The 56,655-nt window shown below is 61.1% G+C and carries 53 protein-coding genes, 1 other RNA gene and 1 riboswitch (1 of these 55 only partly in view); of the genes, 38 read left to right on the top strand and 16 right to left on the bottom strand.

The genetic code is table 11. The features are described 5' to 3' along the window. Positions 1 to 67, top strand: partial view of a ribonuclease T2 family protein gene (locus ACR0NB_RS10810; protein ID WP_480775657.1) — the 3' portion only. 575 nt of this gene lie to the left of the window's left edge; only the last 67 of its 642 coding nucleotides appear in the window; its start codon lies beyond the left edge, outside the window; the stop codon is at positions 65 to 67. Here the strand turns inward: ACR0NB_RS10810 and ACR0NB_RS10805 are convergent. Then, positions 64 to 552 carry a hypothetical protein gene (locus ACR0NB_RS10805; RefSeq protein WP_480775656.1) on the bottom strand — a complete coding sequence of 163 codons (489 nt, stop codon included), beginning with the start codon at positions 550 to 552 and terminating at the stop codon, positions 64 to 66. The genes ACR0NB_RS10810 and ACR0NB_RS10805 overlap by 4 nt on opposite strands. A gap of 196 nt (positions 553 to 748) precedes the next feature. On the opposite strand from ACR0NB_RS10805, the gene ACR0NB_RS10800 reads away from it, so the two are divergent. Beyond that, positions 749 to 1,246 (top strand): lactoylglutathione lyase family protein, encoded by a 498-nt coding sequence (locus ACR0NB_RS10800; RefSeq protein WP_093964418.1) that lies wholly within the window; start codon positions 749 to 751, stop codon positions 1,244 to 1,246. A 71-nt stretch (positions 1,247 to 1,317) separates the two neighbouring features. Here the strand turns inward: ACR0NB_RS10800 and recR are convergent, their stop codons facing one another. The 3 genes from recR to ACR0NB_RS10785 form a co-directional block, all read right to left on the bottom strand. Further along, complete coding sequence (gene recR, locus ACR0NB_RS10795) at positions 1,318 to 1,911, bottom strand: recombination mediator RecR (protein WP_480775655.1); 594 nt, start codon at positions 1,909 to 1,911, stop codon at positions 1,318 to 1,320. A 46-nt stretch (positions 1,912 to 1,957) separates the two neighbouring features. Next, complete coding sequence (locus tag ACR0NB_RS10790) at positions 1,958 to 2,302, bottom strand: YbaB/EbfC family nucleoid-associated protein (protein WP_005980576.1); 345 nt, start codon at positions 2,300 to 2,302, stop codon at positions 1,958 to 1,960. An 86-nt stretch (positions 2,303 to 2,388) separates the two neighbouring features. Further along, positions 2,389 to 4,143: a DNA polymerase III subunit gamma/tau gene (locus ACR0NB_RS10785; protein ID WP_480775654.1), complete on the bottom strand. Its 1,755-nt coding sequence runs from the start codon at positions 4,141 to 4,143 to the stop codon at positions 2,389 to 2,391. 155 nt (positions 4,144 to 4,298) lie between these two features. On the opposite strand from ACR0NB_RS10785, the gene ACR0NB_RS10780 reads away from it, so the two are divergent. Then, entirely contained in the window at positions 4,299 to 4,802 is a 504-nt protein-coding gene (locus ACR0NB_RS10780) for a protein-tyrosine phosphatase family protein (RefSeq protein WP_170420055.1), read from the top strand. Positions 4,803 to 4,805: 3 nt separating this feature from the next. On the opposite strand, the gene ACR0NB_RS10775 is transcribed toward ACR0NB_RS10780, so the two are convergent. Next, positions 4,806 to 5,213 carry a hypothetical protein gene (locus ACR0NB_RS10775; protein WP_170341391.1) on the bottom strand — a complete coding sequence of 136 codons (408 nt, stop codon included), beginning with the start codon at positions 5,211 to 5,213 and terminating at the stop codon, positions 4,806 to 4,808. Positions 5,214 to 5,299: 86 nt separating this feature from the next. Further along, positions 5,300 to 5,517, bottom strand: a riboswitch (cobalamin riboswitch). Between the two features lie 28 nt (positions 5,518 to 5,545). Further along, a complete protein-coding gene (locus ACR0NB_RS10770; RefSeq protein ID WP_170364992.1) occupies positions 5,546 to 6,118 on the bottom strand; it encodes a TetR/AcrR family transcriptional regulator in 573 nt (190 codons plus the stop codon). Between the two features lie 84 nt (positions 6,119 to 6,202). Here ACR0NB_RS10770 and ACR0NB_RS10765 point away from each other — a divergent pair, with 84 nt between their 5' ends. Next, on the top strand, positions 6,203 to 7,060 hold the full coding sequence (locus ACR0NB_RS10765; protein WP_170341395.1) for an alpha/beta hydrolase family protein: 858 nt from the start codon (positions 6,203 to 6,205) through the stop codon (positions 7,058 to 7,060). An 81-nt stretch (positions 7,061 to 7,141) separates the two neighbouring features. On the opposite strand, the gene ffs is transcribed toward ACR0NB_RS10765, so the two are convergent. Beyond that, an RNA gene (gene ffs, locus ACR0NB_RS10760) (signal recognition particle sRNA small type) lies at positions 7,142 to 7,240 on the bottom strand. 39 nt (positions 7,241 to 7,279) lie between these two features. Further along, the gene (locus tag ACR0NB_RS10755; RefSeq protein ID WP_480775653.1) at positions 7,280 to 9,148 is read right to left on the bottom strand and encodes a bifunctional 2',3'-cyclic-nucleotide 2'-phosphodiesterase/3'-nucleotidase; all 1,869 of its coding nucleotides are present in this window, start codon (positions 9,146 to 9,148) and stop codon (positions 7,280 to 7,282) included. A gap of 173 nt (positions 9,149 to 9,321) precedes the next feature. Between ACR0NB_RS10755 and nudC the strand changes: the two genes are divergently transcribed. Beyond that, positions 9,322 to 10,305: an NAD(+) diphosphatase gene (nudC, locus tag ACR0NB_RS10750; RefSeq protein ID WP_480775652.1), complete on the top strand. Its 984-nt coding sequence runs from the start codon at positions 9,322 to 9,324 to the stop codon at positions 10,303 to 10,305. 38 nt (positions 10,306 to 10,343) lie between these two features. Then, a complete protein-coding gene (locus ACR0NB_RS10745) occupies positions 10,344 to 10,811 on the top strand; it encodes an SRPBCC family protein (protein WP_170360904.1) in 468 nt (155 codons plus the stop codon). Positions 10,812 to 10,867: 56 nt separating this feature from the next. On the opposite strand, the gene ACR0NB_RS10740 is transcribed toward ACR0NB_RS10745, so the two are convergent. Further along, positions 10,868 to 11,701 (bottom strand): prephenate dehydratase, encoded by an 834-nt coding sequence (locus ACR0NB_RS10740; protein WP_170360906.1) that lies wholly within the window; start codon positions 11,699 to 11,701, stop codon positions 10,868 to 10,870. 119 nt (positions 11,702 to 11,820) lie between these two features. Between ACR0NB_RS10740 and ACR0NB_RS10735 the strand changes: the two genes are divergently transcribed. The 5 genes from ACR0NB_RS10735 to ACR0NB_RS10715 all read left to right on the top strand — a co-directional run bounded on the left by ACR0NB_RS10735 (position 11,821) and on the right by ACR0NB_RS10715 (position 18,184). Next, a complete protein-coding gene (locus ACR0NB_RS10735; protein ID WP_170341467.1) occupies positions 11,821 to 12,324 on the top strand; it encodes a c-type cytochrome in 504 nt (167 codons plus the stop codon). A 172-nt stretch (positions 12,325 to 12,496) separates the two neighbouring features. Continuing rightward, complete coding sequence (locus tag ACR0NB_RS10730) at positions 12,497 to 14,407, top strand: extracellular solute-binding protein (protein ID WP_480775913.1); 1,911 nt, start codon at positions 12,497 to 12,499, stop codon at positions 14,405 to 14,407. A 1-nt stretch (position 14,408) separates the two neighbouring features. After that, entirely contained in the window at positions 14,409 to 15,503 is a 1,095-nt protein-coding gene (locus ACR0NB_RS10725; RefSeq protein WP_170341405.1) for a microcin C ABC transporter permease YejB, read from the top strand. Continuing rightward, positions 15,504 to 16,610, top strand: a complete 1,107-nt coding sequence (locus tag ACR0NB_RS10720; RefSeq protein WP_170369224.1) for an ABC transporter permease — start codon at positions 15,504 to 15,506, stop codon at positions 16,608 to 16,610. After that, positions 16,607 to 18,184, top strand: coding sequence for an ABC transporter ATP-binding protein (locus ACR0NB_RS10715; RefSeq protein ID WP_480775651.1), 1,578 nt, complete (start codon positions 16,607 to 16,609; stop codon positions 18,182 to 18,184). Before ACR0NB_RS10720 ends, ACR0NB_RS10715 begins: the two co-directional genes overlap by 4 nt. On the opposite strand, the gene ACR0NB_RS10710 is transcribed toward ACR0NB_RS10715, so the two are convergent. Next, positions 18,181 to 20,109: an elongation factor G gene (locus ACR0NB_RS10710; RefSeq protein WP_480775650.1), complete on the bottom strand. Its 1,929-nt coding sequence runs from the start codon at positions 20,107 to 20,109 to the stop codon at positions 18,181 to 18,183. The two genes, ACR0NB_RS10715 and ACR0NB_RS10710, sit on opposite strands and share 4 nt — an antisense overlap. Positions 20,110 to 20,320: 211 nt before the next feature. Next, positions 20,321 to 21,676, bottom strand: a complete 1,356-nt coding sequence (hemN, locus tag ACR0NB_RS10705) for an oxygen-independent coproporphyrinogen III oxidase (RefSeq protein ID WP_170369985.1) — start codon at positions 21,674 to 21,676, stop codon at positions 20,321 to 20,323. Between the two features lie 61 nt (positions 21,677 to 21,737). Here hemN and fnrL point away from each other — a divergent pair, with 61 nt between their 5' ends. Continuing rightward, a complete protein-coding gene (fnrL, locus tag ACR0NB_RS10700) occupies positions 21,738 to 22,481 on the top strand; it encodes a transcriptional regulator FnrL (RefSeq protein ID WP_170341416.1) in 744 nt (247 codons plus the stop codon). Here fnrL and ACR0NB_RS10695 read toward each other — a convergent pair. Further along, on the bottom strand, positions 22,478 to 23,350 hold the full coding sequence (locus tag ACR0NB_RS10695; RefSeq protein WP_480775649.1) for a LysR family transcriptional regulator: 873 nt from the start codon (positions 23,348 to 23,350) through the stop codon (positions 22,478 to 22,480). The genes fnrL and ACR0NB_RS10695 overlap by 4 nt on opposite strands. Before the next feature lie 98 nt (positions 23,351 to 23,448). Between ACR0NB_RS10695 and ACR0NB_RS10690 the strand changes: the two genes are divergently transcribed. After that, positions 23,449 to 24,771, top strand: a complete 1,323-nt coding sequence (locus ACR0NB_RS10690) for an aminotransferase class I/II-fold pyridoxal phosphate-dependent enzyme (protein WP_480775648.1) — start codon at positions 23,449 to 23,451, stop codon at positions 24,769 to 24,771. A 58-nt stretch (positions 24,772 to 24,829) separates the two neighbouring features. Continuing rightward, positions 24,830 to 25,084 (top strand): GlsB/YeaQ/YmgE family stress response membrane protein, encoded by a 255-nt coding sequence (locus tag ACR0NB_RS10685; RefSeq protein ID WP_170365008.1) that lies wholly within the window; start codon positions 24,830 to 24,832, stop codon positions 25,082 to 25,084. A gap of 51 nt (positions 25,085 to 25,135) precedes the next feature. On the opposite strand, the gene ACR0NB_RS10680 is transcribed toward ACR0NB_RS10685, so the two are convergent. Next, the gene (locus tag ACR0NB_RS10680; RefSeq protein ID WP_170457414.1) at positions 25,136 to 25,975 is read right to left on the bottom strand and encodes a universal stress protein; all 840 of its coding nucleotides are present in this window, start codon (positions 25,973 to 25,975) and stop codon (positions 25,136 to 25,138) included. 196 nt (positions 25,976 to 26,171) lie between these two features. Between ACR0NB_RS10680 and ccoN the strand changes: the two genes are divergently transcribed. From ccoN to ccoP, 4 genes are read left to right on the top strand one after another with little or no spacing between them, the layout of a single operon-like run. Then, entirely contained in the window at positions 26,172 to 27,779 is a 1,608-nt protein-coding gene (ccoN, locus tag ACR0NB_RS10675; RefSeq protein WP_093964421.1) for a cytochrome-c oxidase, cbb3-type subunit I, read from the top strand. 14 nt (positions 27,780 to 27,793) lie between these two features. After that, on the top strand, positions 27,794 to 28,522 hold the full coding sequence (gene ccoO, locus ACR0NB_RS10670) for a cytochrome-c oxidase, cbb3-type subunit II (protein WP_093964330.1): 729 nt from the start codon (positions 27,794 to 27,796) through the stop codon (positions 28,520 to 28,522). An 11-nt stretch (positions 28,523 to 28,533) separates the two neighbouring features. Further along, positions 28,534 to 28,719 (top strand): cbb3-type cytochrome c oxidase subunit 3, encoded by a 186-nt coding sequence (locus tag ACR0NB_RS10665; RefSeq protein ID WP_093964331.1) that lies wholly within the window; start codon positions 28,534 to 28,536, stop codon positions 28,717 to 28,719. Next, positions 28,716 to 29,579, top strand: coding sequence for a cytochrome-c oxidase, cbb3-type subunit III (ccoP, locus tag ACR0NB_RS10660; protein ID WP_480775647.1), 864 nt, complete (start codon positions 28,716 to 28,718; stop codon positions 29,577 to 29,579). The genes ACR0NB_RS10665 and ccoP overlap by 4 nt, the downstream gene beginning before the upstream one ends. A gap of 150 nt (positions 29,580 to 29,729) precedes the next feature. On the opposite strand, the gene ACR0NB_RS10655 is transcribed toward ccoP, so the two are convergent. After that, positions 29,730 to 29,891: a hypothetical protein gene (locus tag ACR0NB_RS10655; RefSeq protein ID WP_170364352.1), complete on the bottom strand. Its 162-nt coding sequence runs from the start codon at positions 29,889 to 29,891 to the stop codon at positions 29,730 to 29,732. A gap of 99 nt (positions 29,892 to 29,990) precedes the next feature. Between ACR0NB_RS10655 and ACR0NB_RS10650 the strand changes: the two genes are divergently transcribed. The 10 genes from ACR0NB_RS10650 to rplA all read left to right on the top strand — a co-directional run bounded on the left by ACR0NB_RS10650 (position 29,991) and on the right by rplA (position 38,700). Then, positions 29,991 to 30,866 carry a LysR family transcriptional regulator gene (locus ACR0NB_RS10650; protein ID WP_480775646.1) on the top strand — a complete coding sequence of 292 codons (876 nt, stop codon included), beginning with the start codon at positions 29,991 to 29,993 and terminating at the stop codon, positions 30,864 to 30,866. Between the two features lie 101 nt (positions 30,867 to 30,967). Further along, entirely contained in the window at positions 30,968 to 32,395 is a 1,428-nt protein-coding gene (gene ccoG / locus ACR0NB_RS10645) for a cytochrome c oxidase accessory protein CcoG (RefSeq protein WP_170457416.1), read from the top strand. Positions 32,396 to 32,398: 3 nt separating this feature from the next. Further along, positions 32,399 to 32,857, top strand: a complete 459-nt coding sequence (locus tag ACR0NB_RS10640) for a FixH family protein (protein WP_170420070.1) — start codon at positions 32,399 to 32,401, stop codon at positions 32,855 to 32,857. Between the two features lie 4 nt (positions 32,858 to 32,861). Next, positions 32,862 to 35,039, top strand: coding sequence for a heavy metal translocating P-type ATPase (locus ACR0NB_RS10635; protein ID WP_480775645.1), 2,178 nt, complete (start codon positions 32,862 to 32,864; stop codon positions 35,037 to 35,039). Positions 35,040 to 35,044: 5 nt separating this feature from the next. Further along, positions 35,045 to 35,203, top strand: a complete 159-nt coding sequence (gene ccoS / locus ACR0NB_RS10630) for a cbb3-type cytochrome oxidase assembly protein CcoS (RefSeq protein WP_093964337.1) — start codon at positions 35,045 to 35,047, stop codon at positions 35,201 to 35,203. A gap of 89 nt (positions 35,204 to 35,292) precedes the next feature. After that, complete coding sequence (gene secE, locus ACR0NB_RS10625; RefSeq protein WP_093964338.1) at positions 35,293 to 35,490, top strand: preprotein translocase subunit SecE; 198 nt, start codon at positions 35,293 to 35,295, stop codon at positions 35,488 to 35,490. A 247-nt stretch (positions 35,491 to 35,737) separates the two neighbouring features. Next, entirely contained in the window at positions 35,738 to 36,271 is a 534-nt protein-coding gene (nusG, locus tag ACR0NB_RS10620; protein WP_093964422.1) for a transcription termination/antitermination protein NusG, read from the top strand. Between the two features lie 221 nt (positions 36,272 to 36,492). Continuing rightward, the gene (locus tag ACR0NB_RS10615) at positions 36,493 to 37,320 is read left to right on the top strand and encodes a DUF2189 domain-containing protein (protein ID WP_480775644.1); all 828 of its coding nucleotides are present in this window, start codon (positions 36,493 to 36,495) and stop codon (positions 37,318 to 37,320) included. Between the two features lie 230 nt (positions 37,321 to 37,550). Further along, positions 37,551 to 38,000: a 50S ribosomal protein L11 gene (gene rplK / locus ACR0NB_RS10610; RefSeq protein ID WP_093964340.1), complete on the top strand. Its 450-nt coding sequence runs from the start codon at positions 37,551 to 37,553 to the stop codon at positions 37,998 to 38,000. Position 38,001: 1 nt separating this feature from the next. After that, positions 38,002 to 38,700, top strand: coding sequence for a 50S ribosomal protein L1 (rplA, locus tag ACR0NB_RS10605; RefSeq protein WP_093964341.1), 699 nt, complete (start codon positions 38,002 to 38,004; stop codon positions 38,698 to 38,700). Between the two features lie 65 nt (positions 38,701 to 38,765). Here rplA and ACR0NB_RS10600 read toward each other — a convergent pair whose 3' ends face one another. Then, on the bottom strand, positions 38,766 to 40,037 hold the full coding sequence (locus ACR0NB_RS10600; RefSeq protein WP_480775643.1) for a DUF2254 domain-containing protein: 1,272 nt from the start codon (positions 40,035 to 40,037) through the stop codon (positions 38,766 to 38,768). Between the two features lie 331 nt (positions 40,038 to 40,368). On the opposite strand from ACR0NB_RS10600, the gene rplJ reads away from it, so the two are divergent. The 6 genes from rplJ (at position 40,369) to ACR0NB_RS10570 (ending at position 52,345) form a co-directional block, all read left to right on the top strand. Continuing rightward, on the top strand, positions 40,369 to 40,887 hold the full coding sequence (gene rplJ, locus ACR0NB_RS10595; RefSeq protein ID WP_093964423.1) for a 50S ribosomal protein L10: 519 nt from the start codon (positions 40,369 to 40,371) through the stop codon (positions 40,885 to 40,887). A gap of 79 nt (positions 40,888 to 40,966) precedes the next feature. Beyond that, positions 40,967 to 41,344, top strand: coding sequence for a 50S ribosomal protein L7/L12 (rplL, locus tag ACR0NB_RS10590; RefSeq protein WP_093964343.1), 378 nt, complete (start codon positions 40,967 to 40,969; stop codon positions 41,342 to 41,344). Positions 41,345 to 41,595: 251 nt separating this feature from the next. Then, positions 41,596 to 45,732 carry a DNA-directed RNA polymerase subunit beta gene (gene rpoB / locus ACR0NB_RS10585; protein ID WP_480775642.1) on the top strand — a complete coding sequence of 1,379 codons (4,137 nt, stop codon included), beginning with the start codon at positions 41,596 to 41,598 and terminating at the stop codon, positions 45,730 to 45,732. 50 nt (positions 45,733 to 45,782) lie between these two features. Next, the gene (gene rpoC / locus ACR0NB_RS10580) at positions 45,783 to 50,024 is read left to right on the top strand and encodes a DNA-directed RNA polymerase subunit beta' (RefSeq protein ID WP_170369233.1); all 4,242 of its coding nucleotides are present in this window, start codon (positions 45,783 to 45,785) and stop codon (positions 50,022 to 50,024) included. A gap of 196 nt (positions 50,025 to 50,220) precedes the next feature. Beyond that, entirely contained in the window at positions 50,221 to 51,330 is a 1,110-nt protein-coding gene (locus tag ACR0NB_RS10575) for an HlyD family secretion protein (protein WP_480775641.1), read from the top strand. 145 nt (positions 51,331 to 51,475) lie between these two features. Beyond that, on the top strand, positions 51,476 to 52,345 hold the full coding sequence (locus ACR0NB_RS10570; RefSeq protein ID WP_170582589.1) for a DMT family transporter: 870 nt from the start codon (positions 51,476 to 51,478) through the stop codon (positions 52,343 to 52,345). On the opposite strand, the gene ACR0NB_RS10565 is transcribed toward ACR0NB_RS10570, so the two are convergent. After that, positions 52,330 to 53,136: a putative rhamnosyl transferase gene (locus ACR0NB_RS10565; protein ID WP_480775640.1), complete on the bottom strand. Its 807-nt coding sequence runs from the start codon at positions 53,134 to 53,136 to the stop codon at positions 52,330 to 52,332. The two genes, ACR0NB_RS10570 and ACR0NB_RS10565, sit on opposite strands and share 16 nt — an antisense overlap. Before the next feature lie 374 nt (positions 53,137 to 53,510). Here ACR0NB_RS10565 and rpsL point away from each other — a divergent pair, with 374 nt between their 5' ends. From rpsL to ACR0NB_RS10545, 4 genes are all read left to right on the top strand, one after another. Beyond that, positions 53,511 to 53,882 carry a 30S ribosomal protein S12 gene (gene rpsL, locus ACR0NB_RS10560; RefSeq protein WP_005980675.1) on the top strand — a complete coding sequence of 124 codons (372 nt, stop codon included), beginning with the start codon at positions 53,511 to 53,513 and terminating at the stop codon, positions 53,880 to 53,882. Positions 53,883 to 53,897: 15 nt separating this feature from the next. Further along, complete coding sequence (rpsG, locus tag ACR0NB_RS10555) at positions 53,898 to 54,368, top strand: 30S ribosomal protein S7 (RefSeq protein ID WP_093964348.1); 471 nt, start codon at positions 53,898 to 53,900, stop codon at positions 54,366 to 54,368. 18 nt (positions 54,369 to 54,386) lie between these two features. Beyond that, positions 54,387 to 56,504: an elongation factor G gene (fusA, locus tag ACR0NB_RS10550; RefSeq protein WP_093964349.1), complete on the top strand. Its 2,118-nt coding sequence runs from the start codon at positions 54,387 to 54,389 to the stop codon at positions 56,502 to 56,504. Between the two features lie 60 nt (positions 56,505 to 56,564). Next, positions 56,565 to 56,655 (top strand): GTP-binding protein (locus ACR0NB_RS10545; protein ID WP_215675807.1); only part of this gene is annotated, 91 nt, incomplete at its 3' end.

Genomic DNA, 56,655 nt, shown 5'->3' with positions numbered 1-56,655 from the left:
GCCCTGTGGGCGGGACGCGGTCCGTGATTGCACCGCTTCGGATGCGTTGTTCGATCCGATTCGCTAGAGCTTCTTGTTCTGGCAGTCCCGCGCATAGTCCAATGCCTTGGCGGTGCCTTTCAGATCGATCGCCAAAACCCGCTCGCCCGCGGGGTTGTAGATCGTCATCGTCTTGTTCTGGGCGATGGCCGCAACAAAGTTCCGGTCGGTGAAGAACACGGTCGCACCGGGCACCCGATCCTGCTTGAACCCGATGGCTGTGGCGTCAAAGCTCTTGCCGTCCAGCTCGAACCGGATCGGATAGGATTTGCCGGGCTCGATGTTGCCCCACCCCTTGTGGAAAACGGTGAAATAGCCCCGATTGTCCAGAGCATCATAGCCCAGGCGCACCACGGACAGGTCCTGATACACCGTCTGGATCAGGCACCCGTTGCCCAGATTGGGGTCCATCATGATGTTCCACCCTTCGACGAACCCCTTGTCGACCAGTTGCTGTGACCACGCGGAAGTGGCGGTGACGGCGGCGAAGGTCAGGGCGAGAAGGCGTTTCATGGCGGGTTCCGATATCAAATGGGTCAGGCTAGGGCATAGTACACGGTGCGGGGTCGACGGAAAGATCATTCTAGGCATCGGCAGCAGTGCATGATGATCTATGTGCATGGAACAACACGGCTTTGCCTTGTGAGGCGGGCGCTTGAAACCAGGACGTCGCAAAATACGTCTTGCCAAACAGACCAAGGAGCAAGCCATGCCTCAACATCCAAGAACATTCTCTCACATCGGGTTGTCCGTCCCGAACGTGGACGAAGCCGTGAAATTCTATTCCGAGGTTTTGGGATTTTACGTGATCATGCCGCCAACCGACGTGGTCGAGGATGACACGGACATCGGCGTGATGTGCACGGACGTGTTTGGCCCGAACTGGAAAAAACTGCGTATCGCGCATCTGGCGACCGCCGATCGTATCGGGATCGAGCTTTTTGAGTTTGATGGAAACTACGCGCCGGAAAACAACATCGACTTTCGCAGGAACGGGACGTTCCATTTCTGCGTCCAAGATCCTGATGTCGAAGGCTTGGTGGAAAAAATCGTGGCGGCCGGCGGGAAGCAACGCATGCCTATCCGATACTACTACCCCGGCGAGAAACCCTACCGCATGGTCTATGTCGAGGATCCGTTCGGGATCGTCTTCGAGATCTACAGCCATTCCTATGAATTGACCTACTCGTCGGGTGCCTACACCTGACGGATGGGTCAAGTGGTTCCTTGCAATCGAGAGGGGGCGAGAGCCTGCTGCTTGCAGGCAGCACGCGGCGGCTACAGTTCTTTACGCGCCCGCAGCGCTGCGGTGATCGTCCCGTCATCCAGATAGTCCAGTTCGCCCCCGATCGGCACGCCCTGCGCCAGCGAGGTCAGGCGGACCCGCCCTTCCAGCTGGTCGGCGATGTAATGGGCCGTGGTCTGGCCGTCGACGGTGGCGTTCAGGGCCAGGATCACCTCGGTGATGTTTTCGGCGGTCACCCGGTCGCGCAGCCGGGGGATGCGCAGGTCATCCGGGCCGACGCCGTCCAGCGCCGAGAGCGTTCCGCCCAGCACGTGGTAGCGGCCTTTGAACACGCCCGCGCGTTCCATCGCCCACAAGTCGGCCACGTCCTCGACCACGCACAGCTCACCGGTGGCGCGGTCTTCGGAATTGCAGATGTCGCAGATGTCGGTGGTGCCCACGTTGCCGCAGTTCAGGCATTCGCGTGCGGTGGCGGAGACCTGCTGCATGGCGTCCGACAACGGCGTCAGCAGCAGGGCGCGTTTGCGGATCAGGTGCAGCACCGCCCGCCGGGCCGAGCGCGGCCCCAGCCCCGGCAATTTGGCCATAAGGTCGATCAGGGCGTCGATGTCACTGTTCGAACTCATGGCCTGTCCTGCGTGGCTTTGGCGGCGGGGGTTTGAGGGGCAAAGATCAGAACGGCAGCTTGATGTCCGCCGGCAGACCCATGCTTTCGGTCAGCTTGGCCATTTCTTCCTGCGACCGCTCGGCTGCCTTGGTCTGCGCATCCTTGATGGCGGCCAGGATCAGGTCCTCGACCACTTCCTTGTCGTCGCTGTTGAAGATCGAGGGGTCGATGTCCAGACCTTTCAGCTCGCCCTTGGCCGAGGCCGTGGCCTTGACCAGACCCGCGCCGGATTCGCCGACGACCATGATGGTGTTCAGCTCTTCCTGCATCTGCGCCATCTTGGTCTGCAGTTCCTGCGCGGATTTCATCATCTTGGCCATGTCGCCCAGACCGCCGAGTCCTTTGAGCATCTGTATGTCTCCTGTCATTCGATTTGCGGCCTAAATACGGGCCGTCTGCGTCCTTCACAAGGGCAGCGCGCCTTCTGCGCGGATGATCAGTCTTCCTCGAACGGATCCCACTCGTCCTCGACCTCGGGCAGGGCTTCGGTTTCGACTTTGGCCGCACGGTCCTCGGGTGTTTCAATCCGGGTGATGCGGGCCATGGGGAACTGTGTCAGAACCGCCTGAACCAAAGGGTGTTCTTCGGCCTTGGCCTTCAGCGCCAGCTCGGCCGCGTCGCGCAGTTCGGCGATGGTGGGCGCGTCACCGTCCGAGACGATCGAGACCGCCCAGCGATTGCCGGTCCAGCGCTGCAGCGCGGACCCGAGCCGCGCGGCCAGGTCGGTGGGCGCCTTTTCGGTGGGCGTGAACTCGATCCGGCCCGGCTGGTACGAGACGAGGCGGACGCCGTTCTCGACCTCGACCAGCAGCTTCACGTCACGGTTGGAGCGGATCAGCTCGACCACATGCTCAAACGTTGGATAACGCGCCAGCGCGGTCTGCACGTCTTGGGCCAACGCCGCCGTGGGCGCGCCGCCCACACCGCGCGGGGTGGGCGCATGGGCCGAGGCCGTCGCGGTCACGGGCGGGGCGGTGTTGCCGGCAACCGGAACGCCGCCCCCCGGCCCGCCGACGGGCGGCGGAGGGCTGTCCTGAAGGCGTTTGATCAACTCTTCCGGGCTGGGCAGATCGGCCACATGGGTCAGGCGGATCACCGCCATTTCCGCGGCCATCATGGCGTTGGGGGCGGCCGAGACTTCCTCTAGTGCCTTCAGCAGCATCTGCCACATCCGGGTCAGCGCCCGCATCGGCAGCGCCTCGGCCATCTGCTGGCCGCGGGTGCGTTCATCGGGCGAGACGGTGGGATCTTCGACTGCGTCGGGGGTGATCTTCACCACCGAGACCCAATGCGTGATTTCGGCCAGATCGCGCAGCACTGCCAGCGGGTCGGCGCCCTCGGCATATTGCGCGCCCAGTTCGGTCAGGGCCCCGGCCGCATCGCCGCGCAGGATCATGTCCATCAGGTCCAGCACGCGGCCCCGGTCGGCCAGTCCCAGCATCGCGCGCACCTGGTCGGCGGTGGTTTCGCCGGCACCATGGCTGATTGCCTGATCCAGCAGCGAGGTCGCATCCCGGGCCGAGCCTTCGGCGGCGCGGGTGATCAGTGCCAGCGCGTCATCCGAGATTTCCGCGCCCTCGGCGGTGGCGATCTTGCGCAGCAGGCCGATCATCACTTCGGGTTCGATCCGGCGCAGGTCAAATCGTTGGCAGCGCGACAGCACGGTGACCGGCACCTTGCGGATCTCGGTCGTTGCAAAGATGAACTTCACATGCTCGGGCGGTTCCTCCAGCGTTTTCAGCAGCGCGTTGAACGCGCTGGTCGACAGCATGTGGACTTCGTCGATGATGTAGATCTTGTACCGCGCGCTGGCGGCGCGATAGCGCACGCTGTCGATGATCTCGCGGATGTCGCCCACGCCGGTGCGGCTGGCGGCGTCCATTTCCAGCACGTCCACATGGCGACCTTCCATGATGGCCACGCAATGCTCGCACTGGCCGCAGGGTTCGGTCGTTGGGCCGCCATTGCCGTCGGGGCCGATGCAGTTCATGCCCTTGGCGATGATCCGGGCCGTGGTCGTCTTGCCGGTACCGCGGATGCCGGTCATGATGAAGGCCTGCGCGATCCGGTCCGCCTCGAACGCGTTTTTCAGCGTGCGCACCATGGCATCCTGACCGACCAGATCGGCAAAGGTTTCCGGGCGGTATTTTCGGGCGAGAACCTGATAGGCGGGGCTGGACTGTGTGGTCATGTCTGCTCTGACGGATTCGTACTGACGATGCAGGGTAGAGTTCCCGGTGCCCCGCGTCCACAGCGCCGGTGCAGGTTTTTCGCTTTGGCGAGCGCGCGGTGTGAGGCATACTGCGCGGATCAAGTTCAATCAGCCAGTTTCGGGGGGAACGTCTGATGACAAATCTTGTGGTTCATGCATTGCAGGTGGGCGGCGGTACGCTGGCCCTGACCTCGGTTCCCGGCGGTGGCGGCGACTATGAGGGAGACCTGGACCTGATTTCAGCCTGGGCGCCGGGGCTGGTGATTTCGATGACAACCCTTGCCGAACTGGTTGCCGTGGGTGCGGGCGAATTGGGCTGTGACATTCATCGGCGCGCCTGTCGGTGGGCGCATCTTCCGGTCGCCGACTTCTCGGCGCCGTCGACCGAGATATCCGGCCGATGGCCCGAAGTCAGCGCCGCCGCCCGCCATGCGCTGTCGGGCGGCGGGCGGGTACTGGTCCACTGCCGGGGCGGTTGTGGGCGGTCAGGCATGGTTGTTCTGCGCTTGATGATCGAGAGCGGCGAGCAGCCGGAACAGGCCCTGAAACGCCTGCGGGCCGTACGCCCCTGCGCGGTTGAGACTGATGCTCAGATGGACTGGGCCGTCGCCCCAGCGCGCGAGGCACTGGCGACCTGACATTCAGGCGGTTGCGCGGAACTCGCGCTCGGCCCTGACCACGGGCATGATCGCCGTGGCCTGCAGCATCGCACAGGGTCGATCACTGATGACCTGCGCAGGCAGGGCGTCGCTCTGGTCGTCAAACAGCATGTCGGCGTAGGTATCAAGGCAGTCGGACGGTGTGTCGGCGGCCGCTCCGCAATACACGCGGATCCGTTCGGGACGTGCATCGAACCGCGCCGTGCAGCCATGTTCGCAATGGGCCAGTTCGCTACTGCCTTCCACTTGGAAGTCGGGGGATGTAGCGGCCTGCGCCGTCGCCATTGCCTGCGCGATGGCCCGTGCCATGCGCGCCAATGCCGGGCAGGTCTTTCCGGTGCGCTGGCAGATGGTTGCCGCGAATTCATGGGTATCGGTCTTCCAAATCATGTTGCGCCCTCCGCGCGCTGGGCGAGGTGGATTTGGACAGACGCCGGTTTCAAGGCCAGACCCTGCCCGGACACCCCGTCCGAGTTTCGGTTTCACGTTTGATGGCAGGTCTCCTGACTTGCGGGTCTTTGCTTTGCCGACCTTCCCAACCTTGCGGTCAGTGGTATTTAGGCATCGCTCTCCGCCTACAGTTGCGGGGGCAGTCGCGGCCTTGGTCCGCTCCGGAGTTCCGGGTTGGACCGCACCGTGTTCCCTTTTCATCCCGGACCGAAACGGCACGGGAACCATCCCCTCATCGCTAGCGGTGTATCCGGGATCGAGTCAAGACGGTTTCAGCCCGGTTGCCGGAGTGAGTCCCAAGGGAACAGATCAGGCAGTCTGCGCAGCACATTCGAATCCCTGCGGGCACGGGCCAATTGCCAGCCGCCTTGCATCACGATGAACAGGGTGTCCGCAGCATTTTCAGGGTCGGAAACTCCGAACCGCGCGGCGTGGTTTCGAACTTCGATGATCCAGCTTTCATACAGACGGTCGGCATGTTCCCGAAACGCGCGGTTGTCGGGGCTTTCGAACAGGGTGGCGGCGATCGGGCAGGTCTCCCATTGGGCCGAGGTGTCGAACAGCTTCGCGATCTTGTGGCACAGGGTGGTGACCCCGTCGCGAAAATCCGCGGCGTCGTCGAATGCCGCAGCAATCATGCTCAACATCCCGTCCGAGGCCCAACTGGCCGCCGCCAGGGCCAGATCCGGCTTGCCCTTTGGAAAATGGTGATAAAGCGAACCCTTGGGGGCTTGCGCTTCGGCCAGCAATTCCGCCAGACCGACACCGTTATAGCCCGAGCGCTGGAACAGTCGGGCGGCAGTCACGATCAGGCGATCTTTGGTGTTTGGTGGACGTTGGGTCATGCAGGCCAAATATTGACAGGCCTAGACCAATTGGTCCAGACACAAAGTATTAGACCGATCGGTCCAGAGTGTTTGGAGGCAAAGATGTTGGATTCGCAGCACGCGGTTGACGTGGAAGACTTTAAGTTTCCGTCGGGCCAGACCCAGCTGGCGGCGCGGCTTTACACTCCGGCGGTCGAGCCGCAAACCGTTGTTGTGCTGAACGGCGCAACAGGAGTGCCACGTGACTACTATCAGCACTTTGCTCGCTGGCTGGCCGCCGAGCGCGGTATGGCTTGCCTGACATATGATTACCGGGATTTCGAGCATTCGCTGACCGGGCGGCTGAAAGACTCGAAGGCCACGATGGCGGACTGGGCGCTGATCGACATGCCCGCAGCGCGTGCCGAGATGCGCCGTCGATACCCGCAGGCAAAACTGTGGGTGATCGGGCATTCGGTCGGTGGAATGCTGGGTCCGTTGCAACCGGAAATCGAACAGATCGACCGGATGATCTGTGTGTGCGCAGGTTTGGTGACGGTGGCCGATCACCCGTGGCCCTACAAGGGCTTGGCGACTTTGTTCTGGTATGGCCACGTGCCACCTCTGGTGCGTCTTCTGGGGTACCTGCCGGGGAAACTTCTGGGATTCGGAGCCGATTTGCCGGCGGGCGTCTATTGGCAATGGCGCAAGTGGTGTACATCGCCCACCAGCTATCTGCCCGAATTGGGAGACACGCTTCCCCAAGCGGATTGGAGTCGGGCGAACGCCACGGCGGATATCATTGCGTTCGAGGATGACCAGACTGTGCCACCGCCCGCCGTCTGGCGGCTGGCTGAACTCTATGGTCCGACCGCCCGTCGGCATTTGTTGGAGCCGAGGGATTTCGGACTGTCCGAAATTGGTCATATCGGCGCCTTCGCCCGGCGCAGCAGTGCCGTTTGGCCGCGATTGATCGCCTGACCCGCCCGCAAGCGCGGTTTTCAGGAACAACGACGAAATACAGAGGTTGGATTGACCGGGCCGAATACGTGGCGCGGCGTCAAGTGAGAGGTTGGACATCGACCCAAGCGGGGCTCGTTGTGGCTGCTTCCTTCCGGACCTGACCAGGTTGGCGAGGCGCTTGCCCGCGCCAACCTCTCGACCGACGATATAGGCATCACGCACCCGCTTGGCAACCCGTCACAAAGACAGGCGTACCCTAAGAAACCCGCGCGCGTCCTGCCCGTCGGTGGTGGCTGCAAAGTGGTCGAGCTCGCGCAGGTAGTTTGCAGCGCGTGGCCCGGTCTTCAGAATCACGGACCGGCCCGCCTGCGGAACAAAGGAAAAGCTTTGGGCGGTGTTTTCCACCGGATCCGGACCCAATCGTCCCGCCAGGTAGTCGCGCAAGATTCCCTGGAGGCTCAGCGGCGGCACCGGGATCAGCCGGGCCGGGTCTGGGACGGGAAAGTTGCCGCCGCCATTGGCTCGGTAGCTGTTTGATGCAACGACGAATTGTTCATCCGGATCGACGGGGCGGCCCTGAAAGGCAAGATCGCGCAGGCGGGAATGGGACGTGTCGATCAACTGGCCGCCTATATCATATCGCGCGGGCTGGGTCAGATCGAACCTGTAGGTCACCCCATGCAGCACGTCGAAATTGTGCCCGGTGCCCTCGGGGTTGATCAGAACCTGCTCGTCGCTGTTGCCAAGTTGGGAAAACTGGGCAGCCGACATTTCCAGCCATTCGGCGATCTGGCGGCCATCCAGCAGCATGGCGGCCAGTTGGTTTGGGAACACATGCAAGTCCGAGACATGCCGTACGGTGACATCGCCAGCCGGAACTTCGGTGTAGTGCCGTGGTCCGGCCCGGCCTCCGAATTTCGAAGGTGCGGCTGCGGACAGAACTGGGAGGGTTTCAAAGGCCGTTCCGGCCAGAACCGGTCGCAGGGCTGCCGCCTGTGCTGCGGCGACCAAATTCAGCCCCTGATCCACCCCGCAAAAGGTGAAATAGCTGTGCAGGGTACGATTGATCCGGCCCACCGGCTGGGCAGCGGCTTTGCGGGTCGCCTTGTGGGCGGCGGCAAAAAGTTCGACCATCTCAGGGTCTTCGGGAACGACCCAAGCGCCGGTTTCAGCCCCGCCCGGGCAGATCGCGCGCAGATGCGCGCTGTGACCAAAAATTCTCGCTTCTCCCGCGGCGTTCATAGCAAGCGTCAGGTCGATCACCCCCAAATGCGACCCCGCTGATCCGGGCATGACCACGGGTCTGGCCTGCTGCGGGTTACCATCGCTTGGGTCGGGCAGTGTCAGATGCGTGTGTCCGGCCACGATTGCATCAATACCGTCCAGAGCAGAAAGCTGTGCGACCACATTTTCCGACATCGGCACGGCGTTGGGCTCGCCTAGGCCGGAATGTGCAAGAGCCACAATCAGATCGCAGCCCTGACGTCGCAAATTCTCGGCCATCCGGCGCGCCGTAGCGACGGCATCCTCGGCTACGACCTGGCCTTGCAATTGTGGTGCTTCCCACTTCACCGTCTGCGGAGGCAGGATCGAGAAAACGCCAATTCGGACAGGAATGCTTTGGCCGTTGATGTGGACATTACGGGTCAGGATGGCCTGTTTCTGCCAGGGCGCGACCCCGGTTAGACACTGCATGTTGCTGCACAAAACCGGGCAAGGTGCCCGAGAAACGATCCGGCCCAGAGTTGGCAGACCAAAGCCGAAGTCGTGGTTCCCCAGCGCAATTGCGTCGTAGCCCAAACGCCCAAAGGCGGACATCAAGGGGTGGGTCGCGTCGGTCTGTTCGGCCGCCCAGTCACCCAGAAGTGTCCCCTGAAGGGAATCTCCGTTGTCGAACAGCAGGACAGTTGCATTCGCCTCTTCCGCCTCTTGACGTGCAGAGCGGATCAAGCTGACGGTTCGGGTGAAGCCCACACTTGGTTCCGGCCGGTCCGCATAATAGTCGAAACTGGTCAGATTCATGTGCAGATCGGTCGTCGCAAGAATCCGGATGTGCGCGGTTTTTAAGTGGGAATGTACCTGAAGCGGGGAGGATTTCAGAGCCAATTTTCTTCTTTTAGGTGCTGTTGTGCATACGTTTTCACTGAAAGGTAGAATACAGGTAATCGTCAGGGCTTCCATGCGTCCTTTGCGACAACGATGCTTTTTGCGAGTGTGAATTCCCATTGCACCAGTGCCCAAGTCGTGGCAGCCCTTGTGCAAATTCCAAAGGGACAGGCATGAAACGGGCGGAAAGCGTGACATTTGGCGGCTCTGGACTGGACCGGGCGGCGCAGATCCGTACCGATGGCAGAGCTTTGGAGGCAGCACGGTCCGAACCCACGGCGCGGTGCATCCTTGTGTGGCGGGGCAAACCGCTTGTCATGGGCGAAGCGCTGGACCAGTTGGCCTTGGTTCCGATAGACCACGATCTGGTTGCGAACGGACCCGGCGGGGCGATTGACCAACCGATCTTGCTGGGGCGCAGTGATGCGGGTGCGCCGCTGTTTGCAATGGACATTTCGAATTGGTCTGCCGACGGGTTGGACCTGTCGGGCGTTGGAGCGTTCGTGGACCGAACCGAACAGCAGCATCCGGGGCTGCCCGTGGGCCACGTGTTCGCCGAGCTTCGTCGGATCATGACCCGGCTGTCGGCCCGGGACGCCGAATTGGCAGCCACCGCCAAAGCCGTGATCGGCTGGCACGAGACGCACAGGTTCTGCGCGCGCTGCGGCAACCCGACCAACGTTTCACAGGCGGGGTGGCAACGACTGTGCCCGGCCTGTGGCGGTCAGCACTTTCCACGGACCGATCCGGTGGTGATCATGTTGGTCACGCATGGCGATTCCGTCCTGATGGGCAGATCTCCGGGGTGGCCCGACGGCATGTATTCACTGTTGGCCGGTTTCGTCGAGCCGGGCGAGACCCTCGAAGCCGCCGTGCGGCGTGAGGTCATGGAGGAGGCCGGCGTTCCGGTCGGACACGTCAGCTATCTGGCAAGTCAACCCTGGCCATTTCCGTCGTCGCTGATGTTCGGGTGTGCAGCGCAGGCGCTGTCCCGCGAGATCACGATCGACCCGGTCGAGATCGAGGACGCGATGTGGGTCACCAAGTCCGAGATGATGCAGGCTTTTGCAGGCGAGCACCCCAAGCTTCTGCCGGCGCGAAAGGGGGCAATCGCGCATTTTCTTTTGCGTAACTGGCTTGCAGATACGCTGGACTGACGAAACACTGACACCCTGACTGAGCAGAAAAGGCCGACATGCAGGTTTCAGCACGCGAAGATATCCAGGCGCCGATCGATGCGGTGTTCGACATGGTCGCGGACTTCGAACGGTTCGAGCGCATGGCGATGCGCCGCGGTGTCGAGGTTCGACGCACTGTCGAAATGCCGGGCCACTGGGTCGGGTCGTGCTGGGAAGCCGATATCATGATCCGTGGCAAGCCACGCCACGTCGCGATCGAGGTGGCCGAGTTTGATCGCCCCACAGCCATGCGGTTTCGATCGACCAGCAAGGGGATGAACGGCCTGACCACGATTGATCTTCTGTCGCTGTCGCAAAAGCAGACGCGGCTGAGCATCGAGATGTCACTGGCGGCCAAGACCTTGCCTGCGCGTCTGCTTCTGCAGTCGTTGAAGCTGGGCAAGGCCAGATTCCGGCGCCAGTTCCAGATGCGACTGAGCGATTTTGCGCGCGAAATGGAAGAACGCTATCTACACGGGGCTTGAGAGCCGGCGTTTGACCGGCGGCGAGCAGTCCCAAGCTGCCGGCGCGTGGGCGCAGACTAACCGCGTGGTCGAGCAGCGGGGTACACGCCCAGCACTTCCACATTCGTGGTGAAATGCTGCAGTTCATCCATCGCGAGCTGCACGTTGCGGTCTTCCGGGTGGCCGACGATGTCGGCGTAGAACTGAGTCGCCGTGAACGAGCCATCAACCATGTAGCTTTCCAGCTTGGTCATGTTGATGCCGTTGGTGGCAAAACCGCCCATGGCCTTGTACAGCGCCGCCGGAATGTTCCGGACCTGGAACACGAAGCTGGTGATCATCCCGTGCTCGCCACGGCGGCTGCGGTCGTCCTCGCGGGACATCACCAGAAAGCGGGTCGTGTTGTCGTCGCTGTCTTCGATGTGGCGCGCCAGCAGTTCAAGGCCATAGATTTCGCCAGCCAGTTCGCTGGCCAGGGCCGCCGAATGTTTCTCACCCGCTTCCGAGACCTCGCGCGCCGCGCGGGCGTTGTCAGGGCTGACGCGCCCGCGGATGCCGTGGGCCTTCAGAAAGTTTGCGCATTGCGGCAACAGCACCAGATGCGAATGGGCTTCGGTGATATCTTCGAGTTTTGCGCCCGGCACGCCCAGCAAGTTGATGTGAACTCGCACGAAGGCCTCGTCCACGATGTGCAGCCCGCTGTGCGGGAGAAGGCGGTGGATATCGGCCACCCGTCCATAGGTGCTGTTCTCGACCGGCAGCATGGCCAGATCGGCCTCGCCCGAGCGCACCGATTCGATTACGTCCTCGAACGTTCGGCAGGGTAGGGCCTCCATATCCGGACGCGCATTGCGACAGGCTTCGTGACTGTAGGCGCCGGGTTCCCCCTGAAAGGCGATGCGTTTGGTCATTTGGTCGATTCCGTGCAACAAGTTCCAGAATTGGGCGTTTCGTCGCGGTGTCTATACCTTGCCTCTTGCAAGGGGAAGCCTTAGACACCCCGAAGACAGCTGAAATGGACTCGCGATCAATGTTCGACACGATGACAGTTACCAAGGCCGCAGCCGGCCTGTTCGGTGCCTTCCTTGTACTCCTCCTGGCAAAATGGGGGGGCGATGTTCTCTACCATGTCGGCGGGCACGGCGAAGCCGCCTATGTTATTGAAACCGAAAGCTCGGGCGAAAGCGCTGACGGCGAAGAAGTGGTCTTTGCCGACCTGCTGGCCGCAGCTGACCCGGAAAAGGGCGCGAAGGTTTTCCGCAAGTGTTCGGCTTGCCACAAGCTGGAAGAAGGCGCCAATGGCACCGGTCCTTACCTGTATGGCGTCGTGGACCGCCCTGTGGCAGCGGCTGCGGGCTTCGGCTACTCGGCGGCGATGCAGTCGCATGGCGGCAACTGGACCCCGGAAGAGCTGGATGCGTTCATTGCAAACCCCAAAGGCTATATCCAAGGCACTTCGATGAGCTTTGCCGGTCTTAAAAAGGCTCAGGAACGCGCAGACCTGATCGCGTACCTGCAGACGATTGGCGGCTGATCTGCCCATCCAGACACCGAAATGCGAAAGCCGCTGCCTTGTGCAGCGGCTTTTTTTGTCTGAGCTAAACTTCACAAAGCGCTCACGCATTCTAAACTTGCAAGTGTCAGTGCTGGGCTTTTAGCTTGCGCACAAGGACATGGACAGAAGACAACATCGAAGGATGACCCGTATGATTTCCCATCTGCCTGGCGCGCGCGAACAAGGTTTTCGTCATTGGGTCGCGGCATTGGGCATTTCGGCGGCGTTGGTTCTGGGGCAGGCGGGGCCAGTCCGGGCCGACGAGGACCAGATCATTCGCAGCCATGGCTACTCGTACTTCGGCAATCTCGACTACCCCGCCGACTACACGCACCTGAACTATGCCAACCCGGATGCACCCAAGGGCGGCGAGCTGTCATTGGCCGCATCGGGCACGTTTGATTCCCTGAACCCATATTCGCGCAAAGGTCGCCCCGGAGCGTTGACGACACTGCAATACGATCGGCTGATGGACAGCACGGATGACAGTGTCGGTCAGTACTACGGCGTTTTGGCCGAGAGCCTCGAGTATGACGCCGACCGCAACTGGGTCATTTTCCACCTGCGCCCCGAAGCGACGTTCTGGGATGGCACGCCTGTCACCGCCGAGGATGTGGTCTACAGCCACCGCCTGTTCATCGAACAGGGCCTGCCGTCGTACGCACAGGCCGTCGGGCGGATGGTGACCGGCGCCGAGGCACTGGATACGCATACAGTCAAGTTCACGTTCAATCCCGAATTGACGGCCCGCAGCCGGATCGAAACCGTCGGCGCGACGCCCGTATTCTCGAAAGCGTGGTTCGAGGCAGACCCTTCCCGCCGTCTCGACGAGCCGCGCCTGGAAGTCGCCGTTGGATCTGGGCCTTACAAATTGGAGAGCTACGATATCAACCGGCGCATCGTCTACAAACGCCGGGACGACTACTGGGGCAAGGACTTGCCGTTCAACAAGGGCCGGCACAACTATGATACCATCCGAGTCGAGTATTTCGCGGACCAGACAGCCGCCTTTGAAGGCTTCAAGGCAGGCGAATACACGCTGCGGATCGAAAGCGATCCCAAACTGTGGGCGACCGGCTATGACTTCCCCAAGTTGAAAGAGGGCTATGTCGTCAAGGACGCGATTGCGAATGGCAGTCCGCCGACCCCGTCGGGATTTGTGTTCAACCTCGCGCGTCCGCAATTCGCGGACAAGAATGTTCGAAAGGCACTGGCGCTGGCATTCAACTTTGAATGGGCCAATGAATCTCTGCTGTTCGGGCTGAACTCGCCCCGCGATTCGTTCATCGAAGGCACGCCGCTTGAAGCGATGGATACACCGCAGGGGGCAGAGCTGGCATTTCTGCAGGCTTTGGGCGACGTGGTTCCACCCGAGCTGTTGTCCGAACCGGTGACGACCGTTCACGAATCCAGCCCGGCGCGCCTGAACGATCGGCGCAACCTGCGCAAAGCCTCAAAATTGTTGGACGAAGCCGGATGGCCCGTAGGCGACGGCAACTTGCGCCGCAATGCTCAGGGTCAGACCCTGCGGGTGAACATCCCCTATCCGTCCAACCTGCCGACATCGACAGCCACGATGATCGAGACCTTTGTCCAAAACCTCCAGGCGCTGGGCGTGGATGCGTCGGCCGAAAAGGTCGATCCGGCGCAGTACACCCTGCGCAGCCGCGAGCGTGACTATGACATGGTTTATTCAACACGCTATGGCGCGTTCCTGTCCACTGGTGGCGGCCTCAGTCAGATGTATGGCTCGAAAGAGGCCGAGTTCAGCCTGTTCAACCCGGCAGGCCTTGCCAGCCCGTTGGTGGACGCCATCATCGAGGCGTCTTTCGCGACCAACAATCAAACTGATCAGGACGCAGCGCTTATGGCCTTGGATCGCGCCTTGCGCTATGAGTTCTTCATCATACCGGATGGGTATATCGCGGAATACTGGACAGCCTACTACAACATGTACGAATACCCCGATCAGTTGCCGCCCTATGCGCTGGGATACCTTGATCTGTGGTGGATCAATCCCGAAAAGGAAGCGGCCCTGAAAGCAGAAGGCGCGCTGCGTTAACATGGGCGCATATATTCTTCGACGCCTGTTGCTGGTCATCCCGACCCTTCTGGGCATCATGATCGTCAACTTCACGCTGGTGCAGTTCGTGCCCGGCGGTCCGGTCGAGCAGATCATCGCCCAGATCGAAGGGCAGGGCGATGTATTCGCGGGTTTTGCGGGGTCCGGTGACGCGGGTGCCGGGGCCGAACCCGGCGGTGGCGTTTTCGATGACAAATACGTGGGCGCCCGCGGCCTACCGCCGGAATTCATCGCCGAACTGGAGAAGGAATTCGGCTTCGACAAACCGCCGGTCGAGCGGTTCCTGAACATGATGGGCAACTATCTGACGCTGGATTTTGGCGAAAGCTACTTCCGCTCGGTCTCGGTGATCGACCTGGTGCTCGAGAAGATGCCGGTCTCGATCTCGCTGGGCCTGTGGTCGACGCTGATCGCCTATCTGGTCTCGATCCCGCTGGGCATCCGCAAGGCGGTCAAGGATGGTTCACGCTTTGACACATGGACCAGCGCGACCATCATCGTGGCCTATGCGATCCCCGGCTTCCTGTTTGCGATCCTGCTGCTGGTGCTGTTTGCGGGCGGTTCCTACTGGCAGATCTTCCCGCTGCGCGGGCTGACCTCGGACAATTGGGAAGACCTCAGCCTGTTGGGCAAAGTGGCCGACTACTTCTGGCACATCGCCCTGCCGACCATCGCACTTACGATTTCCGCGTTTGCCACGCTGACGCTGCTGACCAAGAATTCGTTTCTGGACGAGATCAAAAAGCAATACGTCATGACCGCCCGCGCCAAGGGGCTGAGCGAGCAGCGCGTTTTGTACGGCCACGTATTCCGCAACGCGATGCTGATCGTGATCGCCGGCTTCCCGGCGGTGTTCATCGGCGTGTTCTTCGGCGGGTCGATCATCATCGAGACGATCTTCTCGCTGGATGGCCTTGGTCGTCTGGGCTTTGAGGCCGCAGTGGCGCGAGATTATCCGGTAATCTTCGGGACGCTGTTCATTTTCGGTCTGCTCGGTCTGGTCGTCGGCATCATCAGCGACCTGATGTATGTGCTGGTCGATCCGCGCATCGATTTCGAGAAACGCGAGGGGTAAATGGCACTTTCTCCTCTGAACCAACGTCGCTGGCGCAATTTCTGCCGCAACCGCCGGGCCTTCTGGTCGCTGATCATCTTTTCGGTGCTGTTCGGTCTGTCGCTGTTCGCGGAATTCATCGCCAATGACAAACCGATCCTTGTGAAGTATCGGGGCGAGCTCTATACGCCCATCTTCAACTTCTACGCCGAGACCGAGTTCGGCGGCGACTTCCAGACCGAGGCGATCTACCGCGACCCCGAGGTCCGCTGCCTGATCGACAGCGGCGGACTGGATGACTGTTTCGATGACCCCGAAGGCATCATCGAGCAGATTGAGGCGGGAACGTTCCAAGCCGAGGGTTTCGAGCGTGGCTGGGCCATCTGGCCGCCGATCCCCTATTCTTTCAACACCAGCGTCGATCGTCCCGGCGCCGCGCCGCTGCCGCCCAACCGGCAGAACCTGCTGGGCACCGACGACACCAAGCGCGACGTGCTGGCGCGCGTCATCTATGGCTTCCGCCTGTCGATCCTGTTCACCCTGATCGTCACCGGCGCCGCCAGCCTGATCGGCATATTCGCCGGCGCGCTGCAGGGCTTTTTCGGTGGCTGGCTGGACCTGATCTTCCAGCGCATCATCGAGATCTGGTCATCCACCCCGTCGCTTTATGTCATCATCATCATGTTCGCGGTGCTGGGGCGCAGTTTCTGGCTGCTGGTCGTCCTGATGGTGCTGTTTTCCTGGACAGGCCTAGTGGGCGTGGTTCGGGCCGAGTTCCTGCGCGCCCGCAACCTGGAATATGTGCGCGCGGCCAAGGCGCTGGGCGTGGGCAACCTGACCATCATGTTCCGCCACATGCTGCCCAACGCGATGGTGGCCACGCTGACCTTCATGCCGTTCATCGTGACCGGCACGATCGGCGGGCTGGCCAGCCTCGATTTCCTGGGCTTTGGCCTGCCGTCCTCGGCGCCCTCGCTGGGTGAACTGACCCTTCAGGCCAAGCAGAACCTGCAGGCGCCGTGGCTGGCCTTCACTGCCTTTTTCACCTTTGCCATCATGCTGTCGCTGCTGGTCTTCATCTTCGAAGGCGTGCGTGACGCGTTCGACCCGCGAAAGACCTTCTCATGAGCTTGCTGGATGTGAAAAACCTCAGGGTCTCGTTCCGTCAGGACGGGCAGGTGACCACGGCGGTTCGGGGCGTCTCGTTCCATGTCGATCGCGGGGAAACCGTGGCGCTGGTGGGCGAATCCGGGTCGGGAAAATCGGTCACCGCGCTGTCCACCGTGTCGCTGCTGGGCGACAGCGCGATCGTCGAAGGGTCGGTCACCTATGACGGGCAGGAGATGATCGGCGCATCCGAGCAGCGCCTGATGGAGGTCCGCGGCAACGACATCAGCTTCATCTTCCAGGAGCCGATGACCTCGCTGAACCCGCTGCACACGATCCAGAAGCAGATGGCGGAATCGCTGGCCCTGCACCAGGGTCTGACGGGCGACGCGGCGCGCGCCCGGATCGTCGAATTGTTGAACAAGGTCGGTATCCGCGACCCCGAGGAACGGCTGGACGCCTATCCCCATCAGCTGTCCGGCGGACAGCGGCAGCGGGTGATGATCGCGCTGGCGCTGGCCAACAAGCCCGACATCCTGATCGCGGACGAGCCGACCACTGCGCTGGACGTGACGATTCAGGCGCAGATCCTCGAACTGCTGGCCGAGCTGCAGAAATCGGAAAACATGGGGATGCTGTTCATCACCCATGATCTGGGCATCGTGCGACGCATCGCCGACCGGGTCTGCGTGATGAAGGATGGCGAGATCGTCGAGACCGGCCCCGTGGCCGAGATCTTCGACAACCCTCAGCACCCCTATACCCGCAAGCTGCTGGCAGCCGAACCCACGGGCATACCCGACCCGATCGACCCCGCGGCCGAAGAAGTGGCCCGGACCGAGCATCTGAAGGTCTGGTTTCCGATCCAGCGCGGATTCCTGAAACGCACGGTCGGCTATGTGAAGGCGGTGAACGACGCCACACTCAGCGTGCGGGCGGGCGAAACCGTTGGGATCGTCGGCGAAAGCGGCTCGGGCAAGACCACGCTGGCGCTGGCGATCATGCGGCTGATCGCCTCCGAGGGCGCGATCACCTTCCGCGGACAGGATGTGCGCCGCTGGTCCACGCGTGAACTGCGCCGCCTGCGCAAGGACATGCAGATCGTGTTTCAGGACCCGTTCGGCAGCCTCAGCCCGCGCATGACCTGCCAGCAGATCATCGCCGAGGGTCTGGCGATCCACAAGGTCGACCCGCACCGGGCCCCGCGCGAACTGGTGGCCGAGGTGATGACCGAGGTGGGCCTGGACCCGTCGGCGATGGACCGCTACCCGCACGAATTCTCGGGCGGGCAACGCCAGCGCATCGCGATTGCCCGCGCCATGGTGCTGCGGCCCAAGCTGCTGGTGCTGGATGAACCGACGAGTGCGCTGGACATGACGGTGCAGGTGCAGATCGTCGAACTGCTGCGCGACCTTCAGAAGAAATACGGGCTGGCCTACCTGTTCATCAGCCACGACCTGAAGGTGGTGCGGGCGATGTCACACAAGGTGATCGTCATGCGCAACGGAGACGTGGTCGAGATGGGCGCTGCCGAAGACCTCTTCGTCAACGCCCAGGATGACTATACTCGCGAACTGATCGCTGCGGCGGGCTAGGCGTTGGCCGTTTCGCGTGATGCCGATTTCGGCACCGGGCCGCGCAGCTCTTCATAGTGGTCGAACTGCAGCTTGACCCAGCCGGTGCCGCGTGTGGCGCTGGCCAGCGTGCGGTGTAGTTCGTCTTCGGCCACGGCGGGCAACTGGGCGTTGAAGATCTCCCAGCCCGGCGCGTTCGGGTTGCCCTCGAACCCCAGAACCTGCCCCTGAAGCGAGCTGATCGTGGGCACCAGATCGCCCACGAAGGCCGACGGAACATGGATCTCGGCGTTCAGGATCGGCTGCAAAACAACCGGCTTGGCCTGTGGCAAGGCCTCGCGCACGGCGTTCTTTCCCGCAGTCCGGAAGGCAAAATCGGAACTGTCCACGTTGTGATGCTTGCCGTCGTGCAGCGTGACCTTCACATCCACCACCGGAAAGCCCTCGGGGCCCTGCGCCAGTGCATCGACCGCGCCTTGTTCGACCGAGGGGATATAGTTCTTGGGCACCGCGCCGCCCTTGACCACCTCGTCGAATTGAAAACCCGATCCGCGCGGCAGCGGTGCGACAGAGATCACCACATCGGCGAACTGCCCCGCGCCGCCGGATTGCTTGCGGTGGCGGTGTCGGTGTTCGACCGTGGCTCGGATGGTCTCTCTATAGGCGGTCTCGACCGGAGAGGATTCGATCTCGATCCCGAAATCCTCGGCCAGCTTGGCGACCACCCGACGCATGTGCTGCGGCCCCTGCGAGCCCAGAACGGCGTGGCCGCTCAGCTCGTCCTGTTCCAGCGTCAGGCCCGGGTCGATCTCGACCAGCCTGGACAGCGCGTTGGACAGGCGCACGTCGTCGCGTTCATGGGCCGGCGACACCACCTGCCGATAGGCGACCGGATGCGCCGTGGCCCAATCCGGCAGCGGCGTGGAGCCGCTGCTGTCATAGATATTGCCGGGGTTGAGGTGATCGGATTTCACCGCCAGCCCGATCTCGCCGGCCTTCAGCCCGTCGATTTGGGTCTTTGCGTCCAGCGCGGTCAGGTTGCCAACAGTTTCGCCGCCCAGCGGGTCATGCGCCTTGATCCCCTCGCCCAGCCCCCGCAGGACGATGATTTTGCCAATGTGCTTTTTGACGTCGGCGAACCCGGCGATGGCGCGGGCGGCCTCGGGCGCCGCGTCCCGGTCGGCGGCGATGTCGAATTCGGGCGCCTCGTGCCGCAGGGCCTTCATCAGGCGGGTCAGCCCGTTGCCATGGCTGGCTGCGCCCAGACAGGCCGGGATCAACTGATGGTTCTGCAGGACCTGCGCGGCCAGGTCATAGACCTCGGCGCTGGGCGGTTGCTTGTCCTCGATCAGCTGCTCAAGCAGGTGGTCGTCGAAATCCGACAAGGTTTCGAGCAGTTCGGTGCGGGCTTCGGCCTCGCGATCGGCCACCGATTGCGGTAGTTCGATCAGCGCCGAGGGCTGACCTTCCTGATATTTCCACGCGCGCTCTGAGATCAGGTCGACGGCGCCGACGATGGTTTCGCCTTCACGGATCGGCACCTGTCGCAGGGTGATGTGATGGCTGCAATAGGTCTGCAGCGCGGCGATGATGTCGCGGATGCGGCCGTTGGGGTTGTCCATCCGGTTGATGAACAGAAAGCAGGGAATGCCCGCCTCATCGACCAGCCGCAGATAGGGGGCACACAGAACCGCCGCGTCCGGGTCCGGCGGGACCACCACCACGGCCGCGTCGGAAATGGCCATGGCGGGTCCGGCATAGGCCAGCGCATCGCCCCCGCCATCCACGTCGATCGCACACCATGGTTCGTCCAGATAAGAAAAACCGTGCAGATGCACGGTTCCGGACAGGTCGAATGTGGTGGGCCGGCCATCAAGGCGACTGATGGCCTCGACCAGGGTTGTCTTGCCCGATTGGCTGGGGCCGAGGACGGTAAAAACGCGCATGGGTGCTGTCCTTTCGTCAAGTTGCAGAGTGGTTGCACGAAAGGAGCTGTCGAACGCGGATGCGCCGGCGAGTCTGTCTGAATGATGGCCTGCCTCGGCGTCGGGCGGCCCGCCGCCCGCCTTCCGAGTGTGGGGAAAACCCACCGCGCGCGTCAACCCCCCGCTTTTTTGCATTGTGGCGACTGGCCGGTTTGCGGCCTGCCGCCCGTCGTCAGATAGCCGAGCTGTGGCCTGCCTTGCTCAGGTCATAAGCGTCGAAGGTCCGGGCGATCATCCGGGTCAGGGCGCGCGCTTCGGGCGGGATGAACAGCCCGTCATCGGTGATTTGCAACAACCCGTCGAAGGCGTCATTGGCGCGCTGGTACATCGCCTTCAGCTCGGCTGCCGAGATGTCGTGGTCGCGCAGGATCTCGGCCGTTTCGATGCGGAAGTCGCACATCAGGGCCTCGATCAGGCGGGCGCGCAGAATGTCCTGATCCTTGAACAGATGCCCGCGCGAGGTCGAGAACCGGCCATCGCGCACCGCTTTGGTATGGGCCGACGTGGCCGGTGCATTCTGCGCATAGCCCTGCGGGAAGCGCGAGATCGAGCTGGCGCCGACGCCAATCAGAACCTCGGCCTGGTCGTCGGTATAGCCCTGGAAGTTGCGTTTCAGCCGCCCGGCCTTCAGCGCGTGGGTCAGCCCGTCATCCTTGGTGGCGAAATGATCGATGCCGATTTCTTCGTAATTGTCCCACAGGAACAGACGGCGCGCGGTGTCGAACAGATCAAGCCGCTGTTCCGGCGTCGGCAAGGCGTCGGACGGGATCAGCTGCTGGCGTTTCGCCATCCACGGCACATGCGCGTAGCCATACAGGGCCACCCGGTCGGGGTTGAGGGACAGCAGCTTTTGTACGCTTTCGGTCATCCGCGCCTTGGTCTGGTGCGGCAGTCCGTACAGGATGTCGGCGTTCAGGCTGGGCACGCCGCGCTCGCGGATCATGTCGATCGCTTCGCGGGTGGTGTCATAGCTCTGGATGCGCCCGATCGTCTTCTGGATCTCGTCGTCGAAATCCTGAACTCCGATCGAGGCGCGGTTCATCCCGGCCTCGGCCAGCGCATCCAGACGGGCGGCGTCCACCTCGTTGGGGTCGATCTCGACCGAGAATTCCGCGTTGGGTCCAAGTGGGACGATCCCCAGAATATGCGCGGCCAGTTCGCGCATCAGGTCGGGGTTCAACAGCGTGGGCGTGCCCCCGCCCCAATGCAGGCGCGACAGGGTCACCCCGCTGGGCAGGCGCGCGGCCAGCAGGTCCAACTCGGCCTTGAGGACATCGACATAGGCGATGACGGGGTTGTCGGTCTGGGTGCCCTGGGTGCGGCAGGCGCAGAACCAGCACAGCCGGCGACAGAACGGCACATGGACATAGAGCGAGATCGAACTGCCCGGCCGGATGGCGGAGATCCAGTCGCTGAACATGTCGGGCCCCACGTCATTGCTGAAGTGGGGGGCGGTCGGATAGCTGGTATAACGCGGTACCTTCGCGTCAAATAGTCCGAGCTTTGCCAATTGAGGTTTTACTATCATGACGACACCGGTATAGGCTCGACGACCAGAAAACCTTGACCGAGATCAAGTGGACGCGCGCATGACTCTGAATACCCTCGTTGACCACTCCAATTGCGAAGATTGCCCAATTCGGCATCGAGCCGTCTGCGCGCGCTGCGATGCGGACGAGTTGGTCGCGTTGGAAGAGATCAAGTATTACCGCAGCTTCGAGGCCGGTCAGACGATCATCTGGTCGGGCGATCAGATGAATTTCGTGGGCTCGGTCGTGTCCGGGATCGCGTCTCTGACCCAAACCATGGAGGACGGGCGCACCCAGATGGTGGGCCTGCTGCTGCCCAGCGACTTCGTAGGGCGGCCGGGGCGCGACTCGGCGCCTTATGACGTTCAAGCGACCACTGACGTGGTCATGTGCTGTTTCCGCAAGAAACCGTTCGAGGACCTCATGGGCCGCACACCGCATATTGCCCACCGCTTGCTGCAGATGACGTTGGACGAGTTGGACGCGGCGCGTGAATGGATGCTGGTTCTTGGCCGCAAGACCGCGCGAGAGAAGATCGCCAGCCTGCTGTCGATCATCGCACGCCGGGATGCGTCTGCCAGCCAGAAGGGCTCATCCGGCCCCATCGTCTTCGACCTGCCGCTGACCCGCGAGGCGATGGCCGACTACCTTGGTCTGACACTGGAGACAGTCAGCCGTCAGATTTCTGCGCTTAAAAAGGATGAAGTGATCCTGCTGCAGGGCAAGCGCCACGTGACCGTTCCGGATATCGGCCGCCTGATGGAAGAGGCCGGGGATGATTCGGACGGCGGGTTTCTGGTCTAAGCGGTTTTTCTGAGCCATTCGACGACGCGCCCGACCGGTGTCTGCGATCGGACGGCACGTGGCGACCACAGCTTGAGCCTGTCGGGAAGAGTGACCACCGTTTCGAACGGAGCCACCAGTCGACCGCTGTCCAGATGCGGCTGAACCAGCGCCTTGTGTCCCATCAACACACCCGCACCGTTCAGCGCTTCTTCGATGGCCAGCGCGTACAAAGAGAAAACCGGCCCGCGGGGTGTGAACGCCCATCCGGGTCGCGCCGCGGCCACCCAGGTTTGCCAATCGTCGAACCAGGTCGAATCGGACAGGCAGGTCACATTCGCCAAGTCCTCGGGCGTAGTCAGGCGACGCGCCAAGGCCGGCGCGCAAATCGGAAAGATGGCGTCTTCGGCGATGGGGTCCCCCAAGTCACCGCCGAAAAACAGGTAGATGTCGAAGGGCGCGCGCTTGAGGTTGGGCGGGGTTTCCTCGGCCGTGAGTGAAACTTCGATTTCCGGCTCTGCGGCTCGAAGTTCGGGCAACCTTGGCGACAGCCATAGCTGTGCAATCGAGGGCAGCGTCACGATGTGCACCACCTGCGACTGTGCCTGGGCGCGCATGGACAAAGTGGCTTGTCCCAAGGTGTTGAAGGCCTTGGTCAGGTCCGGCAACGCCTTCTGTCCCAGCGCGGTCAGGGCAACGCCTCTTGCGGTGCGCTCGAAAAGGGGCGCACCCAGTTCGTCTTCCAACGTTTTGACATGGGCTGATACCGCCCCTGCGCTGACGCCAAGTTCCGTAGCCGCGGCCGAGAATCCTCCCAGGCGGGCTGCGGCCTCGAACGCACGCAGCGCGTTCAGAGGCAGGGGCTTGGGGCGCGGTGGAGCAACGGGCATGGATTTAGGCTCAATTTTTCTAACCCTAATTTTTCGCAAAACTGATTTGCGCGCAAGTCAGGATCTTTGCATCGTTGGCCGCAAAGACGGAGGATCAGATGCAGCACCTTGCTCACCGTGCCTGGGTTCCGGGCCACTGCGAAAACCTTGTTCAGACCATCGCCCGGAAGGTTTCCAACAGCAGCTCGGAAGCGATCGAGGCCCGGATCGACGCGCTGATCGCGCGAAACTCGGATATTCACGATGCCGAGTGTTTCAATCTGAACCCGGCGACAAATGTCATGAATCCAACGGCCGAGGCAGCACTGGCCGCGGGTCTGGGCAGTCGTCCATCTTTGGGCTATCCGGGCGACAAATACGAGATGGGTCTTGAGGCCATCGAGGAGATCGAGGTGATCGCGGCCGAGCTTGCGGCCCGCGTGTTCAACGCGCGATACGCCGAATTCCGAGTGGCATCCGGCGCCTTGGCTAATCTGTATGGCTTCATGGCTTTGACACGGCCGGGCGATACGATCATCGCGCCTCCGGCAGCGATCGGCGGGCACGTGACCCACCATGAGGGTGGCTGCGCAGGGCTTTATGGTCTGCAAACGGTCAATGCACCAGTGAATGCGGACGGGTACAGTCTGGATCTGGCCGCTCTGCGCGACATGGCCAAAACGCACCAGCCCCGGTTGATCACCGTCGGTGGCTCGCTGAACCTGTTTCCGCATCCTGTGTCGGCCGTGCGCGAAATTGCCGACGAAATCGGGGCCAAGGTTCTGTTCGATGCGGCCCACCAATGCGGGATCATCGCCAGCGGGGCTTGGGCGAACCCGTTGGATGAAGGCGCGCATCTGATGACGATGAGCACCTACAAAAGCCTGGGCGGCCCGGCGGGTGGGCTGATCGTCACCAACGACGCCGAAATTGCGGAACGGCTGGACGCCATCGCATTTCCCGGAATGACGGCCAATTTCGATGCCGCGAAATCGGCGGCTCTGGCAATCTCATTGCTGGACTGGGTTGACTTCGGGCCGGCCTATGGACAAGCGATGATCGATCTTGCGCAGGCAATGGCCAGCGAGATGGAAGATCAGGGATTGCCAGTGTTCAAAGGGGCTGGTGGAGCCACCGCCTCGCACCAATTCGCGCTGAAGGCCGCAGACTATGGGGGCGGGCAGGCGGTTTCAAAACACCTGCGGCGGGCTGGGTTCCTGGCATGTGGTATCGGTTTGCCTATCGCCCCGGTTGCGGGTGACATGAACGGATTGCGGATCGGAACGCCCGAATTGGTCCGGCGGGGCGTGACCCCCGAACATGCCGGAGAACTTGTGGCCCTGTTCGCCGAGGCGCTGTCGGCCGATGATCCCGCATCGGTCGCGCCCAAGGTGCGGGATCTGCGATCCGGGTTCCAGGGGATGCACTACGTTCGTGCGTGACCCAACGGCCCGGCCGTGTTCTAATGCCTTTGCGTGAAACAATATTCAGGAGCAAGGCATGGAATTCGGTAGCCTATTGGCAATGCTGTTTGTCGGCGCGATCGCGGGCTGGTTGTCGGGCAGGATCATGAAGGGCCGCGGCTTTGGCGTGATCGGGAACATCATCGTCGGGATCGTTGGCGCTTTTCTCGCCGGAACGATTTTTCCCGCGCTCGGGTTTTCCGTCGGCGGCGGTATGATGTCGTCGATCTTCTTTGCAACGATCGGAGCCGTCATCCTTCTGTTCCTGATCGGTTTGGTCAAAAAGGTCTGACGAAAAAACCGCCCCTTCCGGGGCGGTTTTTTGTTTTGCTGTGCCCGCAGTTCAGTGGGCCAGGAATACCGGAACCGAGGACTGTTCCAACATATTCCGTGTCGCGCCACCCAGAATGGCCTCGCGGAACCGCGAGTGACCATAGGCGCCCATCACGATCATGTCGGCTTCGACGTCTGCGGCGTGACGGTTCAGAATGTCGGACACACGCGTCATCGTCTTGCTCAGCACGTCGATTTCGCATTTCACGCCATGGCGGGACAGCATTTGCGACAGCATACCGCCCGGGTCCGAGCGATCAGGGCCGTGACGCGGCGGATCGATCACAACGATCCGGGTCAGCTCGGCCGCTCGCAGGAACGGCAGCGCGCGCCGAATGGCATTCATCGCCTCGACACTCTCATTCCAGCCGATCAGCACTGTCCGAGGGCTGGCGAATGGTTTTGCGTCATCCGGGACCACCAGAACCGAGGCGTGACCCTCGAACATAGCGGCTTCGATGATCGGTTCGGCCTCGGCGCCGCGATCTTTGCCATAGGGCTGAGGCAGAACTACAAGGTCCGAGAAACGGGCCCGATGCGCGACGTGCCGACCCAGGTCGGCGATCTGCGCCACGCCGTTTTCAGCGGACCAGCGCACGCCTGACTTGCCCAGGAAATCCTCGGCAAAGGCAAGCACTTCATCGGCCTCGGCATTTGCACGCTTCAAGGTCTCCTGAAGGATCAGGGCGTTTGCGCCCGCGTAGTAGTAGCCGGTCTGGCTACGGTCGACACCGAGGCACAGCGCTTCGGCATGGCCGTCCTGCGCTTCGGCCAAGGCGACCAACTGGGCCAGAGCCGGCTTGGCAAACTTGGTTTCCGTCATGACGGTGAGAAGAGATTTATAAGCCATTTCGACCTCGTGTTTCGGGTTCTGAAACCTGTGCGACCAGGTAACCCATTCATTTGCTTATGCCTGTCACAGTTTTCAGGCTATTGTCTTGATGCAGATCAAAGCAGCATTGGTTGTGCATGGATCATACAGCAACCAGTCAACGAAAGCTCTATGCGGCACAAGAGTCGCCCGGAGCATGGCAAAGGGACGCAATATGTCGAATTACATCAAGCTGATCGCGCTTGGTCTGGTCGTGCTGTTCGCAGCGATCGGATCCAACTATGCGCGGGATTTGGCGTATCAGGTGCACGCGATACTGGTGATGCTCATCGCCGGTGGCCTGTTCATCTGGACGCTGCGAAACACGGATGAGCCGGATATTCTTGTCGATCGTTCGGGTGAGTACATGGATGGCGTGATCCGCTATGGCGTGATCGCAACCGCTTTTTGGGGTGTCGTAGGGTTCCTGGTGGGAACCTTCATCGCGTTCCAGTTGGCCTTTCCGGTGCTGAACTTCGAATGGGCGCAAGGGCTTCTGAACTTTGGCCGGTTGCGCCCGCTGCACACATCAGCGGTCATTTTCGCGTTCGGCGGCAACGCCCTGATCGCCACATCCTTCTACGTCGTGCAGCGCACGAGCGCCGCGCGTCTGTGGGGCGGCAACCTGGCCTGGTTCGTGTTCTGGGGCTATCAGCTGTTCATCGTTCTTGCCGCGACCGGCTATGTGCTGGGCGGGACCCAGTCCAAGGAATATGCCGAGCCTGAATGGTATGTGGACCTGTGGCTGACCATCGTCTGGGTGGCCTATCTGGCCGTGTTCCTGGGGACGATCGTCAAGCGGAAAGAGCCCCACATCTATGTGGCGAACTGGTTCTACCTGGCGTTCATCGTTACCGTCGCGATGCTGCACCTGGTCAACAACATGACCATTCCGGTCAGCATCTGGGGTTCGAAATCGGTCATCGTCTGGTCGGGTGTCCAGGACGCCATGATCCAATGGTGGTATGGCCACAACGCCGTGGGCTTCTTCCTGACCGCCGGTTTCCTGGGCATGATGTACTATTTCATCCCGAAACAGGCCGAGCGTCCGGTGTTCAGCTACAAGCTGTCGATCATCCACTTCTGGGCGCTGATCTTCCTGTATATCTGGGCTGGTCCGCACCACCTGCACTATACCGCGCTGCCTGACTGGGCCTCGACGCTGGGCATGGTATTCTCGGTCGTGCTGTGGATGCCTTCGTGGGGTGGCATGATCAACGGCCTGATGACCCTGTCGGGCGCTTGGGACAAGCTGCGTACCGACCCGGTCATCCGCATGATGGTCATCTCGGTCGGTTTCTACGGCATGTCCACCTTCGAAGGCCCGATGATGTCGATCCGCGCGGTGAACTCGCTGTCGCACTACACTGACTGGACCATTGGTCACGTACATTCCGGCGCGCTGGGCTGGAACGGCATGATCACCTTTGGTGCGCTGTACTTCCTGGTGCCGGTTCTTTGGAAGCGCGAGCGTCTGTACTCGCTGCAGATGGTCAGCTGGCACTTCTGGCTCGCCACCATCGGTATCGTGCTCTACGCCGCGTCGATGTGGGTCACCGGTATCATGGAAGGCCTGATGTGGCGCGAAGTGGATGCCAACGGCTTCCTGGTGAACTCGTTCGCCGACACCGTGGCGGCCAAGTTCCCGATGTATGTGGTGCGTGCGCTGGGCGGTGTTCTGTTCGTCGCTGGTGCGCTGATCATGTGCTACAACCTGTGGATGACCGTCCGGCGGGCTCCGGCCAAAGAGGCCAGCCTGACCGTCGCGGTCCCGGCTGAATAAGGAGGGCCGGAGCAATGGCAATTCTCGACAAACACAAGATCCTCGAGACCAACGCGACCCTCCTGCTGATCTTCAGCTTCCTGGTCGTGACTATCGGTGGCATCGTTCAGATCACCCCGCTGTTCTACCTTGAGAACACAATCGAGAAGGTGGAGGGCATGCGCCCTTACACCCCTCTCGAGATGGCGGGGCGTGAGATCTACATCCGCGAAGGCTGCTATGTCTGCCACAGTCAGATGATCCGCCCGATGCGGGACGAGGTCGAGCGCTATGGCCACTACTCGCTGGCGGCCGAGTCGATGTACGACCACCCGTTCCAGTGGGGGTCCAAACGCACCGGGCCGGATCTGGCCCGTGTGGGTGGCCGCTACTCGGATCAATGGCATGTGGACCATCTGCGTGATCCGCAATCGGTGGTGCCGGAATCCGTGATGCCGAAATACGGCTTCCTGGAAAACCGCAAGATCGACGGCCGGTATATCGGTGACATCATGGCCACCAATGCGGTTTTGGGCACGCCTTACACGGACGAGATGCTGGAAAACGCAGTTGCCGATTTCCGGGCGCAGGCCGATCCGGACAGCGACTATGACGGGCTGCTGGAGCGTTATGGCGAAAACGTCAACGTGCGCAACTTCGATGGTCAGCCGGAACTGACCGAAGCCGATGCGTTGGTTGCATATCTGCAGATGCTGGGAACGCTGGTCGACTTCTCGACCTTCACCCCGGATGCAAGCCGCTAAAGGAGGGTGTGATGGAAGAATACACGATCCTGAGGCAATTCGCGGATAGCTGGATGCTGCTTCTGTTGTTCGCCTTCTTTGTCGGCATCGTCATCTGGGTGTTCCGCCCCGGTGCCAGCAAGGAATACAAGGACACCGCAAACATCCCGTTCCGGCATCAAGACAAACCCGCCACATCCGAGGAGGCGCGGAAATGAGCAAGACACCTGAAAAACAGCCGGGTGATCCCAAGACGACCGGTCACAGCTGGGATGGCATCGAGGAATTCGACAATCCGATGCCGCGTTGGTGGTTGTGGACCTTCTACGCGACCATCTTCTGGGGTGTGATCTACACGATCATGTATCCGGCGTGGCCGCTGGTGCAATCCGCAACCGCCGGTGTGCTTGGCTGGTCGTCGCGCGAGTTGGTGCAGAAGGAGATGGTTTCGTTTGAAGAGGCCAACGCTCCGTGGAACGCCAAGCTGGTCGAGACACCGCTGGATGATATCGCCAAGGATGCCGAGCTGCAGCAATATGCGGTCAACGCCGGTGGCGCCGTGTTCCGCACCTGGTGCGCTCAGTGCCACGGTTCGGGCGCGCAGGGTGCGAAAGGTTTCCCGAACCTTCTGGACGACGCCTGGCTGTGGGGCGGCACCTTGGATGACATCGTCACCACGGTCAGCTACGGCATTCGCAACGAAGAAAGCGACGACGCGCGCTACTCCGAAATGCCGGCATTCGGCGAGATCCTCGAGCCCGAGGAAATCACCCAGGTCGTGCAATATGTGATGTCGCTGACCAACGCCCAAACCGACGATGCTGCGGCGCAGGCGGGCAAGGTTGTCTACGAGGACAACTGCGCGGCCTGTCACGGCGATGACGGAAAGGGCGATATCGCGCAGGGCGCACCGAACCTGACGGATGCGATCTGGCTGTATGGCGGCAATGAGAAAACGCTGACCGAAACGGTGACCTACAGCCGGTTTGGCGTCATGCCCCCCTGGGACACGCGTCTGACCGAAGCGCAGATCCGCGCCGTGTCGGCCTATGTCCACCAATTGGGTGGCGGTCAATAAAATCCAGGAACACCTTCGGGCGGCGTGCCGCCCGAAGGCCTAGGTGCCGGCTGTTCCATCTGTTCGCGCGTTTCCTGAACAGCCGGCACCGCATTTTCCGAAAATAGTGCTGACAATGGCCCCGGTCCAGCGCGGGCACGCAAACTGATCCTAAAGGTTGCGCGGATCCAACTCGCGGCTCTTGCTGACCCACCAGTGTCCGGCCGGCAGCCATCTTTTCCTTTTTGGCGCATTTGGTTTGGGCGCGTCGCGCAGCTTGGGGGCGTTCAGCCGCGTGGCGGTCATGAAGGAAGCAGCGTAGATGTTCAGCATGGTCTTTCTCCTGATGCGATGAACTCGGGTTCCAGCATCGGCTCTTGACCGGATATTTGCTACTCAATTACCGTGCTCAGATGTAAGCAGAGGTTACATATGGACTGGCTGAACCTTCCGCCCTTGTCGGCGCTACGGGCTTTCTCTGCTTTTGCCGAGCACAGAAATATCGTCAAGGCCGGCGATGCGTTGAATGTAAGTCATGCCGCCATAAGCCAGCAGTTGCGGGCGCTTGAGGCGCATATGGGCGTGACCCTGTTGGACCGGTCGGGCAAGACGCTGGTCCTGACGTCGGATGGCGAACACTTGGCCCGCAGCGTTCAGCTGGGGTTTGGCGCCATCCATGCGGCGGTCTCGGACCTGGTGCACGCGGGAGAGGATCGGCCGGTACACGTTTCGCTGACCTCCTCATTTGCAGCTTCATGGCTGATGCCGCGGCTGCCGATTTTCCGGTCGGATCACCCCGGGATCGATCTGACCTTGGATCCGTCACCGGAACTGGTCGATCTGCGCCCCGGGGGGGTGGATGTCGCGATTCGATACGGGGCGGGCGGTTGGCCGGGCGTCCGGTCCGAGATGTTGTTGAAAACCCCGATGGTCATCGTTGCCGCGCCCAGTCTTCTGGGTTCCAGGTCCGAGTGGTCGCCGGCTGATCTGGCCCGTTTGCCGTGGCTGGAAGAGGTGGGCACGACCGAAGCCAGCACATGGCTGGCACAACATGGGGCGGCTATGGACCCCGGCGCTGGACGGACCAACCTGCCGGGCAATCTGGTCCTTGAGGGCGTGCGCGCGGGGCAGGGGGTCACGGTGACAGTGCGACATTTCGTCGAACGTGATATCGTGGCCGGAAGACTAGTTGAACTTCATGTCGCACCGGACGGCCGAGGCTACCACATCGTGACGGCGCAAACGCCGCAAAGAAAGGCGGTGAAGACGTTCGTCGGGTGGCTGAAACGCCAAGCGAACCAGGTGTGACAAAAGGTGTCTGCGCGATGCGCTTTTGACCCATGTCAAAGTTGTCCGGTGTATGATCTGGAACAAGTCGCCCGACAAACAGCAAGATCCGGAGCCATGCCGTGAGCGATCACACCCCAGCCCCCAGCCTTTACGCCGCAAGGGAACCGATCTTTCCACGGCGCGTTTCCGGCAAGTTTCGGAACCTCAAATGGATCATAATGGCCGTCACGCTTGGCATTTACTATGTGACGCCGTGGATCCGGTGGGATCGGGGGCCCAGCCTTCCGGATCAGGCGGTGCTGCTGGATCTTGCGAACCGCCGCTTTTACTTCTTCTGGATCGAGATCTGGCCACACGAATTCTACTTTGTGGCCGGTCTGCTGATCATGGCCGGCTTGGGCCTGTTCCTGTTTACTTCGGCCTTGGGGCGGGTGTGGTGCGGCTATGCCTGCCCACAGACGGTTTGGACCGACCTTTTCATTCTGGTCGAGCGTTGGATCGAAGGCGATCGAAACGCCCGCCTGCGCCTTCATCGTCAGAAGAAGCTGGATTTCCGCAAGGCCCGCCTGCGATTGACCAAATGGGTGGTCTGGTTCCTGATCGGTCTGGCGACCGGCGGGGCCTGGGTGTTCTATTTCGCGGATGCGCCGACCCTGGCGCGGGACCTTGTGACCGGCAACGCTCATCCGATCGCCTATACCACCATGCTGGTTCTGACCGGCACGACCTTTTTCTTCGGCGGGTTCGCGCGCGAGCAGATCTGCATCTATGCCTGTCCGTGGCCGCGAATTCAGGCGGCGATGATGGACGAGGACACTCTGGTGGTTGGCTACCGAGAGTGGCGGGGCGAGCCGCGCGGCAAGGGCAAGCGGACGGCCGACTCTGAACTGGGCGACTGCATCGACTGCATGGCCTGCGTCAATGTCTGCCCGGTCGGGATCGACATCCGTGATGGCCAACAGCTGGAGTGCATAACCTGCGCGCTGTGCATCGATGCCTGCGACGACATGATGGCCAAGATCGGCAAGCCGCGCGGTCTGATCGACTATATGGCGCTCAGCGACGAAACACATGAACGCGCGGGCCAGCCTCCCAAGAACGTGTGGAAGCACATCCTGCGGCCCCGGACAATCATGTATACCGCGCTTTGGTCGTTGGTGGGTTTTGGCCTTCTGTTTGCGTTGTTCATCCGATCGGATATCGATCTGACGGTGGCGCCGGTGCGCAATCCGACATTCGTGACCATGTCCGACGGTTCGATCCGCAACACCTACGACGTGCGGTTGCGGAACAAACATGGCGAAGACCGCCTGTTCAAACTGTCTCTGGTCGGTGACCCAAGCCTGCAGGTTCAGATTGAAGGAACGGAACTGGATACGGTAAACGTAACTGCGGACACGGCACAGTTGACCCGGGTTTACATCGTCGCCGCGAAAGATACAGCGCCCGCATCGGCGGAAACGACACCGGTCCGGATCTGGGTCGAAGACCTGCAAAGCGGCGAGCGCGCCTACAAGGACACCACGTTCAACGGGCGGGGGAACTGAACCATGGCCGAGCGCAAATTCACCGGAAAGCACGCTCTTGCGGTTTTTGTCGGGGCCTTCGGGGTCATCATCGCAGTTAATCTGGTGCTGGCCTACAAGGCAGTCGCGACATTCCCCGGGCTCGAGGTCAAGAACTCCTACGTTGCCAGTCAGGAGTTCAATGAAAAGCTGCAGGAGCAGCAGTCTCTGGGCTGGGATGCAGAGGTGGAAACCAAGGGCGGCCTGCTGATCCTTCGCATCACGGATGCGCAAGGCGTGCCTGTGCGGGTGGCCGAACTGCAGGCCGTGGTCGGCCGCGCAACTCATATGCGCGAGGATTTTTCGCCGGACTTCACCTTTGACGGTGTGGCGTATTCCACCCCGGCGACGCTTGGAAAAGGCAACTGGAATGTCCGTATTGTCGCGCGCGACGCGGACGGCGCGGAATTCAGTCGGCGCATTCCGTTGTACATCAAGGGTTAGGCTGATGTCGTCGCAGGTGACATCCGGGACCGCAGCCTGTCCGGGCTGCATCGCGGCTCCGGCGGAACCGGCCAGGCCGGTACCGGTCGACGTTCAGATCGCGCTGTCACTGCCGGGCATTCATTGCTCGGCCTGTATTGCCAATGTCGAACGTGCGTTGAACGCGTACCCCGGCGTACAGGACGCGCGGGTCAACCTGACGCTCAAGCGCGCTCTGATCAAGGCGGGGCCCGAGGTTCGGGCAACGGATCTGATCCCGGTCCTCGATCGGGCCGGGTACGAGGCGCATGAGCTGGATCCGGGTGCTCTGTCAGCCACGCAATCGGACAAGGCCGGACGGGATCTGCTGATGCGCCTCGCGGTCGCCGGCTTTGCATCGATGAACGTGATGCTGCTGTCTGTGTCCGTCTGGTCCGGCGCCACCGACGCGACGCGCGACATGTTTCACTGGATTTCGGCGGCCATCGCCCTCCCGGCCATTGCGTTCTCGGCCCAACCGTTTTTTGCCAACGCGTGGAGCGCGCTGCGTGTTCGCCGCCTGAACATGGACGTGCCGATCGTTCTGGCAATCCTGCTGGCCTTGGTCACTTCGCTTTGGGAAACGGCGCTGAGCGGTGAGCACGCCTATTTCGATGCGGCTTTGACGCTGACGTTCTTTCTGCTGGCGGGGCGCTATCTGGATTACCGCACCCGTGCCGCGGCCCGCTCCGCCGCCGAGGAGCTGACAGCCCTCGAGGTGCCGCGCGCCATCCGTCTTGTTGACGGGGCCGAGCGCGAGGTCGCTGTTGCCGAACTGGCCGTCGGTGACCTGATCCTGGTGCGACCAGGGGGGCGGATGCCGGTGGACGGCAAGATCGTGACCGGTGAATCCGAGTTGGACCGGTCGTTGCTGACCGGTGAAACCCTGCCGGTATTTGCCCAGCCGGGAACACAGGTCAGCGCGGGTGAGGTCAACCTGACCGGGCCGCTGACCATTCAGGCAACGGCGGTGGGCGAAGAGACTTCGCTGCACCGCATGGCAGATCTTGTGGCCATCGCGGAATCCGGGCGGTCGCGCTATACGTCCTTGGCGGACAAGGCGGCCAAGCTGTATGCCCCCGGGGTTCATATCCTGTCCGCACTCAGTTTCGTTGGCTGGTACATCTATTCTGGCGATCTGCGCACAGCTCTGAACATCGCCGCCGCTGTGCTGATCATCACCTGCCCCTGTGCGTTGGGGTTGGCGGTTCCTGCGGTCACCACCGCAGCCTCGGGGCGGCTGTTCCGCAAGGGGATGCTGATCAAGGACGCCACCGCGTTGGAGCGGTTGGCCGAGGTCGACACCGTAGTGTTCGACAAGACCGGAACGCTCACATCAGGCGCGCCTCAACTGGTCAACGGTGGCGAACACACAGGCCGTGAGATCGAGATCGCTCTGGCCTTGGCACAGGCTTCGGCGCATCCGCTGGCGGTCGCCCTGACCCGGGCCGCTCGGGCCGAGGGGTATACCCCGGCCGAGGTTGAAAACGTCACCGAGATTCCCGGTCGCGGGACCGAAGGCCAGTTTCAGGGGCAACTCGTGCGGCTGGGCCGGGCCGAATGGGTGGGCGCGACGGAGGGTGATCACACCGCGGCCTGGTTGGCAGTGGGGGGCGATCGCCCGGTCGAGTTCCGCTTTGCCGACTCTTTACGCCCCGGCGCCGCCGACGCGGTCGCGGCTTTGCGTGATGCGGGCAAGGACGTCATCCTCATGTCCGGGGACACGACCAACGCCGTGAAAGCTCTGGCCGAGAAGCTGGGGATCGAGACCTGGATCGCGCGGGCGCTGCCGCAGGACAAGGCGCGACACATTCAGAAGCTGGCAGACCAAGGCCGCCGGGTTTTGATGGTCGGTGACGGGTTGAACGATACAGCCGCGCTGGCGGCGGCCCATGCCTCGATCTCTCCGGCTTCGGCACTGGATGCGGCCCGCGTGGCTTCGGACATCGTCCTGCTGGGCAATGACCTGTCGCCGATCGCCGATGCCTGCCATACTGCGGTCCGGGCGACGAAGCGCATCCGCGAGAATTTTCAGATTGCGACGATCTACAATGTCATCGCGGTGCCTTTGGCCGTTGCCGGCCTTGCGACGCCCCTGATCGCGGCCTTGGCGATGTCCACATCGTCGATTACCGTATCCCTGAACGCGCTGCGCCTGAGGTGATCCGAATGGAAGTTCTGGCCTATCTGATACCGATTTCGCTGCTGTTGGGCGGTGTTGGGCTGGTGGCGTTCATCTATACGGTCCGCAGCAACCAATATGACGACCCCGAAGGCGATGCCCGACGGATTCTGAGCAACGAGTGGGATGATCGCCCCAAGTCCTGACCGGGTGCAATCGTGATGTCGACGGCCCTTGAAATTGCCGCAATGCCCGGCTATGTCCGGCCCATCCGCTAGCAGAGAGACCAAGCTTAATGGCCACCACAAACCCGATCCAGTTCATTCAGCAAGTCCGTGCCGAAGTTGCAAAGGTCGTCTGGCCGACGCGGCGCGAGGTTCTGCTGACCACGGTCATGGTGTTCATCATGGCGGCTCTGACTGCCGTGTTCTTTGCTCTGGTGGATCTGGGCATTCGCGGCGGTCTGCAACTGATCCTGGGTATGTTCAGCTAAAGCCGACTGCCGGGTCCCGTCGGATCGCGCCGAGACGCGCCCGCTTCGGGCGCCCGACCGGCACTGCCCCCTTGCACAGCAGGCAATGTCAGAGTAGTTGACGCGGGACCTTTCGGGATGGGCGTGCGGCGATTCGGACTGCGCGCCGCTTTTTATTCCGGAACACGCGGCCGGACCGCGACAAAATTTCAATTCAGGTGCGTCCACCCGACGCGGCGCGCCAAAGGCAAACAAGGACGACAGGTTCATGGCGAAACGGTGGTACTCGGTCAGCGTTCTTTCGAATTTCGAAAAGAAGATCGCAGAGCAGATCCGCACGTCGGTGGCCGAGCACGGCCTTGAGGACGAGATCGACGAGGTTCTGGTTCCCACCGAAGAGGTGATCGAGGTACGCCGGGGTAAGAAGGTCACGACTGAACGCCGTTTCATGCCCGGCTACGTACTGGTGCACATGGAAATGTCGGATCAAGGCTATCACCTGATCAATTCGATCAACCGGGTCACCGGTTTCCTGGGTCCGCAGGGCCGCCCAATGCCGATGCGCGACGCCGAGGTGAACCAGATCCTCAACCGTGTTCAGGAAGGCGAGGAAGCCCCCAAGCTGATGATCAGCTTCGAGGTTGGCGAGAAGGTCAAAGTCAACGACGGCCCGTTCGAGGATTTCGACGGTATGGTCGAGGGCGTGGACGACGAGAACCAGAAGCTGAAGGTTACCGTCTCGATCTTCGGGCGCGAAACTCCGGTCGAGCTGGACTTTACGCAGGTCACCAAGCAGAGCTGATCTTTCCTGCAGGAACTGATCGTGCAGAAATCGAATGCGCCGCCGTAACAGGCGGCGCAACTGTTTCTGGTGCTTGCCGGTAAGGTTTTGCCACAGCCTTGGCCGCTTGCCCTAACTCACTGCCTGATGCACACTTATGCTTGGTACAGGTATGATCGTTGCGCAGCCGGGCTTATGGGCCAGAGGATTTTCGTGCAGTGATGCTTTGGGAGGACGCTGTCATGACATCCAAGGCTGCAGGCCCCACGCCACCCGACAAGCTGACCCCGCCTCAGCGGCCGATGCCTGTGGTCAACACGGTCGCCGCCGCCGACATAACCGACTCGCTGAAGGCCGGGTTTTCCGACTTTCTGGCGCGTCCCATAATGAGCGGATTTTTCGGATTGTTCTATGCCGTCTTCGGGTTTCTGCTGGTCTGGAGCCTGGTCTGGCTTGGCAAGATTTGGATGATCATTCCCGCCGTCGTGGGATTTCCGCTGGTCGCCCCTTTCGCTGCTGCAGGCCTCTATGAGATGTCGCGTCGACTTCAGGCCGGAGAGGATTTTGGCTGGTCGGAAATACTGACGGTCATGGCCAATCAGCGTAAGCGGGAAATGGGCTGGATGGCCTTCGTTACGCTGTTCGTTTTCTGGGTATGGATCTACCAGGTTCGGCTTTGGTTGGCGGTCATCCTGCAGAATGCCTCGTTTTCGGATTTCGACGGTTTCCTGAACACCGTGTTCTTTACCCCCCAAGGCTGGGCTTTCCTGGCTGTTGGCACCTGCGTCGGTGCGTTTTTGTCCGCCGTTCTGTTTTCGGTGACTGTTGTTGCCATGCCCTTGCTGCTGGATCGCGACACCGATTTCGTAACGGCCATGCTTACATCGCTCCGCGTTGTCGCCGAAAGCCCTGTGGTCATGCTTGGCTGGGCGGCCATCATCTCGGTCACGATGCTGTTGTCGCTGGTGCCGGCGTTTCTGGGGCTTGTCTTTACGTTGCCGATCCTTGGACATACTACTTGGCATCTCTACCAGCGCGCCGTTCAGTCGGAGGCGCCTGCCGGTCCATAGCGGGGGCGGAGCCTGCATACCGGCGAACGCCGTTGGGGAGGAGGCTTCGCCAGCCATCCTGTTTTCAGTGGCATGCTCTTGCCAACCCATTCGTTCCCCTGTAAACGCCGCCCCTATCGTCTTCGGGCGAGATTCTCTCGTGGGAGATCGCAGGGATCGCGATTCCGGATCGGACCACGCAACATAAAACCGGATGGGACGCGTCCCATTCACGTTGAAAGGAAAACCAAATGGCCAAGAAGCTTGCTGGTACGATGAAGCTGCAGGTTCCTGCAGGTCAGGCGAACCCGTCGCCGCCAGTTGGTCCGGCGCTGGGTCAGCGCGGCATCAACATCATGGAATTCTGCAAGGCGTTCAACGCCAAGACCGCAGACATGGAGCCCGGCGCTCCGTGCCCGACCGTGATCACCTACTACCAGGACAAGTCCTTCACCATGGACATCAAGACGCCGCCCGCGTCTTACTACCTGAAGAAGGCGGCCGGTCTGAAGCCGGTCGGCAAGCGTAACCGCCCCCGTGGCGCGGAGAACCCCGGCCGTGAGACCGTAGCAACCGTGACCACCAAGCAGGTGCGCGAGATCGCCGAAGCCAAAATGAAGGATCTAAACGCCAACGACGTCGAAGGCGCAATGAAGATCATCCTGGGCTCGGCCCGTTCCATGGGCATCGAGGTGAAGTAAGATGGCAAAACTCGGTAAACGTACCCGCGCAGCGCGCGAAGCCGTCGCCGGCAAGGAAAACCTGTCGGTCGAAGAGGCAGTTGCACTGGTCAAGGCCAACGCAACCTCGAAGTTTGACGAAACCATCGAAATCGCCATGAACCTGGGCGTCGACACCCGTCACGCAGACCAGATGGTGCGCGGCGTCGTCGGTCTGCCGAACGGTACCGGCAAGGACATGCGCGTTGCTGTCTTCGCGCGCGGCCCCAAGGCTGACGAGGCGAAAGAAGCCGGTGCGGACATCGTCGGCGCCGAGGACCTGATGGAAAGCATCCAGGCCGGCAACATCGACTTTGATCGTTGCATCGCAACCCCGGACATGATGCCGATCGTCGGTCGTCTGGGTAAGGTTCTGGGCCCCCGCAACCTGATGCCGAACCCCAAGGTCGGCACCGTGACCATGGACGTGAAAGCGGCCGTGGAAGCAGCCAAGGGTGGTGAAGTCCAGTTCAAGGCGGAAAAAGGTGGTGTCGTACACGCAGGCGTTGGCAAAGCGTCGTTCGACGAAGCCAAGCTGGCGGAAAACGTCCGCGCCTTCATCTCGGCCGTTGCCAAGGCGAAGCCGTCGGGCGCCAAGGGCACCTATATGAAGAAAATCGCGCTGAGCTCGACCATGGGCCCCGGCGTGACCGTGGATGTGGCGCAAGCTTCGGGCGAATAAGCCGACACGTTCTTTCGGAAATTCGAACCCCGGGCGGTCATGCTGCCCGGGGTTTTCTTTTGCTCTCAGATAGCAGGTTCGACTGTGATCTGATTGGGTATTTCGCGCACGCGTGCCTTGTCGGCCTCCAGCCTGAGGTCGCGCTCGGCAACGGTCAATGCATGGTTCGTAGCCGCGCGGGCGGCGGTTGTCATTGCACCGTCTTGAGTCTGCGTCAGTCGGGTCAGCGCGCTGAGAATGGCCTCGTGGACTTCGACCTTGTCACCGGCATCCCGGGAAATGGCCGCATAAGCGTCACGAAGGAATGTGTCGATCGCGATCTCGGGGGCATGGATTTTCGGGAATTGCGGGTCGGCGGGCTGGGTGGGCCGCGAGCCAAGTGGCAGGAGAACCCGCAGCAACCTCTCGACCATCTGAATTGCCGTCATTGGGTCGTTGATACCCGGCGAGAGCGCGCGCTGTGCGATTTCCGACAGGGTTTGAATGCCAAAGCGGGGGTCTTGATTGAAGCTGCGCTCGGTCCCGATCACGAAGGCTTCCCGGATGGTTTCACCATCCATTCTCCGGGTCGCTCTGGCCAGGGGTTGGCCTTCGGTCACGAATTGCCCTGGCAGCGCCATGATCCAGATCTCGCAGTCATTCTCTTCGGCGCAGGAATTCAGCATGCCGACATCCACGTGGCGCACGTTCCCTGTCGAACTGGCCCGCACGTCGTGCCCGGTTCGCGGAACATCCGCGGCGGCTTGATATGGAATGGCGCCGAGGCACGGCAGTTCCATGGCTCGGGTCATGGTGTCCCTGGCGTTGTTTTCTATCTTGCGCGCCGTTTCGGAGATGCTGCCATAGCTGGGCAATTGGTCGATCCAGAGCAAGAGCGCCAGTGTCACCAAAAAGATCACCACCAAGGTGAACGCAAGCGCAACGGCGATGGATTGCTGGGTGTAGACCCCGGTTTCGACAAGGATCAGCGATACGAGCGCGAAGATGAATGCGCCGAGAAACGTGGCCAGCACGTTTTGCGAGACACTGTCCTCTTCGATCACCTGCTGGGCGCGCGGGGAGGACTGGTTCGAGGCCCATCGCTGTGCCGCGACCATGATCGACAGAGAAAAGGTCGTGACCGCCAGCATGGACGACGCCAGAATGCCGAGGATCTTTGCCACGGCCTCGGTGCTCAGCCGTTGTGCGAGAAAGTCGGGGACGAAGCCGCCGAGGTAGGTGCCAATCCCCGCGCTGACCACGGCGAGAGCGGCGATCAGGCTGGTACGAACCCATAATTGGCGAGAAATCTGACGAAACAGGAATTGCGGCTTGGAAATGGATTTCAACTTGATCATCCGTTGATCCTGTTCGGGTTTGCGGTCATTGTCTACCGGCTTGGGGTTCGGGCAATTTACCCCTTGGAAACCCCGGCCATCTGCCCTAAAGAGGGCTGCGGAATAAAGCGTGCGATTCGTCGTGCGCTTTATTTCGTTTCGTCCAAGACGGTGGGTGGGTCCTTCCGGCCCCTTAATTCCCTGCCTGAGACGGGTAAGACCAAAGAATTTCGAGGGTCCTGACCCTCGGGCGCATTTTGGCCAATCCCGTAACAACGGACCTGAACGCCGGGGCGCAGCCCTCGGCAAATATGAGCCGGGGTGAAACATCGCCCCTAACTTGGAGAGAACTGTGGATAGAGCCCAGAAAGAGAAAGTGGTCGAGGAACTCGGCCAAATCTTCGAAAGCTCTGGCGTCGTAGTGGTTGCTCACTACGCCGGTCTGACAGTTGCCGAGATGCAGGACCTTCGCGCACGTGCTCGTGACGCGGGCGGCTCCGTGCGTGTTGCCAAGAACAGGCTCGCCAAAATCGCCCTCGACGGTAAGCCATGTGCGAGCATTGCTGACCTGCTGACGGGTATGACTGTTCTGACCTATTCCGAGGACCCCGTGGCAGCAGCCAAGGTGGCCGAGGACTTCGCCAAGGAGAACCAGAAGTTCGAGATCCTTGGCGGTGCAATGGGCGAGAACGCTCTGGACCGGGCTGGTGTTACAGCCGTGTCGAAAATGCCGTCGCGTGAAGAGCTTATTGCTTCGATCGTGGGTTGCATCGGCGCGCCTGCTTCGAACATCGCCGGTGCAATTGGCGCACCTGCAAGCAACATCGCAAGCATCCTTTCCACCATCGAAGAGAAGGCGGAAGCTGCGTAAGCGGTTGGCACTGAATGATCTGCGTGGGGCACATGCCCTGACGTTGGAACACACACTGTAAACGGAAAGAGCTGATACAATGGCTGATCTGAAGAAACTGGCAGAAGAGATCGTTGGTCTGACCCTGCTGGAAGCACAAGAACTGAAAACCATCCTCAAGGACGAGTACGGCATCGAGCCCGCAGCTGGCGGCGCCGTCATGGTCGCAGGCGCAGCTGGCGATGCCGGCGGTGCAGCTGAGGAAGAGAAAACCGAATTCGACGTCGTTCTGAAGAACGCCGGCGCTTCGAAAATCAACGTCATCAAAGAAGTTCGCGGCATCACCGGCCTGGGCCTGAAAGAAGCCAAGGAACTGGTCGAAGCCGGCGGCAAGATCAAAGAAGGCGTGGACAAGGCAGAAGCCGAAGAGATCAAGGGCAAGCTGGAAGCAGCTGGCGCCGAGGTCGAGCTGGCCTAAGCCTGTCTTTCGGTGCATCGCGGATGCGCCGTGGAATTTGGCTGGGCCCGGAGAAATCCGGGTCCAGCCGAACCTGTCTTAGAAAGGGCCTCATGTGCTGGGGCGTTTTCTAAGACGCGGTTCGCGGATCGGGAGGCTACCATTCGGGACGGTGGCCACGAATTGATCCGGACGTGTCGTCTCGTATGTGCAAGGCGCCGGGGCCCGACGGTGTTTTTGCCCGCTGAGAACATCGAAAGGTGACATCTGACATGGCTCAATCGTTCCTTGGCCAGAAACGTCTTCGGAAATACTACGGCAAAATCCGCGAAGTCCTGGAAATGCCGAACCTCATCGAGGTCCAGAAATCCTCCTATGATCTATTCCTGCGCTCTGGCGATGCCGATCAGCCGACCGACGGCGAAGGTATCAACGGCGTGTTCCAATCGGTCTTTCCGATCAAGGATTTCAACGAAACTTCCGTGCTGGAATTCGTGAAATACGAGCTGGAAAAGCCGAAATACGACGTTGAAGAGTGCATGCAGCGCGACATGACCTACAGCGCGCCGCTGAAGGTCACCCTGCGCCTGATCGTGTTTGATGTCGACGAAGACACCGGGGCCAAATCGGTCAAGGACATCAAGGAACAGGACGTGTTCATGGGCGACATGCCCCTGATGACGCCGAACGGCACCTTCATCGTGAACGGCACCGAGCGCGTGATCGTGTCCCAGATGCACCGGTCGCCCGGTGTGTTCTTCGACCACGACAAGGGCAAGACCCATTCTTCGGGCAAGCTGTTGTTTGCCTGCCGCATTATCCCGTACCGCGGCAGCTGGCTGGACTTCGAGTTCGACGCCAAGGACATCGTCTACGCACGCATCGACCGTCGCCGCAAACTGCCGGTGACCACGCTGCTCTATGCCCTGGGCCTGGACCAGGAAGCGATCATGGACGCGTATTACGACACCGTGTCCTACAAGCTGAACAAGAAGAAGGGCTGGGTCACCCCGTTCTTCCCCGAACGTGTGCGCGGCACCCGTCCCACCTATGACCTGATCGACGCAAAAAGCGGTGAAGTGATTGCCGAAGCCGGCAAGAAGGTCACCCCGCGCGCGGTCAAGCAGCTGATCGACGAGGGCAAGGTCACCGACCTACTGGTGCCGTTCGACCACATCGTCGGCAAGTTCGTCGCCAAGGACATCATCAATGAAGAAACCGGTGCGATTTATGTCGAAGCCGGTGATGAGCTGACGCTGGAATATGACAAGGATGGCGAGCTGATCGGCGGCACCGTGAAGGAGCTGATCGATGCCGGCATCACCGATATTCCGGTTCTGGACATCGACAACATCAACGTCGGTCCGTACATCCGCAACACCATGGCGCAGGACAAGAACATGGGCCGCGAAAGCGCGCTGATGGACATCTACCGCGTCATGCGTCCGGGCGAGCCGCCCACCGTCGAGGCCGCGTCGGCTCTGTTCGACACCCTGTTCTTCGACAGCGAGCGCTATGATCTGTCGGCCGTTGGCCGCGTGAAGATGAACATGCGCCTGAACCTGGATGCTCCGGACACCCTGCGGACTCTGCGCCGCGAAGACATCGTGGCCTGCATCAAGGCACTGGTCGAGCTGCGTGACGGCAAAGGCGACGTGGACGATATCGACCACCTGGGCAACCGTCGTGTGCGCTCGGTCGGCGAGCTGATGGAAAACCAGTACCGCGTCGGCCTGCTGCGGATGGAACGCGCCATCAAAGAGCGCATGTCGTCGGTCGAGATCGACACCGTCATGCCGCAGGACCTGATCAACGCGAAACCGGCGGCGGCCGCCGTGCGTGAATTCTTCGGCAGTTCGCAGCTGTCGCAGTTCATGGACCAGACCAACCCGCTGTCGGAAGTCACCCACAAACGCCGCCTGTCGGCGCTTGGCCCGGGTGGTCTGACGCGCGAGCGTGCGGGTTTTGAGGTGCGCGACGTGCACCCGACCCACTATGGCCGGATGTGCCCGATTGAAACGCCTGAAGGTCCGAACATCGGTCTGATCAACTCGCTGGCCACCTTTGCCCGCGTGAACAAGTACGGTTTCATCGAAACCCCCTATCGCGTCGTGAAAGGCGGGCAGGTGACCGACGAGGTCCACTACATGTCCGCGACCGAGGAGATGCGTCACACCGTGGCTCAGGCCAACGCGACGCTGGATACGGATGGCAAGTTCATCAACGATCTGGTCTCGACCCGTCAGGCCGGTGACTACACGCTTGCCCCGCGCGAGAACGTGGACCTGATCGACGTTTCGCCGAAGCAGCTGGTCTCGGTTGCGGCCTCGCTGATCCCGTTCCTTGAAAATGACGACGCCAACCGCGCTCTGATGGGCTCGAACATGCAACGTCAGGCGGTTCCGCTGCTGCGGGCCGAGGCGCCGCTGGTCGGTACCGGGATTGAGGAAAAGGTTGCGATCGACTCGGGTGCTGCGATCCAGGCGAAACGTGCCGGCATCATCGACCAGGTTGATGCCCAGCGTATCGTTATCCGGGCCACCGAAGATCTGGAACTGGGCGACGCTGGCGTTGACATCTATCGTCTGCGCAAGTTCCAGCGTTCGAACCAGAACACCTGCATCAACCAGCGTCCGCTGATCAAGGTGGGTGACACCGTCCAGAAGGGCGAGGTCATCGCTGATGGCCCGTCGACTGATATGGGTGAACTGGCCTTGGGCAAGAACGTGGTCGTCGCGTTCATGCCGTGGAACGGTTACAACTACGAAGACTCGATCCTGATCTCGGAACGTATCGCACGTGACGACGTCTTTACCTCGGTCCATATCGAGGAATTCGAAGTCGCCGCCCGTGACACCAAGCTGGGTCCGGAAGAGATCACCCGCGACATCCCGAACGTCGGTGAAGAAGCGCTGCGCAACCTCGACGAGGCGGGCATCGTTTACATCGGTGCGGATGTTGAGCCGGGCGATATTCTGGTAGGCAAGATCACTCCGAAGGGCGAAAGCCCGATGACCCCGGAAGAAAAGCTGCTGCGCGCCATCTTTGGTGAAAAGGCATCTGACGTGCGCGATACCTCGCTGCGCGTGAAACCGGGCGATTACGGTACGGTCGTCGAAGTCCGCGTCTTCAACCGTCACGGCGTCGAGAAAGACGAGCGTGCGCTGCAGATCGAGCGTGAGGAAGTCGAACGTCTGGCCCGTGACCGGGACGACGAACTGGCGATCCTCGACCGCAACATCTATGCGCGTCTCAAGTCGATGATCCTGGGCAAAACCGCCGTCAAGGGGCCGAAAGGCGTCAAGGCGGGCTCGGAGATCACCGGAGAGCTGCTCGAGTCGCTGACCCGCGGTCAGTGGTGGCAGCTGGCGCTGGAAGACGAGAAGGACGCCCAGATCGTCGAGGCTCTGAACGAGCAGTACGAGGTGCAGAAACGCGCCCTGGATGCCCGTTTCGAAGACAAGGTCGAGAAGGTCCGCCGTGGCGACGACCTGCCGCCGGGCGTGATGAAGATGGTCAAGGTCTTCATCGCCGTGAAGCGCAAGCTGCAGCCGGGCGACAAGATGGCCGGCCGTCACGGGAACAAGGGTGTGATCTCGAAGGTCGTGCCGATGGAGGACATGCCGTTCCTTGCGGATGGTACTCCGGTCGACTTCTGTCTGAACCCTCTGGGCGTGCCGTCGCGTATGAACGTCGGTCAGATCCTTGAAACCCACATGGGTTGGGCCGCGCGCGGTCTGGGTCTGAAGATCGACGAGGCGCTGCAGGAATACCGCCGCTCGGGCGACCTGACACCGGTCCGTGACGCGATGAAACACGCCTATGGCGAGGATGTCTACGAAGAGGGCATCAGCGGCATGGACGAGGATCAGCTGATCGAAGCGGCCAGCAACGTGACCCGCGGTGTTCCGATCGCAACCCCGGTCTTTGACGGCGCCAAAGAGGCCGACGTCAACGACGCGCTGATCCGCGCCGGTTTCTCGGAAAGCGGTCAGTCGATCCTGTTCGACGGTCGCACCGGCGAGCAGTTCGCGCGTCCGGTGACCGTGGGCATCAAGTACCTGCTGAAACTGCACCACCTGGTGGACGACAAGATCCACGCGCGTTCGACCGGGCCGTACAGCCTGGTGACCCAGCAGCCGCTGGGTGGTAAGGCGCAGTTCGGTGGTCAGCGCTTTGGTGAGATGGAGGTCTGGGCTCTGGAAGCTTACGGCGCCGCCTACACCCTGCAGGAGATGCTCACCGTGAAATCGGATGACGTCGCCGGCCGGACCAAGGTCTATGAGTCGATCGTCAAGGGCGAGGATAACTTCGAGGCGGGCGTACCGGAATCGTTCAACGTTCTGGTTAAAGAAGTCCGTGGCCTCGGCCTGAATATGGAACTCCTGGATGCGGAGGTTGAGGAGTAAGGGCGCTGCCCTTTCTCCCGTCCCCCCTTCCGCAAGATTTGAGGTAACAAATGAACCAGGAAATCACCAACAACCCGTTCAACCCGCTGACGCCCCCGAAGGTTTTCGACGAGATCAAGGTCTCGCTGGCGTCGCCCGAGCGGATCCTGTCTTGGTCCTATGGCGAGATCAAGAAACCCGAAACCATCAACTACCGGACGTTCAAGCCTGAACGTGACGGTCTGTTCTGCGCGCGTATCTTTGGCCCGATCAAAGATTACGAATGTCTGTGCGGCAAATATAAGCGGATGAAGTATCGCGGCGTTGTCTGCGAGAAATGCGGTGTGGAAGTCACTCTGCAGAAGGTTCGCCGCGAGCGTATGGGCCACATCGAACTGGCCGCGCCCGTCGCTCACATCTGGTTCCTGAAATCGCTGCCGTCCCGCATCGGTCTGATGCTGGACATGACGCTGCGCGATCTGGAACGCGTTCTGTACTTTGAAAACTATGTCGTCATCGAGCCCGGTCTGACGGACCTGACCTACGGCCAGATGCTGACCGAGGAAGAGTACATGGACGCGCAGGATGCCTATGGCATGGACGCGTTCACCGCGAATATCGGTGCCGAAGCCATCCGTGAGATGCTGGCCCAGATCGATCTGGAAGCCGAAGCCGAGCAACTGCGCGCTGATCTGGCCGAAGCAACCGGCGAGCTGAAGCCCAAGAAGATCATCAAGCGTCTGAAGGTAGTCGAATCCTTCCTGGAATCGGGCAACCGGCCCGAATGGATGGTGATGACCGTGATCCCGGTCATTCCGCCGGAACTGCGTCCGCTGGTTCCGCTGGATGGTGGCCGTTTTGCGACTTCGGATCTGAACGATCTGTATCGTCGTGTCATCAACCGGAACAACCGTCTGAAGCGTCTGATCGAACTGCGCGCGCCTGACATCATCGTCCGCAACGAAAAGCGGATGTTGCAGGAATCCGTGGACGCTCTGTTCGACAACGGCCGTCGCGGCCGCGTGATCACCGGCGCCAACAAGCGTCCGCTGAAATCGCTGTCGGACATGCTGAAAGGCAAGCAGGGCCGCTTCCGTCAAAACCTTCTGGGTAAGCGCGTCGACTTCTCGGGCCGTTCGGTCATCGTGACCGGTCCGGAACTCAAGCTGCACCAGTGTGGTCTGCCCAAGAAAATGGCGCTGGAACTGTTCAAGCCGTTCATTTACTCGCGCCTTGAAGCCAAGGGTCTGTCTTCGACCGTCAAGCAGGCGAAGAAACTGGTCGAGAAAGAGCGTCCCGAAGTGTGGGATATCCTCGACGAGGTGATCCGCGAACACCCAGTCATGCTGAACCGTGCGCCGACGCTGCACCGTCTTGGCATTCAGGCGTTCGAGCCGGTTCTGATCGAAGGTAAAGCCATCCAGCTGCACCCGCTGGTTTGTTCGGCCTTCAACGCCGACTTCGACGGGGACCAGATGGCCGTGCACGTTCCGCTGAGCCTTGAGGCGCAGCTGGAAGCGCGTGTTCTGATGATGTCGACGAACAACGTTCTGTCGCCTGCAAACGGCGCGCCGATCATCGTTCCGTCGCAGGATATGATCCTGGGTCTCTACTACGTGACCCTGGAACGCGAAGGCATGCCGGGCGAAGGCAAGGTCTTTGGCTCCATCGACGAAGTCCAGCACGCGTTGGACGCGGGCGAGGTGCACCTGCACTCGAAAATCACCGCGCGGATCACCCAGATCGACGAAGAAGGCAACGAGGTTCAGAAGCGTTTTGAAACCACGCCGGGCCGTGTTCGCTTGGGGGCTCTGCTGCCCAAGAACAACAAGGCGCCGTTCGATCTGGTCAACCGCCTGCTGCGGAAGAAAGAAGTGCAGCAGGTGATCGACACTGTCTACCGCTACTGCGGTCAGAAAGAGTCGGTGATCTTCTGCGACCAGATCATGTCGATGGGCTTCAAGGAAGCGTTCAAGGCCGGTATCTCGTTCGGCAAGGACGACATGGTGATCCCCGAAGACAAGTGGGGCATCGTGGACGAAACCCGCGAACAGGTGAAAGACTTCGAACAGCAGTACATGGACGGCCTGATCACTCAGGGCGAAAAGTACAACAAGGTTGTCGATGCCTGGTCGAAGTGTAACGACCGCGTAACCGAAGCCATGATGCGCACCATCTCGGCCGTGGCCAAGGATGAGGGCGGCGCCGACAAAGAGCCGAACTCGGTCTACATGATGGCGCACTCCGGTGCGCGTGGCTCGGTAACCCAGATGAAGCAGCTGGGCGGTATGCGCGGCCTGATGGCCAAGCCGAACGGCGACATCATCGAGACGCCGATCATCTCGAACTTCAAGGAAGGTCTGACCGTTCTTGAATACTTCAACTCGACCCACGGTGCCCGTAAGGGTCTGTCGGATACCGCTCTGAAGACGGCGAACTCGGGCTACCTGACTCGTCGTCTTGTTGACGTGGCGCAGGATTGCATCGTGCGCGAGGTCGACTGTGGAACCGACCGTGCGATCACGGCCGAGGCTGCGGTCAATGACGGTGAAGTCGTCGCGTCGCTGGCAGAACGCGTTCTGGGCCGTGTGGCCGCAGATGACGTTCTGCGTCCGGGTACCGACGAGGTCATCGTCGCCGCCGGACAGCTGATCGACGAACGCATGGCCGATACGATCGACGAGGCCGGTGTTGCCTCGATGCGCATCCGCTCGCCTCTGACCTGTGAGTCCGAGGAAGGCGTCTGTGCAACCTGCTACGGTCGTGACCTTGCACGCGGGACCATGGTGAACACCGGTGAGGCTGTCGGCATCATCGCCGCGCAGTCGATCGGTGAACCGGGTACGCAGCTGACGATGCGGACCTTCCACATCGGTGGTGTTGCGCAAGGTGGTCAGCAGTCGTTCCAGGAAGCGAACCAGGACGGTGTCGTTGCCTTTGAGAACCCGCAGATCCTGGTCAATGCCGCCGGCGAAAGCCTGGTCATGGGCCGGAACATGAAGCTGGTGATCAACGACGAACACGGCGAAGAGCGCGCCAGCTTCAAGCTGGGCTACGGCTCGAAGCTGTTTGTCAAAGAAGGCACCAAGGTCAAGCGCGGCGACAAGCTGTTCGAGTGGGACCCCTACACCCTGCCGATCATCGCCGAGAAAGCCGGTACCGCAAAATACGTCGACCTGGTTTCGGGCATTGCTGTCCGCGACGAGACCGACGATGCAACCGGCATGACCCAGAAGATCGTGATCGACTGGCGCGCCGCCCCCAAAGGCAGCGATCTGAAGCCCGAGATCATTCTTGTGGATGACAATGGCGAGCCGGTCCGCAACGATGCGGGCAACCCGGTTCACTATCCGATGTCTGTGGACGCGATCCTATCGGTCGAAGACGGTCAGAAGATCGAGGCCGGTGACGTTGTTGCGCGTATTCCGCGTGAAGGCGCCAAGACCAAGGACATCACCGGTGGTCTGCCGCGTGTGGCCGAACTGTTCGAAGCGCGTCGTCCGAAAGATCACGCAATCATCGCGGAAGCCGATGGTTACGTGCGCTTTGGCCGCGATTACAAGAACAAGCGCCGCATCAGCATCGAGCCGGTCGACGAGTCGCTGGAGACGATCGAGTACATGGTGCCCAAGGGCAAGCACATCCCGGTGCAGGAAGGCGACTTCGTGCAGAAGGGTGACTACATCATGGACGGTAACCCGGCTCCGCACGACATCCTGTCCATCATGGGTGTCGAAGCGCTGGCGGATTACATGATCGACGAGGTGCAGGACGTCTATCGTCTGCAGGGCGTGAAGATCAACGACAAGCACATCGAAGTCATCGTACGCCAGATGCTGCAGAAGTGGGAGATCCTGGACTCGGGCGACACCACCCTGCTGAAGGGCGAGCATGTCGACAAGCAGGAGTTCGATGCTGCCAACGAGAAGACCATCGCCCGCGGTGGTCGTCCGGCCCAGGGCGAGCCGATCCTGCTGGGGATCACCAAGGCTTCGCTGCAAACGCGTTCGTTCATCTCGGCGGCGTCGTTCCAAGAAACCACCCGTGTGCTGACCGAAGCTTCGGTTCAGGGCAAGAAGGACAAGCTGGTTGGCCTGAAAGAGAACGTCATCGTCGGCCGTCTGATCCCGGCCGGTACCGGTGGTGCGACACAGCGTGTTCGCCAGATCGCGCAGCAGCGTGACAATGTCGTCATCGAGGCACGTCGCGAAGAGGCCGAGGCCGCAGCCGCGCTGGCCGCTCCGATGATGGATGATGACATGGTCGGCGACGAGCTGGACTCGCTGGTGGAAACTCCGGAAAGCCGCGAATAATATCGGCGACGAGAAACTCAGAAAGGCCCTGCGGTTCCGCGGGGCCTTTTTTTGTTTCGGCCGGTGCCGGAAGCGGCCAGGGTTCGATCCAAACACTGTGATTTCAAACGGAACTGCTGCATACTCAAAAATCAGAATGTGGTAATGGACTTACTCCCGCCATCACTGTTTGAAACTCAACACGGGTCTTGCTCGGATGCTCATAGTCCTCGGATTGTATTTTGGCGTGATTTGGCTGGTCTTTTCCAAGTTCAGCCTGCTGCCCTGGAATGGCTTCTGGAAGACCGTTTCGTACGGTGGGGCCGGCGTCGTCGCGTTGGTTGTCATCGGCGCACTCAACCACACGGCGCCTACGGGGCCAGTGTCGGTTCTGGGCGTTCAGACAAGCATTGTGCCCAATGTCTCCGGAACGGTCGTCGAAGTTGCCGTTGAGCCGAACCAGAAGGTGAACGAAGGCGATCTCTTGTTCAGAATCGATCCCGAGTTCTACGTGCTCGAGGTAGCGCGGCTGGAGGCATCTCTGGAAGCCGCCCGGTCTGCAGCGGACCAATTGACCACGGATCTGGCGGCTGCCGAAGCCGATATCGCTTCATTGACCGCGCAACTCGTTTTTGGGCAGCAGCGGCGGGATGACATCGTTCAACTGGAAGAGCGTGGCGCATCCACCACCTTCAAACTGCAGGAAGCGGTTGCGACGATCGAACAGCTCACCGCAAGCATTCGTGCAGCAGAAGCGCGAAAAGCGGGGCTGGAGCGCCGGATCGCAGCTCAGATCGACGGTGAGGATGTGGCGGTCGTGGAGGCCGAACAGGCGCTTGCGCAGGCCGAATGGAACCTCAAGCAGACGGAAGTCTACGCGCCGGGCGACGGGATCGTCACTGCGGTCACGCTGCGCCCGGGCAATCGCGCGACAACCTTCCAGGGCGCATTGACCTTCATAGATCCGACGAACCACGCGTTGGTGGCCTCGCTGCCCCAATCCAGCCGTTCCAATGTCGGCCTTGGCGATGAAATACGTGTGGCGCTGCGAACCCAGCCGGGATCCGAGATCACGGGAACTATTTCGGGGTTTCCGCCGGCCCTGTCTGAGGGCGCATTGGATCTCCGCTCCGGTTTACCTTCGATGCGCGAACTTGTCGGGATCACCAGCTTTCCGGTCCTCATCGAACTTCCTGGCGATGTACCTCTGGAAACACTTCAATTCGGGGCGTCGGGCACCGCGCTTGTGATGACCGACAAGGCCGGGCCGATTTCGCCACTTGCAGAGATACTGTTCTGGGTCACGCAGAAGCTGAACTACCTGTAGGCGGCAACGCAGAAACCCACCCCATGGCAGTGATCAGGTACAACTGCGATCGGACCAAACAAAATCGAATTGGCCGTATCACAAGTTGACAATCTGCTCAGGTGAGATGCCAATGCCGGGACCAGATTGAAACCGGGCCATGGCAATGACACCAAACGTCAAAGGCGCCCTGCTGATGATGGGCAGCATGGCCGCATTCACTGTGAACGACACGCTGGTCAAAGCGGCTGGTCAGGAGGTGCCACTGTTCCAACTGGTGGCTCTGCGTGGGTTGTTGGCGACCATCCTGGTTTTTGCGTTGGCGCGGCATCTGGGGGCATTGCATCTGCGGTTCGGGCGGCACGACCGCTGGTTGGTGGCTTTTCGTTGCGTGGCGGAATTGTCGGCGACGTTCTTCTTCCTCACGGCTTTGATGCACATGCCGCTGGCCAATGTGACCGCGGTTCTGCAAGCCCTGCCGCTGACCGTAACCCTGGGTGCGGCCCTGTTCTTTTCGGAACAGATCGGGTGGCGGCGGATCTTGGCCATTGCATTGGGGTTTGCAGGCATGTTGCTGATCGTGCGACCGGGTCCGGACGGATTCAGCATCTATGCCATGTATGCCTTGATTGCCGTCATCTGCGTGACGGCTCGGGATTTGATCACCCGCCGAATGTCGCCTGAGGTGCCGTCGATGGTCGTCACTTTGGCAACCTCATTGACGATTACCACCGGTGCGGCAATTGCCTCGGTCTTCCAGGGTTGGGTGCCGATGACGGCCGGGTCGGGGATGTTGATTGCCTCGGCAGCAGTTTTCGTCCTGCTGGGGTATCTCTTCAGCGTCATGGTGATGCGCGTTGGCGAGGTCAGCTTTGTCGCGCCGTTCCGATACTCGAGCCTGATCTGGGCCTTGGGTCTGGGATGGGCGGTATTCGGAGATTGGCCCGACCGGGTCACCATGCTGGGCGCCGCACTGGTGGTCAGCGCCGGGCTGTTCACCCTCTTTCGTGAGCGGGCGCTTCAGGCGTCCGAATAGGCGCGTCGGACCACCGTCTGATCAATTGCAAACCGAGTTTCGAACTGCTTTGCCAGAGCGGGGCTCAGAGGTTCCAGCTTGGCCTTGCTTGTGCGGGTGTTGGGTGAATCGTTGAACCCGTTCAGACTGCGCACCCACATCGGCGGTTCGTTCTGGCTGATGACAGGCATGAAGTTGCCGATCTTGTGGTGGGCAAAGTTCATGATCGTCAGCTCACACCCGCCGCGCACATACATCCCAAAACCAACACCCAGCAGGGACCGGTGAACCGGCGTGGTCTGGATTCCGCTGGCGTCGAACTGGGCAAGAAAGCCGTGATTGAAATCGATGGCAACCATCTTGTTGCGTCGTACCAGCCCTTCGGCGTCCTGAACCGCGCGGCGCAGCAATTCGACGAAATCCACTGCAACCGCATCGTCGTCATCGTGGCGGAATTGCAGGCATGGCAGGTCAGGGTTCGGGCGTGCCTGGTTCAGGACGTCCTTCATGACAGAGCGATGCCGGCCGGGTTCCCGCGAGACGATTTGCACTTGTTTCATGCCCGAAGTCAGGTCGTTCAGGCGATCACGGGCGACCCGAGGCAGGCAGGTCCCCGTCACGATCACAAACTGAAACCGCGGGTCGGTTTGGGCGCGCAGGGCGGGCAGGGCGCAGGCCTCGAACAGGCGGAACCGCTCGTCCAGACGCCGGGGGTCATACAGATAGCGCCGGCGCGCTTCCACCGACTCGTGCATGGTCTGGAACCCGCCGATGGCCGGGTAGGAGAAACGGCACAGACCAATGACTTGCATCTTCACTTCCGGTAGGAATAAACCAGTGCGGACTATGCCCCGAGGGATGTGACACCGCAACCGATGTCGCTTTCGCCGCGACGCGAGGCTGCAAGGCGGGCAGGCATCTGCCGGGGCTGTTGACAGTCGGGCCGACTCCCCCTATACGCCCGTCATCTCGGTACCGGGGGCCGCCCCAAAACCGATTTCAGTATTGAACTGGTCAAGGCCCGGACAATTTTGCAGTTCGCGCCCTCTGATAACCAACCGCGACGTTCACCTCGGAATGGGAACGCTCGCGGGTTTTGCGCTTGTGGACGCATTGGCGCAGCGAAGTTAGCCGCACGCAACGCGCGTGCATGTCATGTGTGTTGCAAAACGGGGAAGAAACCGGAATGCCAACTATTCAACAGCTGATCCGCAAACCGCGGCAGCCCAAAGTAAAACGCTCGAAGTCCATGCACCTGGAGCAGTGCCCGCAGAAGCGCGGCGTCTGCACCCGCGTGTACACCACCACGCCGAAGAAGCCGAACTCGGCTATGCGTAAGGTTGCCAAGGTGCGCCTGACCAACGGTTACGAAGTCATTTCGTACATCCCGGGTGAAAGCCACAACCTGCAAGAACACTCGGTTGTTCTGATCCGTGGCGGCCGTGTGAAAGACCTTCCGGGTGTCCGCTACCACATCCTGCGTGGTGTTCTGGATACCCAGGGCGTCAAAGACCGTAAGCAACGTCGTTCGAAATACGGCGCGAAGCGTCCCAAGTAAGAAGGAGAGGCTGATATGTCACGTCGTCACGCCGCCGAAAAACGCGAAGTCCTGCCTGACGCCAAATTTGGCGACAAGGTCCTGACCAAATTCATGAACAACCTGATGATCGACGGCAAGAAGTCGGTCGCAGAGCGTATCGTCTACAACGCCTTCGACCGCGTTGAGAGCAAGATCAAGCGCGCTCCTGTCGAGGTGTTCCACGAAGCACTCGACAACATCAAGCCGTCGGTCGAGGTTCGCTCGCGCCGGGTTGGTGGTGCAACTTACCAGGTTCCGGTCGAAGTGCGCCCCGAGCGCCGCGAAGCTCTGGCCATCCGCTGGCTGATCACCGCCGCGCGCGGCCGCAACGAAAACACCATGGAAGAACGCCTCGCCGGCGAACTGCTGGACGCCGTACAGTCCCGCGGTACTGCCGTTAAGAAGCGCGAAGACACCCACAAGATGGCCGAGGCAAACAAAGCCTTCAGCCACTATCGTTGGTAATCCCAGAGGCTTATCCAAATGGCACGCGAATATCCGCTCGAACTATACCGTAACTTCGGTATCATGGCGCACATCGATGCAGGCAAGACCACCTGCTCGGAGCGTATCCTGTATTACACCGGCAAATCCCACAACATCGGTGAGGTGCACGATGGTGCAGCCACCATGGACTGGATGGAGCAGGAGCAGGAACGCGGCATCACCATCACTTCGGCTGCGACCACCACTTTCTGGGAGCGTACCGAGGATGGTCAGACCGCCGATACCCCCAAGCACCGCCTGAACATCATCGACACCCCCGGCCACGTTGACTTCACCATCGAAGTCGAGCGTTCGCTGGCGGTTCTCGACGGTGCCGTCTGCGTTCTGGACGCAAACGCCGGTGTTGAACCCCAGACCGAAACCGTGTGGCGTCAAGCTGACCGCTACAAGGTTCCGCGCATGGTCTTCGTCAACAAGATGGACAAGATTGGCGCCGACTTCTTCAACTGCGTTCGCATGATCGAAGACCGCACCGGCGCGCGCGCCGTTCCCGTCGGTATCCCGATCGGTGCAGAGAACGAGCTGGAAGGCCTGATCGACCTGGTCACCATGGAAGAATGGCTGTGGCAGGGCGAGGACCTGGGCGCAAGCTGGGTCAAAGCTCCGATCCGCGACAGCCTGAAGGACATGGCCGAAGAATGGCGCGGCAAGATGATCGAAGCGGCCGTCGAAGAAGACGACGACGCGATGATGGAATACCTGGAAGGCAACGAGCCCGACATTCCGACCCTGCGCAAACTGCTGCGCAAGGGTACCCTGGCGCTGCACTTCGTGCCGGTTCTGGGTGGTTCGGCGTTCAAGAACAAAGGTGTTCAGCCGCTGCTCAACGCCGTGATCGACTATCTGCCCAGCCCGCTGGACGTTGTCGACTATATGGGCTTCAAACCCGGTGACGAGGAAGAAGTCCGTAACATCGCGCGTCGCGCTGACGATGACATGGCCTTCTCGGGCCTGGCGTTCAAAATTATGAACGACCCCTTCGTTGGCTCGCTGACCTTCACCCGGATCTACTCGGGCGTCCTGAACAAGGGCGACTCGATCCTGAACTCGACCAAAGGCAAGAAAGAGCGCATCGGTCGTATGATGATGATGCACTCGAACAACCGGGAAGAGATCGAAGAAGCGTTCGCAGGCGACATCATCGCTCTGGCGGGTCTGAAAGACACCACCACCGGTGACACCCTGTGCGATCCGAAGGATCCCGTGGTTCTGGAAACCATGACCTTCCCCGATCCGGTGATCGAGATCGCGGTCGAGCCCAAAACCAAGGGCGACCAGGAAAAGATGTCTCAGGGTCTGGCCCGTCTGGCCGCCGAAGACCCGTCCTTCCGCGTGGAAACCGACCTGGAATCGGGTCAGACCATCATGAAGGGCATGGGCGAACTTCACCTGGACATCCTGGTCGACCGTCTGAAGCGCGAGTTCAAGGTCGAAGCCAACATCGGTGCGCCGCAGGTGGCCTATCGTGAGACCATCTCGATGCCGATCGAACATACCTACACCCACAAGAAACAGTCGGGTGGTTCGGGTCAGTTCGCTGAGGTCAAGCTCGAGATCACTCCCACCGAACCGGGCGAAGGTTATTCGTTCGAAAGCCGCATCGTTGGTGGTGCCGTTCCGAAGGAATACATCCCGGGTGTCGAAAAAGGCATCCAGTCCGTCATGGACAGCGGCCCGCTGGCCGGCTTCCCCGTGATCGACTTCAAGGTTGCCCTGCTGGACGGTAAATTCCACGACGTCGACTCGAGCGTTCTGGCGTTCGAAATCGCGTCGCGGATGTGCATGCGCGAAGGTCTGAAAAAGGCCGGCGCGAAACTGCTGGAGCCGATCATGAAGGTCGAAGTGATCACCCCGGAAGAGTACACCGGCGGTATCATCGGCGACCTGACTTCGCGTCGGGGCCAGGTGTCTGGACAAGAGCCGCGCGGCAACGCGATTGCAATCGACGCATTCGTGCCGCTGGCCAACATGTTCGGCTACATCAACACTCTGCGTTCGATGTCGTCGGGCCGTGCCCAGTTCACCATGCAGTTCGACCACTATGATCCGGTTCCGCAGAACATCGCGGAAGAGATCCAGGCAAAATACGCATAACCGAAAAATAGAGGGAGCCTGCTGCCCGGGCTCCCTTCATTTCCGAAAAAGGAGGCCATCATGGCAAAGGAAAAGTTTGAGCGTACAAAACCGCACGTCAACATTGGCACGATTGGCCACGTTGACCACGGCAAGACGACGCTGACCGCAG

The organism is Ruegeria sp. CG3 (assembly GCF_056537205.1).
The sequence above is the reverse complement of the archived record's forward strand: the minus strand, read 5'-3'. Positions and strand labels throughout refer to the sequence as shown.

Coding starts and splice junctions, on each gene's coding strand:
- nudC (WP_480775652.1), top strand. CDS start 9,322: ATGAAACGGGCGGAAAGCGTGACATTTGGCGGCTCTGGACTGGACCGG.
- ACR0NB_RS10745 (WP_170360904.1), top strand. CDS start 10,344: ATGCAGGTTTCAGCACGCGAAGATATCCAGGCGCCGATCGATGCGGTG.
- ACR0NB_RS10565 (WP_480775640.1), bottom strand. CDS start 53,136: ATGCAAGTCATTGGTCTGTGCCGTTTCTCCTACCCGGCCATCGGCGGG.
- ACR0NB_RS10575 (WP_480775641.1), top strand. CDS start 50,221: ATGCTCATAGTCCTCGGATTGTATTTTGGCGTGATTTGGCTGGTCTTT.
- fnrL (WP_170341416.1), top strand. CDS start 21,738: ATGACTCTGAATACCCTCGTTGACCACTCCAATTGCGAAGATTGCCCA.
- ACR0NB_RS10710 (WP_480775650.1), bottom strand. CDS start 20,109: ATGCGCGTTTTTACCGTCCTCGGCCCCAGCCAATCGGGCAAGACAACC.
- ACR0NB_RS10685 (WP_170365008.1), top strand. CDS start 24,830: ATGGAATTCGGTAGCCTATTGGCAATGCTGTTTGTCGGCGCGATCGCG.
- ccoP (WP_480775647.1), top strand. CDS start 28,716: ATGAGCAAGACACCTGAAAAACAGCCGGGTGATCCCAAGACGACCGGT.
- ACR0NB_RS10765 (WP_170341395.1), top strand. CDS start 6,203: ATGTTGGATTCGCAGCACGCGGTTGACGTGGAAGACTTTAAGTTTCCG.
- ACR0NB_RS10790 (WP_005980576.1), bottom strand. CDS start 2,302: ATGCTCAAAGGACTCGGCGGTCTGGGCGACATGGCCAAGATGATGAAA.
- ccoO (WP_093964330.1), top strand. CDS start 27,794: ATGGCAATTCTCGACAAACACAAGATCCTCGAGACCAACGCGACCCTC.
- ACR0NB_RS10640 (WP_170420070.1), top strand. CDS start 32,399: ATGGCCGAGCGCAAATTCACCGGAAAGCACGCTCTTGCGGTTTTTGTC.
- ACR0NB_RS10650 (WP_480775646.1), top strand. CDS start 29,991: ATGGACTGGCTGAACCTTCCGCCCTTGTCGGCGCTACGGGCTTTCTCT.
- ACR0NB_RS10615 (WP_480775644.1), top strand. CDS start 36,493: ATGACATCCAAGGCTGCAGGCCCCACGCCACCCGACAAGCTGACCCCG.
- ACR0NB_RS10740 (WP_170360906.1), bottom strand. CDS start 11,701: ATGACCAAACGCATCGCCTTTCAGGGGGAACCCGGCGCCTACAGTCAC.
- ACR0NB_RS10780 (WP_170420055.1), top strand. CDS start 4,299: ATGACAAATCTTGTGGTTCATGCATTGCAGGTGGGCGGCGGTACGCTG.
- ACR0NB_RS10775 (WP_170341391.1), bottom strand. CDS start 5,213: ATGATTTGGAAGACCGATACCCATGAATTCGCGGCAACCATCTGCCAG.
- ACR0NB_RS10635 (WP_480775645.1), top strand. CDS start 32,862: ATGTCGTCGCAGGTGACATCCGGGACCGCAGCCTGTCCGGGCTGCATC.
- rplK (WP_093964340.1), top strand. CDS start 37,551: ATGGCCAAGAAGCTTGCTGGTACGATGAAGCTGCAGGTTCCTGCAGGT.
- ACR0NB_RS10680 (WP_170457414.1), bottom strand. CDS start 25,975: ATGGCTTATAAATCTCTTCTCACCGTCATGACGGAAACCAAGTTTGCC.
- fusA (WP_093964349.1), top strand. CDS start 54,387: ATGGCACGCGAATATCCGCTCGAACTATACCGTAACTTCGGTATCATG.
- ccoN (WP_093964421.1), top strand. CDS start 26,172: ATGTCGAATTACATCAAGCTGATCGCGCTTGGTCTGGTCGTGCTGTTC.
- recR (WP_480775655.1), bottom strand. CDS start 1,911: ATGAGTTCGAACAGTGACATCGACGCCCTGATCGACCTTATGGCCAAA.
- ACR0NB_RS10770 (WP_170364992.1), bottom strand. CDS start 6,118: ATGACCCAACGTCCACCAAACACCAAAGATCGCCTGATCGTGACTGCC.
- ACR0NB_RS10570 (WP_170582589.1), top strand. CDS start 51,476: ATGACACCAAACGTCAAAGGCGCCCTGCTGATGATGGGCAGCATGGCC.
- ACR0NB_RS10735 (WP_170341467.1), top strand. CDS start 11,821: ATGTTCGACACGATGACAGTTACCAAGGCCGCAGCCGGCCTGTTCGGT.
- hemN (WP_170369985.1), bottom strand. CDS start 21,676: ATGATAGTAAAACCTCAATTGGCAAAGCTCGGACTATTTGACGCGAAG.
- ACR0NB_RS10690 (WP_480775648.1), top strand. CDS start 23,449: ATGCAGCACCTTGCTCACCGTGCCTGGGTTCCGGGCCACTGCGAAAAC.
- ACR0NB_RS10665 (WP_093964331.1), top strand. CDS start 28,534: ATGGAAGAATACACGATCCTGAGGCAATTCGCGGATAGCTGGATGCTG.
- nusG (WP_093964422.1), top strand. CDS start 35,738: ATGGCGAAACGGTGGTACTCGGTCAGCGTTCTTTCGAATTTCGAAAAG.
- rpsL (WP_005980675.1), top strand. CDS start 53,511: ATGCCAACTATTCAACAGCTGATCCGCAAACCGCGGCAGCCCAAAGTA.
- rpoC (WP_170369233.1), top strand. CDS start 45,783: ATGAACCAGGAAATCACCAACAACCCGTTCAACCCGCTGACGCCCCCG.
- ACR0NB_RS10725 (WP_170341405.1), top strand. CDS start 14,409: ATGGGCGCATATATTCTTCGACGCCTGTTGCTGGTCATCCCGACCCTT.
- ACR0NB_RS10715 (WP_480775651.1), top strand. CDS start 16,607: ATGAGCTTGCTGGATGTGAAAAACCTCAGGGTCTCGTTCCGTCAGGAC.
- ACR0NB_RS10805 (WP_480775656.1), bottom strand. CDS start 552: ATGAAACGCCTTCTCGCCCTGACCTTCGCCGCCGTCACCGCCACTTCC.
- ACR0NB_RS10730 (WP_480775913.1), top strand. CDS start 12,497: ATGATTTCCCATCTGCCTGGCGCGCGCGAACAAGGTTTTCGTCATTGG.
- secE (WP_093964338.1), top strand. CDS start 35,293: ATGGCCACCACAAACCCGATCCAGTTCATTCAGCAAGTCCGTGCCGAA.
- rplL (WP_093964343.1), top strand. CDS start 40,967: ATGGCTGATCTGAAGAAACTGGCAGAAGAGATCGTTGGTCTGACCCTG.
- ccoS (WP_093964337.1), top strand. CDS start 35,045: ATGGAAGTTCTGGCCTATCTGATACCGATTTCGCTGCTGTTGGGCGGT.
- rplA (WP_093964341.1), top strand. CDS start 38,002: ATGGCAAAACTCGGTAAACGTACCCGCGCAGCGCGCGAAGCCGTCGCC.
- rpsG (WP_093964348.1), top strand. CDS start 53,898: ATGTCACGTCGTCACGCCGCCGAAAAACGCGAAGTCCTGCCTGACGCC.
- ACR0NB_RS10720 (WP_170369224.1), top strand. CDS start 15,504: ATGGCACTTTCTCCTCTGAACCAACGTCGCTGGCGCAATTTCTGCCGC.
- ACR0NB_RS10785 (WP_480775654.1), bottom strand. CDS start 4,143: ATGACCACACAGTCCAGCCCCGCCTATCAGGTTCTCGCCCGAAAATAC.
- ACR0NB_RS10695 (WP_480775649.1), bottom strand. CDS start 23,350: ATGCCCGTTGCTCCACCGCGCCCCAAGCCCCTGCCTCTGAACGCGCTG.
- ACR0NB_RS10800 (WP_093964418.1), top strand. CDS start 749: ATGCCTCAACATCCAAGAACATTCTCTCACATCGGGTTGTCCGTCCCG.
- ACR0NB_RS10655 (WP_170364352.1), bottom strand. CDS start 29,891: ATGCTGAACATCTACGCTGCTTCCTTCATGACCGCCACGCGGCTGAAC.
- ACR0NB_RS10600 (WP_480775643.1), bottom strand. CDS start 40,037: ATGATCAAGTTGAAATCCATTTCCAAGCCGCAATTCCTGTTTCGTCAG.
- rpoB (WP_480775642.1), top strand. CDS start 41,596: ATGGCTCAATCGTTCCTTGGCCAGAAACGTCTTCGGAAATACTACGGC.